Annotated in this window: 53 protein-coding genes and 2 pseudogenes (2 of these 55 cut by a window edge); 15 read left to right on the top strand and 40 right to left on the bottom strand. The window is 68.1% G+C overall.

The window, feature by feature from the left end; translation table 11 throughout:
• The 5 genes from serA to AB0J95_RS39435 all read right to left on the bottom strand — a co-directional run.
• Positions 1-1,225, bottom strand: partial view of a phosphoglycerate dehydrogenase gene (gene serA, locus AB0J95_RS39455; RefSeq protein ID WP_364769928.1) — the 5' portion only. Its footprint begins 371 nt before the window's first position; 1,225 of the gene's 1,596 nt are visible here — the first part of the coding sequence; it begins with the start codon at positions 1,223-1,225; the stop codon falls past the left edge of the window.
• Between the two features lie 173 nt (positions 1,226-1,398).
• On the bottom strand, positions 1,399-1,674 hold the full coding sequence (locus tag AB0J95_RS39450; protein ID WP_364769926.1) for a DUF397 domain-containing protein: 276 nt from the start codon (positions 1,672-1,674) through the stop codon (positions 1,399-1,401).
• A 150-nt stretch (positions 1,675-1,824) separates the two neighbouring features.
• Positions 1,825-2,838 carry a ketol-acid reductoisomerase gene (gene ilvC, locus AB0J95_RS39445; protein ID WP_364769924.1) on the bottom strand — a complete coding sequence of 338 codons (1,014 nt, stop codon included), beginning with the start codon at positions 2,836-2,838 and terminating at the stop codon, positions 1,825-1,827.
• Positions 2,839-2,871: 33 nt separating this feature from the next.
• Positions 2,872-3,378 (bottom strand): acetolactate synthase small subunit, encoded by a 507-nt coding sequence (gene ilvN / locus AB0J95_RS39440; protein WP_364769922.1) that lies wholly within the window; start codon positions 3,376-3,378, stop codon positions 2,872-2,874.
• Between the two features lies 1 nt (position 3,379).
• Positions 3,380-5,212, bottom strand: coding sequence for an acetolactate synthase large subunit (locus AB0J95_RS39435; protein ID WP_364769920.1), 1,833 nt, complete (start codon positions 5,210-5,212; stop codon positions 3,380-3,382).
• Positions 5,213-5,486: 274 nt separating this feature from the next.
• Here AB0J95_RS39435 and AB0J95_RS39430 point away from each other — a divergent pair, with 274 nt between their 5' ends.
• The 3 genes from AB0J95_RS39430 to AB0J95_RS39420 all read left to right on the top strand — a co-directional run bounded on the left by AB0J95_RS39430 (position 5,487) and on the right by AB0J95_RS39420 (position 8,731).
• Complete coding sequence (locus tag AB0J95_RS39430; RefSeq protein WP_364769918.1) at positions 5,487-5,888, top strand: PH domain-containing protein; 402 nt, start codon at positions 5,487-5,489, stop codon at positions 5,886-5,888.
• Positions 5,889-5,964: 76 nt separating this feature from the next.
• Positions 5,965-7,809, top strand: coding sequence for a dihydroxy-acid dehydratase (ilvD, locus tag AB0J95_RS39425; protein ID WP_364769916.1), 1,845 nt, complete (start codon positions 5,965-5,967; stop codon positions 7,807-7,809).
• Between the two features lies 1 nt (position 7,810).
• On the top strand, positions 7,811-8,731 hold the full coding sequence (locus tag AB0J95_RS39420; RefSeq protein ID WP_364769914.1) for a D-glycerate dehydrogenase: 921 nt from the start codon (positions 7,811-7,813) through the stop codon (positions 8,729-8,731).
• A 7-nt stretch (positions 8,732-8,738) separates the two neighbouring features.
• Here AB0J95_RS39420 and AB0J95_RS39415 read toward each other — a convergent pair whose 3' ends face one another.
• Together AB0J95_RS39415 and AB0J95_RS39410 are read right to left on the bottom strand one after the other, a co-directional pair.
• Positions 8,739-9,452, bottom strand: coding sequence for a DoxX family protein (locus AB0J95_RS39415; RefSeq protein WP_364769912.1), 714 nt, complete (start codon positions 9,450-9,452; stop codon positions 8,739-8,741).
• A 51-nt stretch (positions 9,453-9,503) separates the two neighbouring features.
• Positions 9,504-10,418 (bottom strand): 2-hydroxyacid dehydrogenase, encoded by a 915-nt coding sequence (locus AB0J95_RS39410; RefSeq protein WP_364769910.1) that lies wholly within the window; start codon positions 10,416-10,418, stop codon positions 9,504-9,506.
• A gap of 58 nt (positions 10,419-10,476) precedes the next feature.
• Between AB0J95_RS39410 and AB0J95_RS39405 the strand changes: the two genes are divergently transcribed.
• The 3 genes from AB0J95_RS39405 to AB0J95_RS39395 are packed head-to-tail and all read left to right on the top strand — an operon-like array spanning position 10,477 to position 15,699.
• Entirely contained in the window at positions 10,477-11,439 is a 963-nt protein-coding gene (locus AB0J95_RS39405) for an alpha/beta hydrolase (protein WP_364769908.1), read from the top strand.
• A 10-nt stretch (positions 11,440-11,449) separates the two neighbouring features.
• Positions 11,450-12,637 (top strand): PQQ-dependent sugar dehydrogenase, encoded by a 1,188-nt coding sequence (locus AB0J95_RS39400; RefSeq protein ID WP_364769906.1) that lies wholly within the window; start codon positions 11,450-11,452, stop codon positions 12,635-12,637.
• Between the two features lie 59 nt (positions 12,638-12,696).
• Positions 12,697-15,699 (top strand): COR domain-containing protein, encoded by a 3,003-nt coding sequence (locus tag AB0J95_RS39395; protein ID WP_364769904.1) that lies wholly within the window; start codon positions 12,697-12,699, stop codon positions 15,697-15,699.
• Here AB0J95_RS39395 and AB0J95_RS39390 read toward each other — a convergent pair.
• Positions 15,696-16,244 (bottom strand): helix-turn-helix domain-containing protein, encoded by a 549-nt coding sequence (locus tag AB0J95_RS39390; RefSeq protein ID WP_364769902.1) that lies wholly within the window; start codon positions 16,242-16,244, stop codon positions 15,696-15,698. The two genes, AB0J95_RS39395 and AB0J95_RS39390, sit on opposite strands and share 4 nt — an antisense overlap.
• Positions 16,245-16,366: 122 nt before the next feature.
• Here AB0J95_RS39390 and AB0J95_RS39385 point away from each other — a divergent pair, with 122 nt between their 5' ends.
• Positions 16,367-17,914 (top strand): MDR family MFS transporter, encoded by a 1,548-nt coding sequence (locus AB0J95_RS39385; protein ID WP_364769900.1) that lies wholly within the window; start codon positions 16,367-16,369, stop codon positions 17,912-17,914.
• A 25-nt stretch (positions 17,915-17,939) separates the two neighbouring features.
• Here AB0J95_RS39385 and AB0J95_RS39380 read toward each other — a convergent pair whose 3' ends face one another.
• From AB0J95_RS39380 to gatC, 6 genes are all read right to left on the bottom strand, one after another.
• Positions 17,940-18,290 carry a TetR family transcriptional regulator C-terminal domain-containing protein gene (locus AB0J95_RS39380; RefSeq protein ID WP_364770200.1) on the bottom strand — a complete coding sequence of 117 codons (351 nt, stop codon included), beginning with the start codon at positions 18,288-18,290 and terminating at the stop codon, positions 17,940-17,942.
• A complete protein-coding gene (locus tag AB0J95_RS39375) occupies positions 18,278-18,745 on the bottom strand; it encodes a TetR family transcriptional regulator (protein WP_364770198.1) in 468 nt (155 codons plus the stop codon). The genes AB0J95_RS39380 and AB0J95_RS39375 overlap by 13 nt, the downstream gene beginning before the upstream one ends.
• A gap of 123 nt (positions 18,746-18,868) precedes the next feature.
• The gene (gene gatB / locus AB0J95_RS39370; RefSeq protein ID WP_364770196.1) at positions 18,869-20,353 is read right to left on the bottom strand and encodes an Asp-tRNA(Asn)/Glu-tRNA(Gln) amidotransferase subunit GatB; all 1,485 of its coding nucleotides are present in this window, start codon (positions 20,351-20,353) and stop codon (positions 18,869-18,871) included.
• Between the two features lie 8 nt (positions 20,354-20,361).
• Positions 20,362-20,559 (bottom strand): hypothetical protein, encoded by a 198-nt coding sequence (locus AB0J95_RS39365; RefSeq protein ID WP_364769898.1) that lies wholly within the window; start codon positions 20,557-20,559, stop codon positions 20,362-20,364.
• Positions 20,556-22,076, bottom strand: a complete 1,521-nt coding sequence (gatA, locus tag AB0J95_RS39360) for an Asp-tRNA(Asn)/Glu-tRNA(Gln) amidotransferase subunit GatA (protein WP_364769896.1) — start codon at positions 22,074-22,076, stop codon at positions 20,556-20,558. The genes AB0J95_RS39365 and gatA overlap by 4 nt, the downstream gene beginning before the upstream one ends.
• The gene (gene gatC / locus AB0J95_RS39355; protein ID WP_364769894.1) at positions 22,073-22,372 is read right to left on the bottom strand and encodes an Asp-tRNA(Asn)/Glu-tRNA(Gln) amidotransferase subunit GatC; all 300 of its coding nucleotides are present in this window, start codon (positions 22,370-22,372) and stop codon (positions 22,073-22,075) included. The genes gatA and gatC overlap by 4 nt, the downstream gene beginning before the upstream one ends.
• A 205-nt stretch (positions 22,373-22,577) precedes the next feature.
• Between gatC and AB0J95_RS39350 the strand changes: the two genes are divergently transcribed.
• Complete coding sequence (locus AB0J95_RS39350; RefSeq protein ID WP_364769892.1) at positions 22,578-23,231, top strand: amino acid-binding protein; 654 nt, start codon at positions 22,578-22,580, stop codon at positions 23,229-23,231.
• On the opposite strand, the gene AB0J95_RS39345 is transcribed toward AB0J95_RS39350, so the two are convergent.
• The 8 genes and pseudogenes from AB0J95_RS39345 to AB0J95_RS39310 all read right to left on the bottom strand — a co-directional run bounded on the left by AB0J95_RS39345 (position 23,133) and on the right by AB0J95_RS39310 (position 29,636).
• Complete coding sequence (locus AB0J95_RS39345; RefSeq protein ID WP_364769890.1) at positions 23,133-24,275, bottom strand: glycosyltransferase family 87 protein; 1,143 nt, start codon at positions 24,273-24,275, stop codon at positions 23,133-23,135. The two genes, AB0J95_RS39350 and AB0J95_RS39345, sit on opposite strands and share 99 nt — an antisense overlap.
• A gap of 42 nt (positions 24,276-24,317) precedes the next feature.
• The gene (locus AB0J95_RS39340) at positions 24,318-25,007 is read right to left on the bottom strand and encodes a family 16 glycoside hydrolase (RefSeq protein WP_364769888.1); all 690 of its coding nucleotides are present in this window, start codon (positions 25,005-25,007) and stop codon (positions 24,318-24,320) included.
• 317 nt (positions 25,008-25,324) lie between these two features.
• A pseudogene (locus AB0J95_RS39335) lies at positions 25,325-25,424 on the bottom strand (sigma factor); the annotation flags it as partial.
• A 199-nt stretch (positions 25,425-25,623) separates the two neighbouring features.
• Positions 25,624-26,832 (bottom strand): acyl-CoA dehydrogenase family protein, encoded by a 1,209-nt coding sequence (locus tag AB0J95_RS39330; protein WP_364769886.1) that lies wholly within the window; start codon positions 26,830-26,832, stop codon positions 25,624-25,626.
• Positions 26,832-27,821 (bottom strand): phosphotransferase family protein, encoded by a 990-nt coding sequence (locus tag AB0J95_RS39325; RefSeq protein WP_364769884.1) that lies wholly within the window; start codon positions 27,819-27,821, stop codon positions 26,832-26,834. The genes AB0J95_RS39330 and AB0J95_RS39325 overlap by 1 nt, the downstream gene beginning before the upstream one ends.
• Positions 27,818-28,270: a MaoC family dehydratase gene (locus AB0J95_RS39320; RefSeq protein WP_364769882.1), complete on the bottom strand. Its 453-nt coding sequence runs from the start codon at positions 28,268-28,270 to the stop codon at positions 27,818-27,820. The genes AB0J95_RS39325 and AB0J95_RS39320 overlap by 4 nt, the downstream gene beginning before the upstream one ends.
• Before the next feature lie 14 nt (positions 28,271-28,284).
• Positions 28,285-29,037 carry a 3-oxoacyl-ACP reductase FabG gene (gene fabG, locus AB0J95_RS39315; protein ID WP_364769880.1) on the bottom strand — a complete coding sequence of 251 codons (753 nt, stop codon included), beginning with the start codon at positions 29,035-29,037 and terminating at the stop codon, positions 28,285-28,287.
• Positions 29,037-29,636, bottom strand: a complete 600-nt coding sequence (locus AB0J95_RS39310) for a TetR/AcrR family transcriptional regulator (RefSeq protein WP_364769878.1) — start codon at positions 29,634-29,636, stop codon at positions 29,037-29,039. The genes fabG and AB0J95_RS39310 overlap by 1 nt, the downstream gene beginning before the upstream one ends.
• Before the next feature lie 100 nt (positions 29,637-29,736).
• Here AB0J95_RS39310 and AB0J95_RS39305 point away from each other — a divergent pair, with 100 nt between their 5' ends.
• On the top strand, positions 29,737-30,516 hold the full coding sequence (locus AB0J95_RS39305; RefSeq protein ID WP_364769876.1) for an enoyl-CoA hydratase-related protein: 780 nt from the start codon (positions 29,737-29,739) through the stop codon (positions 30,514-30,516).
• Positions 30,517-31,037: 521 nt separating this feature from the next.
• Here the strand turns inward: AB0J95_RS39305 and AB0J95_RS39300 are convergent.
• A complete protein-coding gene (locus AB0J95_RS39300; RefSeq protein ID WP_364769874.1) occupies positions 31,038-31,808 on the bottom strand; it encodes an SDR family oxidoreductase in 771 nt (256 codons plus the stop codon).
• On the bottom strand, positions 31,805-32,551 hold the full coding sequence (locus tag AB0J95_RS39295) for an SDR family oxidoreductase (protein ID WP_364769872.1): 747 nt from the start codon (positions 32,549-32,551) through the stop codon (positions 31,805-31,807). Before AB0J95_RS39295 ends, AB0J95_RS39300 begins: the two co-directional genes overlap by 4 nt.
• Positions 32,552-32,610: 59 nt before the next feature.
• Between AB0J95_RS39295 and AB0J95_RS39290 the strand changes: the two genes are divergently transcribed.
• Positions 32,611-33,216, top strand: a complete 606-nt coding sequence (locus AB0J95_RS39290) for a TetR/AcrR family transcriptional regulator (RefSeq protein WP_364769870.1) — start codon at positions 32,611-32,613, stop codon at positions 33,214-33,216.
• A 136-nt stretch (positions 33,217-33,352) separates the two neighbouring features.
• Positions 33,353-33,823, top strand: a complete 471-nt coding sequence (locus AB0J95_RS39285; protein WP_364769868.1) for a DUF1203 domain-containing protein — start codon at positions 33,353-33,355, stop codon at positions 33,821-33,823.
• Between the two features lie 987 nt (positions 33,824-34,810).
• Here AB0J95_RS39285 and ligA read toward each other — a convergent pair.
• The 9 genes from ligA to AB0J95_RS39240 form a co-directional block, all read right to left on the bottom strand.
• A complete protein-coding gene (ligA, locus tag AB0J95_RS39280) occupies positions 34,811-36,943 on the bottom strand; it encodes an NAD-dependent DNA ligase LigA (protein ID WP_364769866.1) in 2,133 nt (710 codons plus the stop codon).
• Between the two features lie 10 nt (positions 36,944-36,953).
• A complete protein-coding gene (locus AB0J95_RS39275) occupies positions 36,954-37,580 on the bottom strand; it encodes a hypothetical protein (protein ID WP_364769864.1) in 627 nt (208 codons plus the stop codon).
• A 372-nt stretch (positions 37,581-37,952) separates the two neighbouring features.
• Positions 37,953-38,846 carry a LysR family transcriptional regulator gene (locus tag AB0J95_RS39270; RefSeq protein WP_364769862.1) on the bottom strand — a complete coding sequence of 298 codons (894 nt, stop codon included), beginning with the start codon at positions 38,844-38,846 and terminating at the stop codon, positions 37,953-37,955.
• A gap of 24 nt (positions 38,847-38,870) precedes the next feature.
• A complete protein-coding gene (locus AB0J95_RS39265) occupies positions 38,871-39,173 on the bottom strand; it encodes a hypothetical protein (RefSeq protein ID WP_364769860.1) in 303 nt (100 codons plus the stop codon).
• Between the two features lie 61 nt (positions 39,174-39,234).
• A complete protein-coding gene (locus AB0J95_RS39260; RefSeq protein ID WP_364769858.1) occupies positions 39,235-41,685 on the bottom strand; it encodes a sugar-binding protein in 2,451 nt (816 codons plus the stop codon).
• 10 nt (positions 41,686-41,695) lie between these two features.
• The gene (locus AB0J95_RS39255) at positions 41,696-42,502 is read right to left on the bottom strand and encodes a carbohydrate ABC transporter permease (protein WP_364769856.1); all 807 of its coding nucleotides are present in this window, start codon (positions 42,500-42,502) and stop codon (positions 41,696-41,698) included.
• Entirely contained in the window at positions 42,499-43,419 is a 921-nt protein-coding gene (locus AB0J95_RS39250) for a sugar ABC transporter permease (protein WP_364769854.1), read from the bottom strand. The genes AB0J95_RS39255 and AB0J95_RS39250 overlap by 4 nt, the downstream gene beginning before the upstream one ends.
• Positions 43,420-43,472: 53 nt before the next feature.
• Positions 43,473-44,804: an extracellular solute-binding protein gene (locus AB0J95_RS39245; RefSeq protein ID WP_364769852.1), complete on the bottom strand. Its 1,332-nt coding sequence runs from the start codon at positions 44,802-44,804 to the stop codon at positions 43,473-43,475.
• Complete coding sequence (locus AB0J95_RS39240; RefSeq protein WP_364769850.1) at positions 44,801-45,847, bottom strand: carbohydrate kinase family protein; 1,047 nt, start codon at positions 45,845-45,847, stop codon at positions 44,801-44,803. Before AB0J95_RS39240 ends, AB0J95_RS39245 begins: the two co-directional genes overlap by 4 nt.
• A gap of 92 nt (positions 45,848-45,939) precedes the next feature.
• Here AB0J95_RS39240 and AB0J95_RS39235 point away from each other — a divergent pair, with 92 nt between their 5' ends.
• Positions 45,940-46,701: a DeoR/GlpR family DNA-binding transcription regulator gene (locus AB0J95_RS39235; RefSeq protein ID WP_364769848.1), complete on the top strand. Its 762-nt coding sequence runs from the start codon at positions 45,940-45,942 to the stop codon at positions 46,699-46,701.
• A 49-nt stretch (positions 46,702-46,750) separates the two neighbouring features.
• The gene (locus tag AB0J95_RS39230; protein WP_364769847.1) at positions 46,751-48,088 is read left to right on the top strand and encodes a 6-phospho-beta-glucosidase; all 1,338 of its coding nucleotides are present in this window, start codon (positions 46,751-46,753) and stop codon (positions 48,086-48,088) included.
• A gap of 1,455 nt (positions 48,089-49,543) precedes the next feature.
• On the opposite strand, the pseudogene AB0J95_RS39225 reads toward AB0J95_RS39230, so the two are convergent.
• The 4 genes and pseudogenes from AB0J95_RS39225 to AB0J95_RS39210 all read right to left on the bottom strand — a co-directional run bounded on the left by AB0J95_RS39225 (position 49,544) and on the right by AB0J95_RS39210 (position 53,989).
• Positions 49,544-50,341: pseudogene (locus AB0J95_RS39225) on the bottom strand (IS5 family transposase).
• A 23-nt stretch (positions 50,342-50,364) separates the two neighbouring features.
• Positions 50,365-52,557 (bottom strand): xanthine dehydrogenase family protein molybdopterin-binding subunit, encoded by a 2,193-nt coding sequence (locus AB0J95_RS39220; protein WP_364769845.1) that lies wholly within the window; start codon positions 52,555-52,557, stop codon positions 50,365-50,367.
• A gap of 2 nt (positions 52,558-52,559) precedes the next feature.
• Positions 52,560-53,531 (bottom strand): xanthine dehydrogenase family protein subunit M, encoded by a 972-nt coding sequence (locus AB0J95_RS39215; protein WP_364769843.1) that lies wholly within the window; start codon positions 53,529-53,531, stop codon positions 52,560-52,562.
• Positions 53,531-53,989, bottom strand: a complete 459-nt coding sequence (locus AB0J95_RS39210) for a (2Fe-2S)-binding protein (RefSeq protein WP_364770194.1) — start codon at positions 53,987-53,989, stop codon at positions 53,531-53,533. Before AB0J95_RS39210 ends, AB0J95_RS39215 begins: the two co-directional genes overlap by 1 nt.
• 259 nt (positions 53,990-54,248) lie before the next feature.
• Between AB0J95_RS39210 and AB0J95_RS39205 the strand changes: the two genes are divergently transcribed.
• Together AB0J95_RS39205 and AB0J95_RS39200 are read left to right on the top strand one after the other, a co-directional pair.
• Positions 54,249-54,791, top strand: coding sequence for a helix-turn-helix domain-containing protein (locus tag AB0J95_RS39205; protein ID WP_364770192.1), 543 nt, complete (start codon positions 54,249-54,251; stop codon positions 54,789-54,791).
• A 137-nt stretch (positions 54,792-54,928) separates the two neighbouring features.
• Entirely contained in the window at positions 54,929-55,927 is a 999-nt protein-coding gene (locus tag AB0J95_RS39200; RefSeq protein WP_364769841.1) for an alpha/beta hydrolase, read from the top strand.
• Positions 55,928-55,964: 37 nt separating this feature from the next.
• Here AB0J95_RS39200 and AB0J95_RS39195 read toward each other — a convergent pair whose 3' ends face one another.
• The 3 genes in view from AB0J95_RS39195 to AB0J95_RS39185 are tightly spaced (at most 47 nt apart) and all read right to left on the bottom strand, a layout consistent with a single transcriptional unit that may run on beyond the window.
• On the bottom strand, positions 55,965-56,363 hold the full coding sequence (locus AB0J95_RS39195) for a hypothetical protein (RefSeq protein ID WP_364769839.1): 399 nt from the start codon (positions 56,361-56,363) through the stop codon (positions 55,965-55,967).
• A gap of 47 nt (positions 56,364-56,410) precedes the next feature.
• Positions 56,411-57,148 carry a succinate dehydrogenase/fumarate reductase iron-sulfur subunit gene (locus AB0J95_RS39190; RefSeq protein ID WP_364769837.1) on the bottom strand — a complete coding sequence of 246 codons (738 nt, stop codon included), beginning with the start codon at positions 57,146-57,148 and terminating at the stop codon, positions 56,411-56,413.
• Positions 57,145-57,239, bottom strand: the final stretch of a protein-coding gene (locus tag AB0J95_RS39185) for a fumarate reductase/succinate dehydrogenase flavoprotein subunit (RefSeq protein ID WP_364769835.1). The gene runs 1,792 nt beyond the window's last position; the window shows 95 of its 1,887 coding nt (coding positions 1,793-1,887); its start codon lies beyond the right edge, outside the window; the stop codon is at positions 57,145-57,147. Before AB0J95_RS39185 ends, AB0J95_RS39190 begins: the two co-directional genes overlap by 4 nt.

Raw genomic sequence — 57,239 nt, 5'->3', positions numbered from 1 at the left:
TCTCCGGCTCCTTGACCAGGGCGACCTCGACACCCAGCTCCTGGGCCAGCCGAGGCGCGTTCACGAACGTCACCTGCGACTCGACCAGGCCGTGGAACGCGCCGCGCAGCGCGGCCAGCTGCAGGATCGAGACGTCCTCATTGGACAGTTCGCCGCGCACCTCGACGGTGACCGAGACCGGGGTGCCGTTGCCCAGCGCGGAAAGCACGAGGCCGAGCTTCTGGGTGAGCGGCAGCCACGGCTGGACGACCTCGCCGACCACGCCACCGTCCACGTTCACCCCATCGGGTACGAAATCGCCGCGCAGCGCGAGCAGCACCGACTTGGCGACGTCCGTCCCGGCGCGGTCCTGCGCCTCGGCGGTCGAAGCACCCAGGTGCGGGGTGACGACCACGTTCGGCAGGCCGAACAGCGGGCTCTCGGTGGTGGGCTCGGTGACGAACACGTCGATGCCCGCGCCGCCGACCTGGCCGCTCTTGATCGCGTCGGCCAGCGCGGCCTCGTCGATCAGGCCACCGCGGGCGGCGTTGATGATGATGACGCCCTTCTTGGTGCGCGCCAGCCGCTCGGCGTTGATCAGGCCCTTGGTCTCCGGCGTCTTGGGCAGGTGCACCGAGATGATGTCGGCGCGGGCCAGCAGCTCGTCCAGCTCGACCAGCTCGATGCCCAGCTGGGCGGCGTGCACGGCGGACACGTACGGGTCGTAGGCGATGATGTCGGTGCCGAACGCCTGCAGCCGCGCGGCGAACAGCTGGCCGATCTTGCCAAGGCCCACCACACCAACGGTCTTGCCGTTGATCTCGACGCCCGAGTAGGAACTGCGCTTCCACTCACCGCCCTGCAGGCTCTGGTTGGCCGCGGGCACCCGGCGCGCGACGGCCAGCAGCAACGCCACCGCGTGCTCGGCCGCCGACACGATGTTCGACGTGGGCGCGTTGACCACGAGCACACCGCGTTCGGTCGCGGCCGGCACCTCGACGTTGTCCAGGCCGACACCCGCACGGGCGACGACCTTGAGCCGGGCGGTGGCCTGCAGGACCTCGGCGTTCACCTGGGTCGCCGACCGGACCAGCAGCGCGTCGGCGTTCGCGACCTCGGACAGCAGCGCGGACCGGTCCGTCCCGTCCACGTGGCGGACCTCGACCTCCTCGCCGAACACGTCGAGCACGGACGGTGCGAGTTTCTCCGCGATCAGGACGACGGGTCGACCGGTTGTTGCAGTCACGGCAACGGCTCCAAGTTCGCTACAGGAAGGCCAGGACGGTCAGCGGTCACTTCTTCGTGCCCGGACGTTTCGAGAGTGTAAAGCCTGTGGCCACGCCCTCGTGAGCGATTCAGTCACAGCTTGAACTGCGAGATGGAACACGCCTCCCAGATGCCGGGACCCGTGATGACCTGCTAACTGGGCCCGTCGAACTCCCCTGCTCGCGCGCCCTTCAGGAAGGCGTCCCATTCGGTGGGTGTGAACACCAGCACGGTGCCGTCCGGGTGCTTCGAGTTGCGCATCGCCGTGTAGGTGACGCCGTCCGTGTGCCCGACGAACGCGAACTCCACGAACTCCCCATCGGGGTCGTCGCCCGGCATCGCCGCGCGCTCCCAGTTCGCTCCCGAAAGGTCAAGTTCGCCGCGTACATGCGCTTTGTCGTCGTAGATCGGCGCGCTGTCACTACCCATGACGCAAGGTTATCGCCCAGAATCCGGACACTCGCGACGGCATTGACAATTGCGTTACCGGATCAGCGTTTCCGCGAAATGCCTACCCCGGACAAGCGTCGGCGCGCCGCACTCCCCGAGAAGCACGGCGCGCCGAGAAGGACAAATGGCTCAGGCGGTTTCGGTGATCGGGCGGTCGACCCAGGACATCAGGCCGCGAAGCTTGCGGCCGACCTCCTCGATCGGGTGCTGCTCGCCCTCGGCGACCAGCTTGGCGAAGTTCGGGCGGCCGGCGGCGTCCTCGCCCACCCACTCCTTGGCGAAGGTGCCGTCCTGGATCTCGCCGAGGATCCGCTTCATCTCCTCCTTGACCGCGGGGTTGATCACGCGCGGGCCGCGGGTCACGTCGCCGTACTCGGCGGTGTCCGACACCGAGTAGCGCATGCGGGCGATGCCACCCTCGTACATCAGGTCCACGATCAGCTTGAGCTCGTGCAGCACCTCGAAGTACGCGATCTCCGGGGCGTAGCCCGCCTCGGTGAGCACCTCGAAGCCGGTCTGGACCAGCGCGGAGGTACCGCCGCAGAGCACGGCCTGCTCACCGAACAGGTCGGTCTCGGTCTCCTCCTTGAACGTCGTCTTGATGACGCCCGCGCGGCTGCCGCCGATGCCCTTGGCGTACGCCAGGGCCAGCGCCTGGGCGTTGCCGGAAGCGTCCTGCTCGATCGCGATCAGGCAGGGCACGCCCTTGCCGTCGACGAACTGGCGGCGGACCAGGTGGCCCGGGCCCTTGGGGGCGATCATGAACACGTCGATGTCCGCGGCCGGCTGGATCAGGCCGTAGCGGATGTTGAAGCCGTGGCCGAAGGCGATCGCGTTGCCCGGCTGGAGGTTCGGGGCGATGTCCTCGTCGTAGATCTTCTTCTGCTTGGTGTCCGGGGCGAGGATCATCACGATGTCCGCCTCGGCGGCGGCCTCGGCCGGGGTCAGCACGCGCAGGCCCTGCTCCTCGGCCTTGGGCCGGGACTTGGAACCCTCCGGGAGTCCGATTCGGACGTCCACACCGGAGTCACGCAGGCTCAGGGCGTGCGCGTGGCCCTGGCTGCCGTAACCGATGACCGCTACCTTCTTGTCCTGCAGCACACCGAGGTCGGCGTCGTCGTCGTAAAAGATCTCGACACTCATCGCTTTTCGTGTTTCCTTAACCTGTAGGGATCTTTACCGCACCGCGGTAGCGGTGATCGACCGTGGGCCGCGACCGATCGCGACCATTCCGGACTGCACCATCTCACGCACCCCGTACGGCTCGAGCATTCGGCGCAGTGCCTCAATCTTGTCCGATGTACCGGTGGCCTCGATAGTCAGGGCCTCTGGCGAGACATCGACGACCTTGGCCCGGAACAGCTGCACCGTCTCGAGCACCTGGCTGCGCACGGTGGCGTCCGCCCGGACCTTGACGAGCAGCAGTTCCCGCTGCACCGCCGAGGCCGGCTCCAGCTCCACGATCTTGATCACGTTCACCAGCTTGTTGAGCTGCTTGGTCACCTGCTCCAGCGGCAGCTCGTCGACGGCGACCACGATGGTCATCCGCGACACGTCCGGGTGCTCGGTCGGCCCGACCGCGAGCGACTCGATGTTGAAGCCGCGCCGGGAGAACAGGCCGGCCACCCGGGCCAGGACACCGGGTTTGTTCTCGACGAGAACGCTCAGGGTGTGCTTGGACATGTCAGATCTCATCCTCGTCGAACAGCGGGCGGATGCCGCGCGCGGCCATGATCTCGTCGTTGCCGGTGCCGGCCGCGACCATCGGCCACACCTGCGCGTCCTTGCCGACCACGAAGTCGATCACCACCGGCCGGTCGTTGATGTCCATGGCCCGCTTGATGGTGGCGTCCACCTGGTCGCGCGAGTCGCACCGCAGGCCCGCGCAGCCCAGCGCCTCGGCCAGCAGCGTGAAGTCCGGGATGCGGTGCTTGTGCGTGCCCAGGTCGGTGTTGGAGTAGCGCTCCGAGTAGAAGAGGTTCTGCCACTGGCGGACCATGCCCAGGTTGCCGTTGTTGATCACGGCGACCTTGATCGGCGCGCCCTCGATGGCGCAGGTGGCCAGCTCCTGGTTGGTCATCTGGAAGCAGCCGTCGCCGTCGATCGCCCAGACCTGCTTGTCCGGCATGCCGAACTTGGCGCCCATGGCGGCCGGGACCGCGAAGCCCATCGTGCCCAGCCCACCGGAGTTGATCCAGGTCGCCGGGTTCTCGTACTGGATGAACTGCGCGGCCCACATCTGGTGCTGGCCGACGCCCGCGGTGTAGATCGCGTCCGGGCCGACCAGCCGGCCGATCCGCTCGATCACGTACTGCGGGGACAGCGTGCCGTCCGACGGCCACTCGTAGCCGGCCGGGAACGTCTTGCGCCAGCCGTCGATCTGCGCCCACCAGGCGGTCAGGTCCGCGTGCCCGCGCTCGCGCTCGGCCTGCACCGCCGCGATCAGCTCGACGATGATCTCCTTGCAGTCGCCCACGATCGGCACGTCGGCCTTGCGGTTCTTGGAGATCTCCGCCGGGTCGATGTCCGCGTGCACGACCTGCGCCTCGGGCGCGAACGAGTCGAGCTTGCCGGTGACCCGGTCGTCGAACCGGGCACCGAGCGCGATGATCAGGTCGGAGCGCTGCAGGCAGCCGACCGCGGCGACCGAACCGTGCATGCCCGGCATGCCGAGGTGCTGCGGGTGCGAGTCGGGGAACGCCCCGCGCGCCATCAGCGTGGTCACCACCGGGATGCCGGTCAGCTCGGCGAGCCTGCGCAGCTCCTCGGACGCACCGGCCTTGATGACGCCGCCACCCACGTACAGCACCGGCCGCCGGGCCTGCGCGATGAGCTTGGCGGCCTCGCGCACCTGCTTGCCGTGCGGCCGGGTCGTCGGCCGGTAACCGGGCAGGTGGATCTCGGGCGGCCAGGAGAAGCTGGTGGTCTCCTGCAGCACGTCCTTGGGGATGTCCACCAGCACCGGGCCGGGCCTGCCGGTGGCGGCGAGGTGGAACGCCTCGGCGATCGTCCGCGGGATCTCCGCCGGATCGGTCACGAGGAAGTTGTGCTTGGTGATCGGCAGGGTGATGCCGCAGATGTCCGCCTCCTGGAAGGCGTCGGTGCCGATGAGCGCCCGGGTCTGCTGACCGGTGATGGCGACCACGGGGACCGAGTCCATGTTGGCGTCGGCCAGCGGGGTCACCAGGTTGGTCGCGCCCGGGCCGGAGGTCGCCATGCAGACCCCGACCTTGCCGGTGGCCTGGGCGTACCCGGTGGCCGCGTGCCCGGCGCCCTGCTCGTGGCGCACCAGCACGTGCCGGACCTTGGTGGAGTCGAGCAGCGGGTCGTAGGCCGGCAGGATGGTCCCGCCGGGAATCCCGAAAACCACCTCGCAGCCGACAGCTTCCAGCGACCGGACCAGCGACTGGGCGCCGGTGAGGCGCACCGGCGCGCCCGAGGGCGGCGCTGGTTTCGGGCGGTTGGCCGGGGACGGGGCCCCGGGTTTTGCGGCGGGTCGCGATGTTGCGCTCGTCATCGGTTCTGCCTCGTGGGTCGGTCGGGTAAGGGGTCCGGGCACGAAAAAACCCCCGCCGACCGGATGGGTCGCACGAGGGTCGCGCGTCGACGAGTCAGGTGCTCCTAAGCGTCGACGCGCTTGGGAAGTACGAGACCAATCGAGGTGAACATACCGCGACGGTAGTGCGCTTCCCGCGCGCACGTCAAATCTGCGGGACGCCATTCCCGGATAGTGGACCCGTTCGAGGGACCCGCGCGCATGCCCTGACCACGCACGGTGCACCATCGTCGACGTGCCCGAAACAGTGCGCAAGGTGGTCTTCCGGACTCCGCCGACGGCCAATCTCGCCCCGCTCCTGCTGATCGTCGCGGCGACGCCGTTCGCCTTCGCCGCGCCGCTGCTGTGGCTGATCTACATCGTGCCGGTGCTGGTGATCGTCTGGATCGTGCGCAACCGCACGACCGCGACTCCCGACGCGGTAGTGGTCCGGTCCACTTTCGCCGGTCGCACGTTCAAGTGGGACGACATCGCGTCGCTGAAGCTGGACAACGGGCGGGTCTCCGTCGTCGAGTCCGATGGGACCGTGACCAAGCTCCCGTGCGTGCGTCTGCGGCACCTCGGGCTGCTCTCCCAGATCAGCGGCGGCCGGATCCCCGACCCCGCTGCCAAGCCTTCCGCCGAAGCCGGCGAGTAACCTCGGTGGCACCGCGCTGTTGATCGTGCCCACCAGGCATGAGTTGTGACTGTTTGTTCTTGAGCTTGGAGGGGCTGTGCCTCAGCTGCGCTCCCGCACCACCACCCACGGCCGTAACGCTGCCGGAGCCCGCGCGCTCTGGCGCGCGACCGGGATGACCGACTCCGACTTCGGCAAGCCCATCGTGGCCATCGCCAACTCGTACACCCAGTTCGTGCCCGGCCACGTGCACCTGCGTGACCTCGGCGACATCGTGGCCGGCGCGGTGCGCGAGGCCGGTGGCGTGGCGCGCGAGTTCCACACCATCGCGGTCGACGACGGCATCGCCATGGGCCACAGCGGGATGCTCTACTCGCTGCCGTCCCGCGAGATCATCGCCGACGCGGTGGAGTACATGGTCAACGCGCACCAGGCGGACGCCCTGGTGTGCATCTCCAACTGCGACAAGATCACCCCGGGCATGCTCAACGCCGCCATGCGGCTGAACATCCCGACCGTGTTCGTGTCCGGCGGGCCGATGGAGGCGGGCAAGGCGGTCATCGTCAACGGGGTCGCCGAGACGCCGACCGACCTGATCACCGCGATCGCCGCGTCGGCGAACCCGGACGTCGACGCGGACGGCCTGTCCATTGTGGAGCGCTCTGCCTGCCCGACTTGTGGCTCGTGCTCAGGCATGTTCACCGCGAACTCGATGAACTGCCTGACCGAGGCGCTCGGCCTGGCCTTGCCGGGCAACGGGTCCACGCTGGCCACGCACGCCGCCCGCCGCGCGTTGTTCGAGCAGGCCGGGACCACGGTCGTCGAGCTGGCCCGCCGCTGGTACGCCGAGGACGACGCGTCCGTGCTGCCGCGGTCGGTCGCCAACCGCAAGGCGTTCGAGAACGCGATGGCCCTGGACATGGCGATGGGCGGGTCCACCAACACGGTGCTGCACATCCTCGCCGCCGCCCAGGAGGGCGAGATCGAGTTCACCCTGGCCGACATCGACGCGATCAGCCGCCGCGTGCCGTGTCTGTCCAAAGTGTCCCCGAACTCGGACTACCACATGGAGGACGTGCACCGGGCCGGTGGCATCCCGGCGATCCTGGGCGAGCTGGACCGTGCGGGCCTGCTCAACCGGGACGTGCACGCGGTCCACTCGCCGTCGCTGACGGAGTGGCTCGCGGAGTGGGACATCCGCTCGGGCAAGGCTTCCGAGACCGCGATCGAGTTGTTCCACGCCGCCCCGGGCGGTGTGCGCACGACGGAGGCGTTCTCCACGACGAACCGGTGGAAGTCGCTCGACACCGACGCGGCCAGCGGCTGCATCCACGACTTCGAGCACGCGTACACCAAGGACGGCGGCCTGGCCGTGCTGCGCGGGAACCTCGCCGTCGACGGCGCGGTGATCAAGTCGGCGGGCATCGACGAGGAGCTGTTCCGGTTCCAGGGCCCGGCGCGCGTGGTGGAAAGCCAGGAGCAGGCGGTCTCGGTCATCCTCACCAAGCAGATCCAGCCCGGTGAGGTCCTGGTCGTGCGCTACGAGGGGCCCGCGGGCGGCCCCGGCATGCAGGAAATGCTGCACCCCACCGCGTTCCTGAAGGGCTCCGGCCTGGGCAAGAAGTGCGCGTTGATCACCGACGGCCGGTTCTCCGGTGGTTCGTCGGGCCTGTCGGTCGGGCACATCTCGCCCGAGGCGGCCGGCGGCGGCGCGATCGGCCTGGTCCAGGACGGCGACCAGATCCTGATCGACGTGCATGAGCGCAAGCTGGAACTGCTTGTCCCGGAAGAGGTTCTGGCCGAACGCCGGGCCAAGATGGAGTCCAGCGAACGCCCGTGGCAGCCCGCGGACCGCGACCGCCCGGTCACCACGGCCCTGCGTGCCTACGCCCACATGACGACCGACGCCTCCACCGGCGCGGTTCGCAGGATCCCCAGCTGACATGAAGATCCTGGTCACCCGGTTGATGGTGGACGCGGCCATGCGCGCGCTCGACGGCGTGGACGTGGACCTGTGGGAAGGGCCGCCCGAGGCCATGCCGCGCGAGGAGTTCCTCAAGCGCGCCAAGGGCAAGGACGGCCTGCTCACCATGTTGTCCGACCGGGTCGACGCGGAATTGCTCGACGCCGCGGGACCACAGCTCAAGATCGTCGCCAACCACGCGGTGGGCTACGACAACGTGGACGTCGAGGAGTGCGTCCGGCGTGGGGTCATGGTGGCCAACACGCCGGACGTGCTCACCGAGGCGACCGCGGACCTGGCGTGGGCGCTGATCCTGGCGTGTACCAGGCGGATCGCCGAGGGTGACCGGTTCCTGCGCGCGGAAACGCCGTGGATCTGGGGTCCGCGGATGATGCTGGGATACGAGCTGTACGGCAAGACCCTGGGAATCGTGGGGTTTGGCCGGATCGGTCAGGCCACCGCGCGGCGCGCCACCGGGTTCGGCATGCGGGTGATCCACCATTCCCGCCGCGGCGGGGTTGCGTTCGAGGAGCTGGTGGCGGAGTCGGACGTGATCTCGGTGCACGCCCCGCTCACGCCGGAGACCCGGCATCTGTTCAACGCCACCGTGTTCCGGGCGATGAAGCCGACCGCTGTGCTGGTGAACACCGCGCGCGGGCCGTTGGTGGACGAAGCGGCCCTGGCGGAGGCGTTGCGGGCCAAGGAGATCTTCGCGGCCGGGCTGGACGTGTTCGAGCGGGAACCCGCGGTGCACCCGGGCCTGCTTGGTCTGGACAACGTCACGATCGTGCCGCACCTGGGCAGCGCGACCGAGGAAACCCGTGCGGCGATGGGACTTTTCGCAGTGGAGAACCTCCTCGCGGGCATCCGTGGCGAACGCCCGCGAGGGCTGGTCTCCTAGCTTTTTCCTAGCGCAGCACGATCAGCGACACGACGCACAGGCCGGCCGCGATGAGCAGCATGAACAACCCGAGCGGCACCGGGCGGCGCCCCCACGGGGTCGGGCGGTCCAGCGAAACCCGGCCCGCACCGGTGAACAGGAGCGCGAACGACCCGGCGGCCAGCAGGGCTTCGCGTTCGAAGCCGACCGGCGGGCCGAAGTAGCCCGCGCCCCACTTGAGGTAGATCACGTTGGCCGACACGGCCAGCAGCGCGGCCGCGCCGATCGGGGTGAACAGGCCGAGGATCACCAGCGCGCCGCCGGCCAGCTCACCGACGCCAGTGATCCAGGCCAGCAGGGTCGTCTGGCTGAACCCGAAGTCGCCGAGGTAGCGGGCGAACCCGTCGATCCCGAGGCCGCCCCACAGCCCGAACAGCTTCTGCAGGCTGTGGGCGACGAAGGTGCCGCCGATCACCAGCCGCAGCACCAGGAGCGCGAGGTCCAGCCCACCGTGCCACGTGTACGACGGCCGCACGGGCGGCGTCGTGTCGTCCGTGGAGTCAGGTCTGGACAGCACGCTGGTCGTGGACGAGCTGTCGAAACCATCATCGTCGTCGTACCGCCCGTAGCTGTCGTCCTGCTCGGACAACCGGTGCGCACCACCGGAGTAGCCGGAGCCACCCTGGGAATACAGTCCTGGGTAGCCGCCCGGGTCGGTCGGACGGTCATCGTGGGTACTCACGGCGGGTAGGCTAAAGGATGGGCGAGCGAAACGCCTTACAAAGTTTTTAAGTCAGTATTTTCCCGTTACCAGGTTGTCAGGGTCCTGTCCGGCCGCGAACTGCGCGATCTGCCGCGCCGCCACCTGGTACGCACGTTTGTACCGTCCCTCCACGGTTCCGGCGACATGCGGGGTGAGCAGCAGGCCAGGTGCCGTCCACAGTGGATGGTCGGCGGGCAGCGGCTCGGGGTCGGTGACGTCCAGCGCGGCCCGCAGCCGTCCGGAGCGAAGCTCCGCTAGCAGCGCGTCCGTGTCGACGATGACGCCGCGGGCCGCGTTCACCAGAATCGCCCCGTCCGCCATGAGGGACAGGAATTTCGCGTCCACCATCCCGGTCGTCTCGGGGGTGACCGGGACCATGATCACCACGGCGTCGTGCTGCCCGAGCAGTGACGGCAGTTCGTCGACCGACCGCACGCCGTCGCGGGCACGCGTGCCGACGAGCGTGACAGTGGTGTCGAACGGTTCGAGCCGTCGCTTGAGCTGCTGCCCCAGGTCGCCCGCGCCGACGACGAGGACCCGCTTGTCCTGCAGGGTGTCCGTCAGGTGGAACGCCCACTCGCGGGCTTTCTGGGCGCGGTCGAACTCGCGCATGTCTCGGTAGATGGACAGCAGCGCGCTCACCACCCACTCGGCCGTGCTGCCGCCGTGCGCGCCCCGGGCGTTGGCGAGCTGGACGCCGTCCGGCAACGCGCCCAGCCAGCTCTCCACGCCCGCGGACAGCAGTTGCACGAGTTTGAGGTTGGGCAGCTGGGCCAGCAGGGCCTTCAGCTGCGAGCCGGCCTGCATGCCGGGGATCAGCACTTCGGCGTCCGCCGCGCCCGGCGGCAGAGGTTCGCCACGCTCGAAACGGAGCGGTCGTACCCCATCGAGGCCGCTCAGCGCGGACATTCCGTGGTCGTCAGGTACCAGAACGGTGATCGGCACGAAAACAACAGTAAGGTGTGTCGCTTTCGGAGGGTGGACTCGGGCAGACTCTGCGGCGATGCACGAACACGACGTGACCTCGTCGGACGGCACGAGGATTCGCGGCTGGCGCACTGACAACCCGGGCCCGCCCCTGCTGTTGTGCCCCGGGCTGGGCACGACCCCGGAGGCTTGGCCGGCGTTGCTGCTGCCGGACGCCGGTGTACGCGTGCTGTCCTGGTACCACCGCGGCACCATGGGTTCCGATCGGCCTGCCGACGAGAGCCGGATCGAGCTGGCCGACCACGTGGCCGACGCGCTCGCTGTGATGGACGCCGCCGGGGTGCGGCGTTGTGTGGTGATGGGGTGGTCGGTGGGCGTGATGGTCGCCGCCGAGCTGGCCAGACGCCATCCGGAACGCGTGTCCGGCCTGCTGCTCGCCGCGGGCGTGCCGGGCGACTTGTTCGGCGCGATGTTCAGCGCGTTCGGCATCCCCGCCGTCGTCCGGCGGGCCATCACGTTGAGCGGGACGCACGCCTTGCGTGCTCTTGGGCCTGTGGTCGACGCGGTGCTGCACAACGTGCCTGTGAACACGCTCACAGCCTCGATCGTCCGGCACAGCGGGTTCATGCTGCCCGCCGCCGACGTCGAGGCGGTGATCCGGATGATGAAGCGGTTCGTGCAGCACGACTGGCGCTGGTTTTTCACGCTGGCGCTGGCGGTGAGCGCGATCCCAGCCCGTGAGCTGCGCGGTATCACCTGTCCGGTGACCGTTCTGGCTGGTCAGTACGATCTTCTGGCGTCGCCGGAGCGGACCACCAAGCCGGTGGCGACGTTGCCGCAGGCGCGGGTCCGGGTGGTTCCGACCTCGCATTTCCTGCCGCTGGAGGCGCCCGAGGCGGTCACCGAGGAGCTGGCGTTGCTGATGCGCCGGGTCGCCGCCGTGGAGCGGGCCAGGGAACTGGCGCGGCCACCCGCCCGGGACCCGATCGACACGTTGATCCCACCCGCGCTTACCTACGGTTCACGGCTGCGTTCCTAACCTCGGTGCTGTGTCTCGTTCCAGCAGATGGCGTCTGGCCGCGCTCTGCGCCGCCGCGAGCCTGGCGCTCAGCGGCTGCGTGTCGTTCGCCGAGCAGCCACCCCCACCCAGCTGGACGACACAGCCCGAGCTGCAGCCCGAGACCGGGCCGGACAACGGCGGCGGCAGCAACGGGCCGAGCGGCGGCAGCGGTTCCGGCGGCGGAGGCCCCAACCCACCCCCGGCGTCGATCCCACCACCCCAAGGCTGCAAGGACTTCAACCCGGCGGTCATCGGCACGTGCATGGACAGCCTGGTCGCGGTGGCGCCGTTCCCGAACAGCGACCCACCCGCGGGCCTGGTGGGTGAGCGCAAGAGCGGCAACGTCATGCAGGTCCGCGCCGGCTCTGACCCCGTGAAGGTCACGTCGATCCCGGTCGACTCCAGCACCGACGGCGGCCTGATCGGCCTCGCCCTGTCGCCCTCATACGGCGAGGACCAACTGGTCTACGCGTACATCACCACGGCCACGGACAACCGCATCGTCCGCTTCACCGCAGGCGACTCCCCCAAACCCGTGCTGACCGGCATCCCCCGCGGCACGACGGGCAACCGCGGTTCCCTGTTGCTCGACCGCACCGGCAGCCTGTTGCTGGCCACCGGCAACGCAGGCAACCCCGCCCTCGCCGCCGACCCCAAGTCGTTGGCAGGCAAGCTATTGCGCATCGACACCCAGGGAAAACCGGCCCAGGGCAACCCCGACCCGGGATCCGCGGTCATCGCATCGGGCTTCACCGCTCCGGCCGGAATCTGCATCGGCATCGACGGCCGCCCCTGGGTGACGAACAGAGAGCCGGACCGAGACGCGATCTACCGAATCGACCCCGGAAAGCCCCTCGCCAACCCCGCCTGGAACTGGCCCGACAAACCAGGCGTGGCAGGCTGCATCGTTTCCCCCACGGTGTTGATGGTCGCTACCTCCACCGCCGGGAATCTGCAAAACCTGCCCCTGAATCCCGAGGGCGTGGTGACCGGTAAGCCGACCGTGAGCCTGGACGCCAAGGACGGCTTTGGCCGTCTCGGCGGCATGGCCGTGCTCGACCCCACTCTGGCATTGGCGGGGACGACCAACAAAGACGGCGGCACCCCGATCTCCAGCGACGACCGCGCTGTGTTGATCGCGATCAACCCGTCTGCCGCAGGCGGCTCAAAGGACTGACCCAAAGTCGCTCAATCGGCAGAGTCGGAAGTGGATGAGGAATCGATACGATCCTCGTCGTGTCCAAGGACTTCGATGAGGCGAAGATTCGTGTCCAGGCTGCGATCAAGGCCAGGTCGGGCAGGCTGGACTTCAGCTTCTTGCGCATCGACGAAGGGCATCTCGAAGAGCTTCTCGACACGGTGGCGAGAAATCTCCCTGAGCTCACCGACCTCAAAATATCTGACACTGACATCCGGGAACTGCCTGACGCTCTATGGCGGCTGAGAGGGTTGCGGTTGCTCAATGCCGGAATGTCTGCGGTGTCGCATGTTCCCAGCGCTATCACCAAGCTGTCCAGTCTCGACTCTCTTTCTTTACCCGGCACCCACTTGCTGACTCTACCGACCGTCCTGTCCCAGCTGTCCAGCGTCCGCTATCTCGACCTCGACGCCAACAACTTTGAGAGCCTGCCAACGGATTCCAGCTTCCCTCCAGGATTGCACACCTTACATTTAGGCTTCTGCCATCTCCGCGAGGTTCCTCCTGGAGTGTTTGAACTGACGGAACTACGCACGCTCGACCTTGCACATAACGAGCTCACCGCACTGTCTTCCAACATCAGGAAACTACGCAACTTAACGTACCTGCGTCTCAGCCGAAACCGGCTCAAGAAGCTTCCAGCCAGCCTAGGAGAACTGTCGGGCATACACAGCCTGCCATTGGATGGCAATCCCCTACCTCCTGAGCTGTTGGCGGCTGCTGAGCGCGGCACGGCGGAATTACTCCAGTATCTGAATGCTCTCGCCTCCGGCGGCGCCGAGATCACTGAGGCCAAATTGGTTCTGGTCGGCGAGGGCGCGGTGGGCAAGAGTTCGCTGCTTGCGGCGTTCTTGGATGAGCCGTTCGTCGAGGACCGGGATACCACGCACGGCATCGAGATCAAGAAGCTGGATGTCCGCCACGAGGGCTCCGACATCACCTTGAACTGCTGGGATTTCGGTGGGCAACCGCTCTACCGGCCCACCCACCAGCTCTTCTTCACCAAACCTGCGGTCTACCTCGTCGTCTGGAAGCCCCGCGAAGGCCCCGAACTCGGCCTGGTCGAGTACTGGATCTCGCTCATCAAGGACCGCGCAGGCGCGGGAGCCCGCGTCCATGTGGTCGCCACCCACGGAGGCCCCGGGCAGCGATCGGCCTATCTCGACCAGTCCAGGCTGGTGGCGCGCTTCGGCGAGATGATCGTTGGGTTCCACCATGTCGACAGCAAGACCGGCGAAGGCATCGCAGAACTCAAGCAAAAGATCGCGGCCACCGCACATGGGTTGGAGCACGTCAGCCGCTCCTACCCCCGGTCGTGGTATGACGTCCTCGCCGAGCTGTCCGAGTCACGCGAAACCCACCTGCGGTACGACCAGTTCCAGGAGATCGCAGGCAAACATGGGCTGACGGCCGAGTCGGCGCGTTCCCTCGCCCGCAACGCCCACGCGTTGGGCCAGTTGATCTACTACGACGATGATCCCGCCCTGCAGGATCTCGTTGTGCTCAAGGCGGATTGGCTGAGTGTGGCGATCGGGTTCGTGCTCGACGATCCGACAGTCCAGCAGTACGGCGGGCTCCTGCAGCACCGCTACCTCCCGCAGGTGTGGGACAACCCCGTGAGGACGCCGAGGCAACGGTATTCGCACGGGTTGCAACAGATGTTCCTTCGACTGATGGAGCGGTTCGATCTGAGCTACCGCGCCCCGGAGCTCAGTCCCGATCAGCCGCTGAGCCTGGTCGCCCAGCTCCTCCCCGGCGACCCGCCAAAAACGCTGCAACAACAGTGGAACGACTACAAACCCGGCGCCGAAGAGGCCATCCAGGTCTGCCAGTTCGTCGAGCAGGACACCGGCAAAGCCGCCGACCCGCCACCCGGCCTGATGGCGCGGCTCATCGTCCTGTTCCACCGCCATTCGCTGGGGCGCAACGACATCAACCAGTCCGTCCATTGGCAGAACGGCCTCGTCCTCGAAGACCGCTACGGCGCCCGAGCCCTCCTGAGGACCGACGACACCGACCTCACCGTGCATGTCAAGGGTGTCAACCCGAGCGCCTTCCTCAACCACTTGGTCCGCGAAATCCAGACCTACGTGGAGAACTTCTGGCGTGGCCGCCGCACCCGAGTTCTTGTGCCGTGCCCCAAAAACTGTGGCATTCAAGGCGTCCTACGTGGACAGTTCGATCTGGACACGGTCTACCGCCGGCTCGACGCGGGCAAGACCACCGCGGAATGCCGAGGTCCGAGTTGCGGACACGATGTCGAGATCGCGAGGATCATCGGCACGCAACGGGAGAAGCAGGCCGGGAACGTCATCGACGAGACGATGTCCGGCGCGTTCGGCCGAGAGATCCTGCCGCTGCTGCAGGCCCACACCGCCGAGATCATCCGCCAGCTCAACGCGGGTCTTGGGGGTGTGCACGCGCATCTCAGTGACGAGGGCAGCCGGTTGTTCAGCCGGATCGAGGACCGCTTGGACGTCCTCATGCGCGCCCACGACGACGAGGCCAACGACGGTCCGCGCCTGTTCAGCATGGACAAAGTCCGCAGCTTCAGCCCGACGACATACCGCATGCGCCTGACCCTGTGGTGCGAGCACTCCAAGGTCCCGGTCCACCTGCTGGAACCCGACAAGCCCGGGGCGGGTGTGTACACAGTGGACGTTCCGAGGGACTGGTGGGTCAAGGCGGCGCCGCTGGTCCGGACCACGAGCACGCTGCTGAAGGCGTTCCTGCCGATCGGCCTGCCGGTGATCAAGGCCGAGCTGACCGACGACCAGTGGAAGGGCGTCGAGGAGCAGCTCACGGTCATCAAGGAGTCCCTCGGCGCCGCGGCCGCACTGGGCACTGACGCGGAGGCCACCAGGACGTTCGAGCCGAGAGCAGCCGAAGGCGGCCTGCTGCGGATGCTGCACGCCACCCTGCGGGAACAGGACATCACCTACGCCGACCTGCGCAAAGTCCGTGCCGGCCAGCGGATTCTGTGGGTCCACCCGCGGTTCGAGCACATCTACAACCCCGAACCGCCCCGAATCCCCGTCTAACCGAGCAGCTCCAGGCCGACCTCAAGGGCCGCGTCGAGGCGTTCCTTCTCCGACGCGCCGGTGTCGTGCAGGGCGAACATGCTGAAGTTCATCACCATCAGCGACATCCGGGCCTTCAACTGGACCGCGAGCGGCGCGTCCTTGTCCACCAGGAAGTCCACCAGTTCCTGCATCCGCTCGCGCCCGCGGTGGCCCGCGGCGAGCTCGCGGAGGGTGTGCTGACTGTCCTGCATCAGGCGCATCAGGCGGAACGCCTGCCCGTCGCTGACGCCGTGCGCGTAGAGCCGGAGCAGCTCACGGCGGTTCTCGGGGGTGGGCTCGCGTTCGGCGGCCCAGTCGACCAGCCGGTTGATCCCAGCGAAGGCCGCCTCGAAGAGACTGGTGACGATCTCTTCCTTGGTCTTGAAGTGGTAGTACAGCGCCGCTTTGGTCACGCCCAGCCGTTCGGCGATCTCGCGCAGCGACGTCTTGTCGTACCCCTGCTCGGCGAACAGCTCCAGGGCCACCTCCTGGATCCGCGAGCGGGTATCGGACCGGGTGTTCATCGCCACATCCCCTGCTTCAGATTGCTTACTTGACGACCGGCTAGCTGACAGCTTACCGTACGACTAGCAAGTTAACTAGCCGGACGGCAAGTAAGGACCAGACCTCCTGGGGAGAGTATCCAATGACCAGCACTGAGCCGATCAACAAACGCAAGCAGTACACAGTCTTCGCCGGCCTGATGATCGGCATGCTGCTGGCGATGCTCGACAACATGATCGTCGGCACCGCCATGCCCACCATCGTCGGTGACCTGGGCGGGCTCGACCACTTCTCGTGGGTGATCACCGCCTACACCCTGGCGTCCGCGGTCTCCACGCCGATCTGGGGCAAGCTGTCCGACCTCTACGGCCGCAAGAACATGATGATGGCCTCCATCGTCACCTTCCTGGCCGCGTCCGCGCTGGCCGGCACGGCGCACTCGATGACCGAGCTGATCGCCTACCGCGGCCTGCAGGGCCTGGGCTCCGGCGGTCTGATGGTCGGCGCGATGGCGATCATGGCCGAGATGGTCTCGCCGCGGGAACGCGGCAAGATCCAGGGCCTGTTCGCCGCGGTCATGCCCATCGCGATGGTCGGCGGCCCGCTGCTCGGCGGGTTCATCACCGACCACCTGGACTGGCGCTGGGCGTTCTACGTGAACCTGCCACTGGGCGCGCTCGCACTGGCCGTCATCGGCGTCACGCTCAAACTGCCGAAGCGGTCGAGCAAGGCGACCATCGACTACTGGGGCGCGGGCCTGCTCACCCTGGGCATCGGCAGCCTGGTGCTGTTCGCGACCTGGGGCGGGACCGAGTACGCGTGGGGTTCGTGGCAGATCGTCGGCCTCGGCGTGCTGACCGTGGTCTCGCTGGGCCTGTTCGCCTGGGTCGAGCAGCGGGTGGCCGAGCCGATCCTGCCGCTGCGGCTGTTCCGCAACCGCAACTTCACGCTCGCCTCGGTGCTGGCGTTCATGTCCGGGTTCGCGATGTTCGGCGCGGTCGGGTTCCTGCCGCAGTACCAGCAGATCGTGCAGGGCGCGTCGGCGACCAACAGCGGCCTGTTGCTGCTGCCGATGATGGCCGGGGTGCTGGTGTTCTCCACGCTGTCCGGCCAGATCACCAGCCGGACCGGGCACTACCGGACGTTCCCGATCATCGGCATGGCGGTGATGGGCACTGGTGCGCTGCTGCTGAGCACGCTGGCGATCGACACCAGCTCGTTCACGTCCAGCATGTACATCTTCGTGGTGGGCGCCGGCCTCGGGTTCCTGATGGGCACGACGAACCTGATCGCGCAGAGCAGCGTCGGCCTGAAGGACCTCGGCGTGGCGACCTCGACGGCGACGTTCGCCCGCAGCATCGGCGGCTCGCTCGGGGTGGCGGTGCTCGGGTCGATCTTCACCACCCGGATCCAGGACAGCCTGACCACCGCCCTGGGCTCGGCCGGGTCGAAGCTGACCAGCACCGGCGGCCAGCTGTCGCCGAAGATGATCGAGTCGCTGCCCAAGCCGGTGCACGACGCGTACCTCGGCGGCATGGTCGACGGCATCCAGGGCGTGTTCACCTGGGGCGCGGTGTTCCTGGCGCTGGGCTTCCTGGTCTCGTGGTTCGTCAAGGCCGAACCGTTGCGGGACTTCACCGTGGCCTCGTCCGATGAGGCCAAGCCGGTGCCGGCGCTCGCGATGGACTGAGCGACCGGATCCAAGTGAGGGCCACCTATCGGGGGGTGGCCCTCACTGCTGTCTCACGGAGGCTGATGTGCGGCTCGAACGCGTCCAGCAACAGCTCGCGCATCCGGTCGACAGACATCTCGGTGGTCCGCGCCAGGATCTGGATCGCCAGCCCGTCGACCATGCCGGTGAACCGAGCGGCCAGCGCTTCGGCGTCGGCTTCGGTGCACTCCCGGACCAACTCGACTACGACCTGGCGCCAACGGCTGTAGATCTCGCGCTGCCCCGGGCGTCGCGCGGGGTCGAGGATGGCCTCGTTCCAGGCCTGGATCCAGATGGACCACCCCTGGACGTCCTCGTCGGTGGCCGGAAGCTGAACCTCGATCAACCGCCGCAGCTTCTCAAGTGCTGAACTGGGCCTCGATGCGCTGGTGGAGCCGATCCGCGTAGAAAGCGAGCGCGGACCGCAGCGTGTCGTCCTTGATGGGGAAGTTGATAGTGGATCGTGCCCGTGCTCGTCCCGCACTCCTCGGCGATATCCGCGACCCGCACGTGGTGAAAGCCTTTGCGCGCAACGAGCCTGGCCGTTGCCTCGAGGATCTGCGCCCGCCGGATATCCGGATCGAGCGAGTCGGCCCGCGCTCGCCCTTTGGCCGGTCCGGGCCCACGCCCTTCCCCGGTGCGGAGATAACGCTGGGACACCTTGCCTTCGCGGGCGATGGCCACCAGTTCGTCGTCCCGCAGCCGCCGCGTCCCGTGCAGGACCTTCGACAACGCCGTTGGATCCATCCCGGCCCGCGCCGCGAACTCCCGCTGGCAGCGCGCCCAACCACACTGGCGGCGCCCCAGCACGCTCACGCTCCCAGCCACACTCGTGCCGCCCCAAACCAGCGCCACCCCAGCAAAAAGCCACCTACAAGCCCACAAAGCAAAGCGCCCGGCCAGAAAACCCAGCCGGGCGCCACCAAGCAACCATCAAACCCCGGAACGCTCCAAAATCAGCTCCCGGACCCGCTTGGCATCGGCCTGCCCCTTGGTCGCCTTCATCACGGCGCCAACGATCGCACCCGCAGCCTGAACCTTCCCACTACGGATCTTCTCCAGAACATCGGGCTGCGCAGCCAAAGCCTCATCCACAGCCGCCGTCAACGCCGACTCATCGGAAACGACCTTGAGCCCACGCTGCTCAACGACCTCAGCGGGAGAACCCTCCCCAGCCAGCACGCCCTCAACGACCGACCGCGCCAGCTTGTTGGTCAGCAACCCATCCGCGACCAACTTGATCACATCGGCAACAGCCCGAGGTGAGATCGGCAGCTCATCCAGCTCAACGCCCCGGGAGTTCGCCTCCTGCGCGAGATGCGAGACCCACCAAGCCCGAGCCTCCGCCGGGGAGGCGCCCTCGGCCACGGTCGCCGCGATCACGTCGACCGCACCGAGGTTCAGCAGGTCCCGGAGCTCCAAGTCGGACAGGTTCCACTCGGCCTGAATGCGCTTGCGCCGCGCGGAAGGCATCTCGGGCAGTGTCGACCGCAGGTCCTCGACCCACTGGCGGGACGGGGCGATCGGCACGAGGTCGGGTTCCGGGAAGTACCGGTAGTCCTCTGAGGTCTCCTTGGCGCGACCGGCCGAAGTGGACCCGGTGGACTCGTCGAAGTGCCGGGTCTCCTGCCGGATCGTCCCGCCGGAGGCCAGAACCGCCGCCTGACGGGTCATCTCGTACCGCACCGCCCGCTCGACCGACCGCAGCGAGTTGACGTTCTTGGTCTCCGTGCGGGTGCCGAACTCGGTCGTGCCACGCGGCATCAGCGAGACGTTGGCGTCGCAGCGCAGCGAGCCCTGGTCCATCCGCACGTCGGAGACTTCCAAGGCACGCAACAGGTCCCGCAGCGCGGTCACGTACGCCCGCGCCACCTCCGGGGCCCGCTCGCGGGTGCCGGTGATCGGCTTGGTGACGATCTCGATCAGCGGCACGCCCGCCCGGTTGTAGTCCAGCAGCGAGAAGTCCGCGCCGTGGATCCGGCCGGTGGACCCGCCCACGTGCAGCGACTTGCCGGTGTCCTCCTCCATGTGCGCGCGCTCGATCTCCACGCGCACGGTGGACCCGTCCTCCAGTTCGACGTCGAGCCAGCCGTTGAACGCGATCGGCTCGTCGTACTGCGAGGTCTGGAAGTTCTTCGGCATGTCCGGGTAGAAGTAGTTCTTCCGGGCGAACCGGCACCACTCGGCGATCTCGCAGTTGAGCGCCAGGCCGATGCGGATCGCCGACTCGACACCCGTCTCGTTCACGACCGGCAGCGACCCGGGCAGGCCAAGGCAGGTCGGGCAGACCTGGGTGTTGGGCTCCGCGCCGAACGCCACCGGGCAGCCGCAGAACATCTTGGTGTGGGTGGACAGCTCGACGTGCACCTCGAGCCCGAGGACGGGGTCGTAGTTCTCGAGGACCTCGTCGTAGTCCATCAGGTCGGTCACTTGTCGTCCTTACGTGCCGCTCGGATGGTCAGCAAGACGCCGGTGACCGCGGCGAGGATGCCTGCTACCGCGTTGACCAGCAGCAGCCGGTCCTTGTCCTTGCGGGCGGTCTGCAGCGACTTGACCGCGCTGACCGCGCCGAACACGGACCCGGCCACACCGAGAACTCCGCGGATTCCGCGCACCTTGTTCATCCCGCCACCTCCAGTTCCGGCACCCGGTGGATCAGCGGGCCGCCGTCGGCTTCGTTGCGGGCGACCTCGTAGGCCGCCGCCACCCGGTACATCCGGGTCTCTTCCAGTGCTGGGGCCATGATCTGCAGGCCGACCGGCAGGCCGTCGGTGCCCGACAGCCGGCTGGGGACGCTCATCGCCGGGGTGCCCGCCATGCTCGCCGGGATGGTGCACAGGTCGGCGAGGTACATGGCCATCGGGTTGTCGGTGCGCGAGCCGATCTCGAATGCCGTGGTCGGCGTGGTCGGCGAGACCAGCACGTCGACGTTCTCGAACGCGGCGGCGAAGTCCCGCTTGATCAGCGTGCGGACCTTCTGCGCCGAGCCGTAGTAGGCGTCGTAGTAGCCCGAGGACAACGCGTACGTGCCGATGATGATGCGGCGCTTGACCTCGGCGCCGAAACCGGCCTCACGGGTCAGCGACATGACCTCCTCGGCGCTGCGCTCACCGTCGTCGCCGACGCGCAGGCCGTAGCGCATGGCGTCGAACCGGGCCAGGTTCGAGGAGCACTCGCTCGGCGCGATCAGGTAGTACGCCGATAGCGCGTACCTGAAGTGCGGGCAGGACACCTCGACGATCTCGGCGCCCAGCGTGCGGAGCTGCTCGACGGCCTCGTTGAACGAGAGCATCACGCCGGCGTCGTAGCCGTCGCCGGAGAACTCCCGCACGACACCGATCCGCACGCCCCGGAGGTCGCCCAGCGCGCCCTCCCGGACGGCCTGCACGACCGACGGCACGGGCTCGTTGATCGAGGTGGCGTCGAGGTGGTCGTGACCGCCGATCACCTCGTGCAGCAGCGCGGCGTCCATCACCGTGCGCGCACAGGGACCCGCCTGGTCGAGTGACGACGAGAACGCCACCAGCCCGTAGCGCGACACACCGCCGTAGGTCGGCTTCACGCCGACGGTCCCGGTGACCGCGGCCGGCTGGCGGATCGAGCCGCCGGTGTCGGTGCCGATCGCCAGCGGCGCCTCGTACGCGGCCAGCGCGGCCGACGAGCCACCGCCGGAGCCTCCGGGCACGCGGCCCAGGTCCCACGGGTTGTGCGTGGGGCCGTAGGCGGAGTTCTCGGTGGAGGAGCCCATCGCGAACTCGTCCATGTTGGTCTTGCCCAGGATCACGATGCCCGCCTCGAGCATGCGCGTGGTGATCGTGGCGTCGTAGGGCGGCTGCCAGTGCTCGAGCATCTTGGAGCCGACCGTGGTGGGCGCGCCCTGCATGGTGACGACGTCCTTGAGCGCCAGCGGCACCCCGGCCAGCGGCGACGCGGGCGTGCGGCCGGCGGCGACGTCCTCGTCCACGGCCTTGGCCGCGGCGAGCGCGCTCTGGGTGCTGACGTGCAGGAACGCGTTGACCGCGGGGTCGACGGCGGCGATCCGGTCCAGGTGGGCCTGGGCGACCTCGACCGCCGAGACCTCCTTGGCCTGGATCTTTGCCGCGATCTCGGCCGCGGTCAGCCGGATGATGTCCTCGCTCACTGTTCCTCTCCCAGGATGCGTGGCACGCGGAAACGGCCGTCCTCGGCCGCGGGGGCACCGGCGAGCGCCTGCTGCTGGGTCAGCCCGGGGCGAACCACGTCCTCGCGGAACACGTTGGTCAGTGGCACTGCGTGCGAAGTGGGCGGCACGTCCTCGGCGGCGACCTCGGTGACCTTGGCCACTGCTTCCAGGATCACGTCGAGCTGACCAGCGAACTTGTCCAGTTCCTGGTCGGTCACCGCGAGCCTGGCCAGCTTGGCCAGGTGCGCTACCTCTGCACGGGAGATGGTTGGCACTCCACGAACCCCCGGGGGTTTACATTGCGTCTGGGACCTGGTGAGTCTATGGCGAGGGGTCACCCGTTCCCGAACCGGTTATCCGCCGATGCGCTGTTCGCGACCCCACGCCTGCTCTCGGGGGCGTCCGGGGGTCTGCGAGAATCGGCGACCGGCAGCAGGCGCGGACGGCAGGGTTCCGCGCTCGACGCAGGAGGCGTTCGCCTTGTCCTTCCTGATCCGGGTGCAACTCCCGGATTCCCCGGGAACACTGGGCGCGGTGGCGACCGCGCTCGGCAAGATCGGCGCCGACATCCTCAGCGTGGACGTGGTCGAGCGCGGCGGCGGCGTCGCCGTGGACGACCTGGTGGTGGAGCTGCCGTCGGGGCGCCTGCCGGACATGCTGATCACCGCCGCGGAGTCGGTGGACGGCGTCGAGGTGGACGCGGTGCGGCCCTACGCGGGGGTGCTGGACACCCACCGCGAGCTGGAGCTGGTGGAAGAGGTCGCGGCCGAGCCGAACGAGGGCATGCGGACGTTCACCGAGGGCGTGCCGAAGATCATCCGGGCGGGCTGGGCCGTGGTGGTCGCCGCCGACCCGAGCGGTTCGCAGACACTGGCCGCGTCGGCCGCGGCGCCGCAGATCACCAAGATCGAGCTGCCGTTCATGCCGCTGGCCAAGGCCACCGTGCTGGACGGCGAGGAGTCGTGGGTGCCGGAGACCTGGCAGGAGCTGGGCACCGAGCTGGCCGCGACGCCGCTGGGCAAGCCGGACCGGGTGCTACTGGTCGGCCGCCCGGGCGGCCCGATGTTCCGTGCCGCCGAGGTCGCCCGCCTGGCGCACCTGGCCGGGATCGTCGCGGTCGTCCTGGACGGATGACAACGCTGTCAACCAGCTGACCAGCACGAAGCAGTACAGCGACGACCCGATGTGGTCGAGCAGCGTGCCGCCCTTGAACAGGTGCATGCCCCACTCGACACCGATCAGCGGCAGCGTGAGCAGGAACGAAGCCGTGGCGAACCTGCGCTGGTGCAGCACCACGAACACGCCTGGGAAGCACAGCACCAGGTAGTTGTGCCAGGCCACCGGCGAGAACAGCAGGGTCGCCGCGGTCAATGCCCACAGCGCCTGGGGCGTGTCCTGGCGGACGCGCTTGTAGGTGATCGCCAGGATCACCGCTCCGGCCAGGAAACCGGCCCACGCGGGCAGACCGAGGCGGGCGGCCAGGCTCGGCAGGGATGCGTTGTCGCCGAACGTGCTCAGCGGCTCGTGGCGCAGGACCTCGATCCAGCGCCAGGTCTGGCTCGGTCCGGTGGCCAGCCCGACGAGCGTGGCTCCGATCGTGGTCGCCAGGGCTGCTTTGAGGGTGGGCCAACGGCGTTGCGCGATCGGCAGGAGCAGCAGCGGGGCCAGGGTCGGCTTGAGCGCGATCACCAGGCCAAGGGCGATTCCGGCTTGCCCGGTGTTGTGGCGGCGGGCGGCGAGCCAGGACCAGGTGAGCCCGGCGGTGAGGACGCCGTAGATCTGCCCGACCGCGACCGTGCCCATGAACGGCGAGGACAGCGCCATCGCCGCCAGTGCGAGCCATTTCGGCGCGTTGAGTTCCCGCGCGACCAGGTATCCGGACCCCAGCACGAGAATCGCCGTGATGACCGCGAAAACCCAGTACGCCGCAAGGGGTTCGAGCAATCCGAACGGCGCGAAGAGAACCGTCCACACGGGCGGGTTGAGGTTGACCAGGTGCGCGCCGGTGTCGTAGATGGGTTGCCCGTGCAGCAACGCCTGCGCCGACCGGTGGAACGTCTCCAGATCGGCGTGCCACCCGACCTCCGTGGACAGGATCCGCCCCACGTTGGCGCTGCCATAAGCGAGCAACAGCCACAACGTGACCGCACCCGCCACCACAGTCCCCACCCAGCGCACCCACCCGAGGGTACCGACGGGGGTGCGCTGGGCGGGGATGGCCTACGTGGTGATGAACGCGTCCGGCTTCTGCACGACCGGGGACTCCAGGTAGAGGCCCTTGTACTCGTCGTTGATGCCGCTGTTGTGGATCTGGATCGCGATCGGGCCGACCCGGCCGGCCGTCTTGTCGGTGAACTGCAGGACCTCAACGGCCTTGCAGGTGGTCGCCTTGTCCGGGAGCGGGCAGCAGGCCATCCGGGCGACCCCGGTGTCCTGGTTGGCGATCAGCTCGCACTGCGCCCACTTCTTGATGTCGATGGACTTGTGGTCGAACTGCTTGAACAGCTTGCCGCCGCCGTTGTTGTGGCCGGGGCGGTAGTCCCAGTGGCCGCCGTTGGGGGGCTGGAACTGGATGGCGGACAGCGCGTCGCGGATGGGGTCGGTGGTGCCCCAGATGAGGACGGTGGGCTTGTGGTTGCCCTTCACCTGACGGACCTGGAAGATCCACCGGAACGTGCCGGCCTGTTGCTTGTTGTAGTAGATCCAGCCGCGGGCGGTCCCGTTCGCGTGAATGGCACCACCCTTCACGGTGAACTGCCCATCCTTGGCCTGGGTCCACCCGTCCAACGAGGTGCCGTTGAACATCGAGACGAGGTTGGGATCGTTGTAGGGGTTGGGATCCGCACCAGCGGGAGCGGCAAAGCCGAACACCAGGGCGACCGCGGCCGCGATAGTCCACAGTGGACGCATTCGTACCTCCGTCCCTCGAAATGTAAACGTTTACAAGGGCGGCTCTCCCGAACCTACGGTGACTTCCCGTAATCGTCAACCCACATTCCGCTCACCGACACCCCCACCACCACAAGCCCCATCCGGCACACCCGGCGAATACCCCGTCCGCCAACACCGCGAGCCCCTCACCCGTCCCCAACACCGCCAGTCTTCACCCCATCCTGCGACGCCGCGAGCCGCACCCGGGCCATGTAGCCCATCCCCGATGCCGCGAGCCCCACACCGCAGGCCCCACCCGATTGCGCCCGCCCAGTGGATACCGCAACACCGCGAGTGTCCAGCGCGGTCAGGCAGGCGTTGGTGGCGATCCGGTACAGCCAGGTCCGCGGCGACGAACGGCCCCTCGAACCGGGAGTACGCCCGCCACGCGTTCAGGTACGTCTCCTCCTCGCCCTACACCCCATCCCGCAAGCCCGCGAGCCGCACCCAGGGTCCTGTGGACACCCGGCCACCTGTGGACAACCTCCAGCCACAAGCCCAGAGCTGTCAGCCCTCTTCACTAGGCTGGAAATCGGGGGCCGGAGGCAAGCCCGGGCAGCGAAACGAAGCCACCCGGGCCGCCACACAACACACGTCAGAGGTATTTGGCCAGCTCGCGCCGAGCCATGGACCGCTTGTGCACCTCATCGGGCCCGTCGGCGAGCCGCAACGTCCGGGCGTGCGCCCAAAGCCCGGCCAGGGGCGTGTCTTGGCTGACGCCGCCGGCGCCGTAGGTCTGGATGGCCTTGTCGAGGATCCATTCGACGGTGGTGGGGGTCGAGATCTTGATCGCCTGGATCTCGGTGTGGGCGCCTTGGTTGCCGACGGTGTCCATCAGCCAGGCGGTTTTGAGGACGAGCAGGCGCAGTTGTTCCACGCGCACACGGGCTTCGGCGATCCAGTCCTGCACAACGCCTTGCTGTGCGATGGTTTTGCCGAACGCCACGCGGGACACCGCCCGCTTGCACATCAGCTCGATGGCGCGTTCGGCCATGCCGATCAGCCGCATGCAGTGGTGGATCCGGCCGGGGCCGAGGCGCGCCTGGGCGATGGCGAACCCGCCGCCGAGTTCGCCGATCAGGTTCTCGGCGGGCACGCGCGCGTTGTCGAACTCGATCTCGGCGTGGCCACCGTGGTCGCCGTCGGTGTAACCGAAGACGTGCATGCCGCGCTTGATCGTCATCCCCGGTGTGTCGCGCGGGACGAGGACCATGCTCTGCTGGCGGTGCGGCTCGCCGTCCGGGTCGGTCTTGCCCATCACGATGAAGATCTGGCAACGCGGGTTCATCGCGCCGGAGATGAACCACTTGCGCCCGTTGATGACGAAGTCGCTGCCGTCGCGGTCGATCCGCGTGGCGATGTTGCGCGCGTCGGACGAGGCGACGTCCGGTTCGGTCATCGCGAAGGCGGACCGGATCTCGCCCTCCAGCAACGGGTGCAGCCACTGCTTCTGCTGCTGCTCGTTGCCGAACATCGACAGCACTTCCATGTTGCCGGTGTCGGGGGCGGCGCAGTTCAACGCGGACGGCGCGAGGTGCGGGCTGCGGCCGGTGATCTCCGCGAGCGGCGCGTACTGCAGGTTGGTCAGGCCGCCGCCGTGCTCGCCGGGCAGGAAGAAGTTCCACAGCCCGCGTTTGCGCGCCTCGGCCTTCAGCTCGTCGACGATCGGCGGGGTGGTCCACTCGCTGTCCCGTTCGGCCAGCTGCTGCTCGAACACCGGCTCGGCCGGGTAGACATGCGAGTCCATGAAGTCGTTGAGCTGCTTGACCAGCTCCTGGGTGCGCGCGTCGTAGCCGAAGTCCATCAGTTCTCCTTGAGCGTGGCGTTGCCTTGCGCGACAACGGGTTCGGTGAGCGAGCCGACCAGCTCGAAGCCCTGCCCGACGGTCTTGCCCTGGCTGAACCGGAAGTAGATGCCCTCGGTGATCACCGCGAGCTTGAAGAACGCGAACGCGATGTACCAGTCCAAGTTGGACACATCCAGCCCGGACCGGTCGCCGTACCGCGCGATCGTCTCGTCCACGCTCGGATACCCCGGGGCGCTGCTGACGTTCGCGATCACCGAGTCGTCCGGCGCCTCCCGGGTCGCGTAGGCGACGGTCAGCCCGATGTCGGCGAGCGGGTCGCCGAGGGTGGACATCTCCCAGTCCAGCACCGCGTTGATCCGGTCGTCCAGCACCAGGGTGTTGTCCAGCCGGTAGTCGCCGTGCACGATCGTGGCCCGCTGTGGCTGTGGGATCCGCTCGGCCAGCCGCTCGTGCAACCGGTCGATGCCCTTGATCTCCCGGCTGCGCGACGCGTCGAGCTGCTTGCCCCACCGCCGCAGCTGCCGCTCCAGGAACCCGTCCGGGCGCCCGAAATCGGCCAGTCCCACCGCCGCCGGGTCGACCGCGTGCAGGTCCGCGAGAGTGTCCACAAGGGAGTCCGCGATCGCCCGTGTCCTTTCCGGACCAAGCCGGCCGAGCTCTTCCCTGCTGCGGTACGGGATCCCCGCCATGAACTCCATCACGTAGAACGGCGCCCCGAGCACTTCGGTGTCCTCGCAGAGGAACAACGTGCCAGGCACCGGTACGGCGGTGTCCTTCAACGCGGTGATCACGCGGTACTCGCGGGTCATGTCGTGCGCGGTCGGCAGCACGTGCCCGAGCGGCGGCCTGCGGACCACCCACTTCGACGTGCCGTCGGTGACCACGTACGTGAGGTTCGACCGGCCGCCCTCGATCAGCTCGGCGCTCAGCGGGCCGTCGCCCAGCCGGCCGGCGAGCTTGTCGAGGTCCAGTCCGGGCAGGCTCATCGGTAGATCCGGCTGACGGTCTCGGCGACGCACGCGGGCTTGTCGCTGCCCTCGATCTCGATGGTGAACTTGGTGATCGCCTGCTTGCCGCCCTGCACGTCGGTGATCTCCAGCAGCTCGGCGGTGCCGCGCACCCGCGAGCCGACCTTCACCGGCGACGGGAAACGGACCTTGTTCAGGCCGTAGTTGACCACCATCGCGACGTTCTCGACCCGGTAGATGTCCTTGGCCAGCACCGGGATCAGCGACAGCGTCATGTACCCGTGCGCGATCGTCGACCCGAACGGGCCGGCCTTGGCGCGCTCGACGTCCAGGTGGATCCACTGGTGGTCGCCGGTCGCGTCGGCGAACAGCTGCACCGCCTCCTGGGTGACCTCACGCCACTCGCCGGTGCCCAGCGACTCGCCCTTGGCCGCGGCCAGCTCGTCGACATCCTTGAAGACCCGCATGCGCCCTGTCCCTTTCAGTCCGTCGGCCCGCCGGCCGCGTACACGACCTGACCGGAGATGAAGCCCGCACCCTCGCTGACGAAGAACGACACCAGGTGCGCGATGTCCTCCGGCTCACCGACCCGGCGAACCGGGATCTGCGCGGCCGCACCGGCCTTCATGTCCTCGAACGACACGCCCAGCCGCTCGGCGGTCGCGGCGGTCATGTCGGTCGCGATGAACCCGGGGGCGATCGCGTTGACCGTGACACCGAACTTGCCCAGCTCGATGGCCAGCGTCTTGGTGAAGCCCTGCAGGCCCGCCTTGGCCGCCGAGTAGTTCGCCTGGCCGCGGTTGCCCAGCGCGGACGTGCTGGACAGGTTCACGATCCGGCCCCAGCCCTGCTCGGTCATGTGCTTCTGGACCGCGCGGCTCATCAGGAACGAGCCGCGCAGGTGCACGCCGATGACCGAGTCCCAGTCGTTGTCGGTCATCTTGAACAGCAGGTTGTCCCGCGTGATGCCGGCGTTGTTGATCAGCACCGTCGGCGCGCCGAGCTCCTGCGCGACCTGGCTGACCGCGGCCTCGACCTGCTCGGTGTCGCTGACGTCGACGCTCAGCCCGATCGCCTTGCCCCCGTCGGCGACGATGGCGGCCGCACCCTCCTTGACGCCCGCCTCGTCGAGGTCCAGCAGGGCGACGGCGAACCCGTCGGCGGCGAGCCTGCGGGCGACGCCTGCCCCGATGCCGCGGGCGGCGCCGGTGACGATCGCGACCTTCGAAGTCATCAGTTCTCCTTCTGCAGTGAAGCCACCAACAGGTGGGCGTAGTGCGTGGCGATGTCATTGGCGGACAGCTGCCCGGTCCGGCGGTACCAGATGCCCAGGTGGTGCACGGCGCCGAAGAAGTAGTCCACGACCAGGTCGGCGGGCACGTCCAGGCGGAACGCGCCGTCCCGCTGGCCCTCCTCGACCATGCCGCGGAAACGTTCGTGGTAGCGGCGCCGTTCGGCGCGCACCGCCCGCTGTTTCGCGGGGCTGAGGTACTGCATGGACTGGTAGAAGATCCGCACGTCGTCGAGGTTCTCGATGGTCGTGACGACGACGTCGACCGCGGCGTCTTTCAGCCGTTCGGCGACCGGCGCCTCACTGGCGGCGAACTTCTCCAGCCGGTCGGTCTGCTCGCGCAGGACCCGCCCGTAGATCTCGTGCAGCAGGTCGTCCTTGGAGCCGAAGTAGTGGTACATCGCGCCCTTGGTCACGCCCGCGGCCTCGACGATTTCCTGCACGGACGTGCGGTCGAAGCCCTGCTTGGCGAACAGCCGGGTCGCCTCGGCCAGGAGCCGCTCGTCCACACCGGACGCCGCGCTGGTGGGCCTACGAGCCATCGTCGGGTCACCTTTCGTTCCTTCAGGCGCCGCAAGCATACCGCTCGGTATGTCGTCGGCAACCTCGACGTGAGCTAAGCAACCGCTTAGCATGTTGGGCATGACCGACCACGGGGTACGGATCTCGGCCGACGGCGCGGTGACCACGGTGACGTTCGACCGTCCCGGCCGGCACAACGCGATGAACATCGAGATGGAGGTCGCGTACGGCGAGACGCTGCGCGCCCTCGAGAAGGACCAGGGTGTGCGGGCCATCGTGCTGACCGGCGCGGGCACCTCGTTCTGCCCCGGCGCCGACCTCGACCTGCTCGCCGGGGTGTCGGCGGAGGCGAGCGGCGGCCACGAAGGCATGGTCGCGAACGTCCAGGCGGCGGCCTTCCTCGGCAAACCAGTGGTCGCGGCGATCAACGGCGGCTGCGCGGGCCTCGGGTTCGTCATCGCCTGCACGGCGGACGTGCGGTTCGCCGCGGCGGGCGCCAAGTTCACCACGGCCTTCGCGCGCCGCGGCCTGATCGCCGAGTACGGCCTCGCCCGCCTGCTGCCCGACCTCGTGGGCCGTGGCCGTGCGATGGACCTGCTGTTGTCCGGCCGTACCTTCACCGCGGAGGACGCCCTCGCCTACGGCCTGGTCCAGGAGGTCGTCCCGTTCGACGCCCTGCTGCCCACCGCCCAGGCGTACGCGACGGAGCTCGCGACCTACAGCGCGCCGCGGTCGATGGCCGTGATGAAACAGCAGATCCGCGACGAAGCCCCGCTCCCGCTGGAGGAGTCCGGCGAACGAGCCGCCAAGCTGATGATCGAGTCCTTCACCCACCCAGAGCTGGCCGAAGGCCTGGCCAGCTGGACGGAACGCCGCCCACCCAACTTCCCGCCGCTGTGACCGTGCGAAAGGAGCTGGAGCAGGACAAACTGCTCCAGCTCTACCTGCACGACCTCGCGGAGTTCTTCGTAGCTCGCGGAATCCTTCTGGCGCGGCCTGACAACCCCCACCGCGGAACGGACCCTCACCCCACCGGAAGTATCAGAACCCCGAACCCTCCCGCGCTTCCAAACTTGACCACATCGTCGCCGCCAAGCAGTTGCCCTTGCGGCTGGCTCGTCCACCTGCAAGGGGCCCAGCACAATCTCCAAGGTTCCAGGAGCCAACGACTCCAAGCCGAAACCGCGACGAACGTCCAGCGCCCCACCGGACCAAAAGGCCCCGGTCACCACCAACCTCGCGCGCGTCCGGATCAGCAACACCCCTCAAACTTCACGCACAACCACACCCCGCGCCACCGACCCATTTCTGTCAGACCCCCTGAGTAACTTACGGACCCAGGGGAGCCGCAGAGTCATGGATAATCTCGGCAGGCCCGCCACCAGCCAGAACGTCAGCGGGTGGCGGGGGCCAACTGGCGGTCAGCCGAGGTTTTCGACCTTCTGCTGGAGCTTGTTCATGCCCGCGATCCAGCGGTCGTTCTCGGTCGCGCGGTGGGCGTAGTACTGCGCGACTTCGGGATGGGGCAGGATCAGGAACTGGTCGCCGCGGAACGCCTCGACCACGATGTCGGCGACCTGCTGAGGTTCGATCAGGCTGGGGCCCATCAACAACTGCCCGCCCGCGCCGGTCTGCTCGTACATCCGGGTCCGGACTCCCTGCGGGCACAACGCCTGCACGGTGAGGCCGCGGTGTTTGTACGTCGCCAGCAACCATTCGGCGAACGCCAGCGCGCCGTGTTTGGTCACGGAGTAAGGCGCGGATCCCAACGTGGTCAACAGACCCGCGGCGGACACAGTCGCCAGGAAGTGCCCGCGTCCCCGCTCCAGCCACGCAGGCAGCAGTTCACGCGCGGCCCGGACGTGCGACATCACGTTGACGTTCCAGGCGCTCTCCCAGAGTTCCTCCGGGGCGGTCTCCGACCCCATCGGCGCGATGCCGGCGTTGGCGCAGAACACGTCGATCTCGCCCAGTTCGGCCCGGGCCGCGGCGATGAGTTCCGGCACGTCAGCCGCGGCGTCACCGACGAACGCCGAGGCGCCGAGCGACGCGGCGACGTCGTTGACTGAACTGTCCAAGTCGGACAAGAAAAGTCGCGCACCCTCGGCGGCGAACCGGGTGGCCAGGGCGGCGCCGATGCCTTGCGCCGCACCGGTGATCACGACACCGGCGTCCTTGAGGTCGACGCTCACACGCCACCGCCCAGCGTGAGACCACCGTCGAGCACGAGCGTCTGCCCGGTCACCCAGCCGGCGTCGTCGGACAGCAGGAACGCCACCGCACCGGCGACATCCTCGGGAAGACCCAGCCGCTTCAACGGGTACACCGAGGAAACCTGCTCCTCACGCCCCTCGTACAGGGCGGTCGCGAACTTCGTCTTCACCACGGCGGGCGCGACCGCGTTGACCCGGATGTTCGGCGCGAGGTCGACCGCCAGCTCCATGGTGAGCCGGATCAGCGCGGCCTTGCTGACGCCGTAGAGCCCGATGCCGGGGGACGCACGCAGCCCGGCGATGGACGCGACGTTCACGATCGACCCGCCGTGCTCGCCCATCCAGGCGTCCCGCACCTTGCGGGTCCACGCGATCGGCGCCAGTACGTTCACCGCGAGGATCTTCGCCGCGGCGGCCGGGTCGATGTCGACGGTCGGCCCGTACACGGGGTTGATGCCGGTGTTGTTCACCAGCATGTCGACCCGGCCGAACGCCTCCATCGTGCGGGCGACGGCCTCGTCCTGGTGGTCACCGTTGTCGGACTTGCCCGGTACGAAGATCGCGTGGTCCGAGCCGCCGAGCTCGCGCACGGCCTCCTCGAGCGCCTCCGGATTGCGCGCGGTGATGCACACCCTGGCGCCCCGCTCGGTCAGTGCCTTGGCGATACCGAGCCCGATGCCGCGGCTCGCGCCGGTGACGATCGCCACGCGGTCCTTGAACATGTGCAGTCCTTTCCTAAGCGCCCGCTTAGCATGAGGGGCCGAGCCGGTAGTGTCTATTCATGACGATGTCACTGTGGCCGGACGTGAAACCAGAAGCCGCCCGCCGGCTGATGCACGCCGCCGTGCAGTCGTTCGCCGCGGTGGGCTTCCACGCGACCACGACCAGGGACATCGCCACCGCCGCCGGGATGAGCCCGGCCGCCCTGTACGTGCATTTCCCGTCCAAGACCGCGCTGCTGTTCGAGATCAGCCGCAGCGGCCATGAGCAGACCCTCGCCCTGGTCCAGGACCTGGCCACCGGGGACGGGACGCCGACGGACAAGATGCGCGCACTGGTGGAGAGCTTCGTCGCCTGGCACGCCCGCGAGCACACCGTGGCCCGGGTGGTGCAGTACGAACTGGACGCTCTGCCGGAAAGCGAGTACCTGGTGGTCACCGGCTTGCGCAGGCGGATCGAGCAGGCCGTCCGCACCCTCATCGCCGAAGGCGTGCGTACTGGCGAGTTCCAGGTGCCCGACGAGAAGACCGCGGCCCGGGCGGTGCTGTCGCTGGGTATCGACGTGGCCAGGTGGTACACCGAGCGCGCCCGCAAAACACCCCGCGCCCTCGGCCGCGAGTACGCCACACTTGTGCTGCGCATGCTCGGCAACTCCACCATCGACTGAGCCGATCCTGTTACGTCAGAGACATACCTACCAGTCGGTACCCGCCGAGCATACTAAGCGGTCGCTCACCTCACAGAAAATCGCGACGTCCGGAATCCGCCAGCTTCGCCGTGGCCACCCGGCCAAAATTGCCCTTATGCAGCTCCGATACACGGCCATCCCCGCCGACCGCCTCGCCGCGATGCGCGCCGCGGGCATGGACGAACACGGCAACAAGTGGCAACTCCGGTCCGCCGAGGGGTGGGAGCCGCTCAGGTGCTGCCTGGAGCGGGCGGAGCAGGACGAGGACATCGCCCTGATCTGCTACACCCCGTGGACCGAGCCGAGCCCCTGGCTGGAGGCCGGGCCGATCTTCGTCCACCACAACGAGTGCGCGGGCTACCAGACCCCAGACCAGTACCCACCCTTGTTCGCGCACAACAAGGCGATCCTCAACCCCTTCGACCACACCGGCGCCCGCGCCTACGACCACATCACCTTCCTGGCGCCCGCCGACGACCACGAAGAAGCCGCGCACAAGATCCTCAACGAACCAGAAGTAGCCCACATCCACGCCCGAAGCCAAGAAGCAGGCTGCTTCCACTTCCTCATCACCAAACACGCCTGACCCGCACCGTCGCCGCGCCGCCGGCCCGCACCAACCGTTGTGCGGGCTGCGGTGCACCGCTGATCTCCGGCAAAGCCCTCACCCGCCCGCCGCATCCACACCCCTCGCCAAACACGGCCATCTCCCGTGCGACGTCCCAACGTCACCGCTCCATGCCGCGCGGCCATCTCCGTGCAGCGCCCCGACGTACCTCACAACCAGCTCCATGCGGCATCCCCGACGTCACCACCTCCGCCGCCCCACGGGCATCCCAGCCCTCGTGCCCTGGCATCCCACTCGTGCGCCCACCCAATCCGCACAGCACCCGAACCGGCGCACCCACCAGTCCGCACCGGCACCCCGATCCCCCACGGCAGCTACGCAAGCATGCACACCAATCCCCGGAGCTACGCCAATGTGGGCACCATGGCAGCTACACGAGCCAGTACACCCCACTCCCGTGACATCAGCGCCACTCGCGCGCACCCTAGCCGCACGGTATATCCGGCATCGTGGCAACCAACACAGCAGCGTCCGCACCGCGCGCAACCTCGCGCCCCCGAGCAACTCCGGGCGGGGTGCCCAATGCCTTTGACATCTGCGGCAGTGAACCCATAGTGCCGTAGGCATTTTCCGGACCAGAGCGTCGCCCGGTACCCGCGAGCATCTGGCAGCCCGCCCCGTGCAGATGGGCGCGTGTGCGGCTGCGCGTTCATACCGCGATCATTGTGCCGGGCGTGCAGACTGGCGGCCCCATTCCGAGACGTGCGGACATCCGGCTCATCCTGGACGTACCGACAGTCGGCCCATCCTGAGGCGTGCGGACATCCGGCCATCCTCAGGCATGCACACAGTCACCTCATCTCGAGACGCGCGAACAACACCGCGGTACATGACGCCGTGTGGGCGCCAGGGTTGCGCCGGCGAAGGTGTTCCAGAAGCACGCTGTGTGGGCCGCCGAGCCTGCTCTCCGAAGGCGTCTTCTCGTGTGTCTCGTCCGGGTGGGCGCTACTCCTCCTCTGGTTCTTCGTCGGTGCCGATGGTGGCGAGTTCGGTGGCGGCGTCGGGGCCTTGGGCGAGCAGCACCCGGAAGCCGTCCTCGTCGAGGATGGGGACCTTCAGTTGCAATGCCTTGTCGTACTTGGATCCCGGGGCGTCACCAACTACGACGAAGGAGGTCTTCTTCGACACGGAACCGACGGCCTTGCCGCCCCGCGCGATGATCGCCTCCTTGGCCTCGTCGCGGGACAGGGTCGGGAGGGTGCCGGTGACCACAATGGACAGGCCCTGGAGGTTTCGGGGGATGGACTCGTCGCGCTCGTCCTCCATCCGCACACCGGCCGCCCGCCAGCGTTCGACCAGCTCACGGTGCCAGTCGACAGTCCACCACTCGCGGAGGGCGGCGACGATCGTGGGGCCGACACCTTCGGCCGCGGCGAGCTCCTCCTCGGTGGCCTCGAAGATCCGTTCCAGGGTGCCGAACTCCATGGCCAGTGCACGGGCGGCGGTGGGGCCGACGTGCCGGATGGACAGCGAGACCAGAACCCTCCACAGTGGACGCTGCTTGGCGGCTTCGAGGTTCGCCAGGAGCTTCTGGCCGTTGGCGGAGAGTTCACCGGCGATGGTGCGGAACAGCTCCACCCGCAGCAGTTTCTCGGCGTCGAGGTCGAACAGGTCGGCCTCGTAGTCGTACACATCGGAGTTGACCAGGGCGGTCGCGCTCTCGTAGCCGAGCACCTCGATGTCCAGCGCGCTGCGGCCGCCGATGTAGTCGAGACGTTCGCGCAGCTGACCGGGGCAGTGCCGGGAGTTGGGGCAGCGGATGTCGACGTCGGCTTCCTTCTCCGGACGCAGCAGCGTGCCGCATTCCGGGCAGGCCACCGGCATCACGAACTCGCGCTCGTCGCCGGTCCGCGCATCGGTCACCGGACCGAGCACCTCGGGAATCACGTCACCGGCCTTGCGCAGCACGATCCGATCACCGATCAACACGCCCTTGCGCTTCACCTCGCTGGCGTTGTGCAGCGTCGCCCGCGTGACGGTGGAGCCCGCGACGGTGACCGGTTCGGTGACGGCGTACGGGGTGACCCGGCCGGTGCGGCCGACGTTGACCCGGATGTCCAGCAGGGTGGTGGTGACCTCCTCGGGCGGGTACTTGAACGCGATCGCCCACCGCGGCGCCCGGGACGTGGTGCCGAGCCGGCGCTGCAACGCGACCTCGTCCACCTTGATCACGACGCCGTCGATCTCGTGCTCGGCGTCGTGCCGGTGCACCCTCCAGTACTCGATGAACGCGAGCACTTCCTCGTGTGTGGACAGCACCTTGGTGTGTGTCGACACCGGCAGGCCCCACGCCGTGAGCCGGTCGTACGACTCGGACTGCCGGTCCGGCTCGAACCCCTCGCGCTTGCCCAGGCCGTGGCAGATCAGCCGGAGCTTGCGGCTCGCGGTGATGCTGGGGTCCTTCTGCCGCAACGAACCCGCGGCCGTGTTGCGTGGGTTGGCGTAGATCTGCTTGCCGGCCTCGGCCTGTTTGGCGTTCAGCTCCAGGAAGTCCTCGACCCGGAAGAACACCTCACCGCGGACCTCGACCAGCTTGGGCACCGAGAACTCGTCCGTACCGGTCAGCACCTCGGGGACGTCCTTGAGGGTCCGGACGTTCAGCGTGACGTCCTCGCCCGTGCGGCCGTCGCCGCGAGTGAGGCCCCGGGTCAGCCTGCCGTTCTCGTAGAGCAGGTTGATCGCCAGGCCGTCGATCTTCAGCTCGCACAGGTAGTGCGCGGCGTCGCCGACCTCCTTGGCGACCCGGTCGAACCACCCGTTCAGCTCGTCCGCGCTGAACGCGTTGTCGAGGCTGAGCATCCGCTCGAGATGGTCCACAGCGGTGAACTCGGTGGAGAAGGTGCCGCCGACCCGCTGGGTCGGCGAGTCCGGGGTCACCAGCTCCGGGTACTGCTCCTCCATCGCCTCCAGCTGGCCGAGCAGCTCGTCGAACTCGCCGTCCGTGATCGTGGGCGAGTCCAGCACGTAGTAACGGAACTGGTGGCCGCGAAGCTCCTCGGCCAGCTCGGCGTGCTTGGTGCGCACCTCGGCGGGCACGTCGGCCACGGTCTCGTCACTGGATTCGTTAGTGCTGGTCACGCCGTGGAGACTAGTCCAGGCCACCGACAATTTCGCGAAGGTCCAGCAGCCCGATCGCGCCCTCGGGTTCGGTCTCGGCGGTCTCCACCCGGCGCAGCCGCTCCCCGGCGACCCGTTCACCCAGCGTGACATCCAGCGGGAGGTAGGTCAGTGTCTCCCGGACCGCGGGGTCCAGTTCGGCGAACTTCGGGTGATAGACGGCGACATCGACGACCGATTGGTCCACGTGGACGGCGACCCGGACGTCGGCCAACGGGAACCGGTGCTCGCCGAGGTTGACCGTCACCTGTGTCGGATCCGGCACCGGCGGCACCGAATCGTGGTACTCCCAGATGGCGTCTTCCGGTGGTGCAGCGGCTTTCCACGCGTCGGTGAACGGCCGCAGCCGGGGATCCTCCTGACCGGACAGGACCAGGGCGTAGATGGCCCGTTGCCCGCGTTCCACCGAGAAGTGCAGGTCAGGATGCAGGCGGGCGACCAGCTCGCAGAGGTCGTTCTCCACGCGGTGCAGCTCACTGTCTCCCAGTGCCGCGCTCACCATGGGCAGCAGGTCGATCCACCCCTGCCAGAACTCGGCCGCCGGCTCAGCCGGGTCACGCTCGGCAACCGGCTCGGTTCGACGCCTGAACCACCTCATTCTCGACAACCTAGTAGCTCGGCCTGGACGGCTGCCGGTCTTGTCGCGGATCCCTGGCTTTCCGCAGAAGGTCCATCGGGAAGGCGAGCCGTCGAGAACGCCGGAGGTCCTGATCCGTTTGGCGAACCGCGGTCCGGCAGACGCCGGTGGTCAAGCGCAATTGCTCGAGGCAGTGGCGGCGATCGCCCTGGGCTGGACACGATCCTGGGCGAACTGGCCCCCTTCGCGTACAAAACGGACTCGTCGACGCCTTGATGGCCTCCCAGCGCTCTGCCAGCGCTCTGCGGCACTCGCCCGGCACCCATGCTCACTACCACCTGTACCAAGCCCGCGGCTGCGAGGACAACGCGTCCTGCGAGCGCGCCGGGAAGATCAACTTGCCCGCAGCGCGACAGCCAGCAGCTCGGCCGCGGACCCGATCAGGCGCCGCCCAGCAGGCCACACCGCGCGGAGCTGGCGACGGAGGTCCAGGCCGTCCACCGTGACCTCCACCAGCCGGCCCTCGACCAGGTAGGAGTCCACAGCGAGAACGCTGAGCACCGCCGGGCCCGCGCCTTCGACGACCGCGCTGCGGACGGCTGTCGTCGATCCCAGCTCCGCGATCGGCTGAACCTCACCGACTTTCGCCTGCCGCAACGCGCGCTCCAGCGTCTCCCGGGTCCCGGAGCCGTGCTCGCGCACGACGAGTGGGGTCTCCGCGAGGTCGGCGGCGGTCAGCGCGCGCCGCCGCCGGGTCCACGGGTGGCTCGGCGGCACAACGACCGCGAGCCGGTCCGTCGAGACCCGGCGCGCGTTGAGGTCCTTGGGGACGGTCGGCGACTCGACGAACCCCAGATCGACCTCCCCGCTCTTGACCAGGTCGCAGACGATGCTGGAGTTCGTCACCATCAGGCCGACGTACAGCTCCGGCCGCGCCCGGCGGAGCTCGCCGATCCAGCCGGGCGCCAGGTGCTCGGCGACCGTCAGGCTCGCCGCGACCCGGAGTTCCGCCTCCCGCCGGGACCGCAACGCCTCGGCCCCGGTGACCAGGACGTTGAGCTCGTCGAGCACCCGCCGCGCCCAGTCGGTGACCACCCGGCCGTCCGGGGTGAGCGCCGAGCCGCGCCGGGTGCGGTCGACCAGGGCCAGGCCGAACCGGCGCTCCAACGTGGCCAGCCGCTTGCTCGCGGACGGTTGCGCGATGCCCAGTTTGGCCGCCGCCCTGCCAATGCTGCCCAGCTCACCGACCAGCACCAGCAGACGCAACGACTCCAGGTCCGGGGTCATAGCCCAAGGGTATGACCCCAGGCCTCAGGCGCGCTCGTCGAGGTACTCGTGTGGACTCAGCACCGGCGGGCCGAGGACATCGTGGAGGTACTGATGGGCCCAGCCACGCGGTGGCCGCCTCCCGGTTGTCCACCGGCGCACGGTTCTGCGCCGCAGGCACCGCGGTTCCTCGATGAGCACCCGGTAGAACGGACAGTCGCATTCGCACTGGCAGAGTTCCCGCTGAAGCCGGCAGTGCCGGGTTTCCCAGGTGTCGACGCCGAGTTCGTGCTCCCCCGACACGCACTTACCGCAGTAATGCTTGCGCAGGCCGGGTAAGGCGGTCATCGAGCACCCAATCCACGTCGGGAAAGCGGACTCCTACGGTCGCGTAGGAGAGCCCGGAAAACTACCGCCCTTCGCGTGATTCGGCCGCTGCTGTTTGGTCACGGAAATTGATGAACCCGACCAGGACATGCCCGTCCGGAACCCGTGTCGCACCGGGTAAGACGTCCAGGACCTGGCGTTTTCCGGCCGAGAACACGTATGCCGTGCCCCTTTCACTCGTTAGCAGCAATCCATGGCCAACAGCGATGGGCCGGGCCGCGGCGGCGGCACCGGGCGCCAGTCCCAGCCGCACGGACTGCTCGATGGACTGCGGCGAGTCGACGGATGCCAACGCCACCAACGGCAACACCGGCGCCGGCGGGCCGGCCGGCCGGTCCGGTGGCGGGACGTAACCGTCCAGCCTCGCCCGGCCCCAGCGGTACGGATCCCCTTGCACGCCACCCCATGTGGACCAACCGATCCTGGTCTGCCCGGTGCGGTCCTGGGTGTCCGAGTCGTACACGAGCACGTTCAGGCCGACGTTCGCGGGATCCACGGCCCCGGGCAGTTGTGCCATCGGGATGGCGACCTCGACCACATAGCCCGATCCGGTGATCCTCGACGCGACCCGCACGCCGGGCGCGTCGCCCTGATGGTTGTCGGCGTCCCGCAGCACGCACGGCGGACCTTCCGCGGTGACCGGCAGGACAGCCAGTTTGTACGTCGTGGACGTGTTCTCCGACCGGCCGCGCGGATCGACAGTGATCTCCACCGAATCGGTCCGCCAGTGTCGTTTGCAGTCCGCTTTCGCCAGCCGGGTACCAAGAACGTCGTCCGTCACGGTCACCAGCGCGTACAGGGTGTCGTCCCGCCAGGCGAGCTTCGCGGTCGCCGAGCAGTCCGCCGGGGACGAACACTCCGTGCCCTCCCACCGCGGCGAGACATTCAGCTCCGCACCGGGATACTCGCCCGGACCGTCGCTCGCGTCCACGGCAGGCATCACTGTCGACTGCGGAATCGTCACAGCGGGAACCAGCTCCAGGGCGGCGAACGTCGTGCTGCCGAGAACCGTGATGCCGTATCGGTAGTCGCCTCCTTGTTGTCCCGTGGGTAATGCGGGATCCGTGTTCCGCACGGAGAACCGCACAACCGCGCTCGCTCCCGGGGCCAGCACTGGGAATGGCTGCACGGCTCCCGTCGCGAACCCAGTCGGCATGGTCAACGCGACGGTGCCGCCCTTCGACGTGATTCCGTTGTTCCGGACGGTGATGTCGATATCTCTACTTCCACCGGACGGCAACGTCAGCACCGGAGCCACGGATCCGGCCAGCTCGGCATGGCCGATCCCGGTAGCCCAATCCCGGTACTGCGCAACCTGAGGCAGCGGCTGCTGTTCCCCGGACACGACGGGCACGACTTCGACGAGCGCCTCGGTCGCCGGACGCCCGTTGACCGCCACACCCAGTCGCACCTTGCCAGGCACCGTAGTCGCCGGGACCATGACGGTATCGCCGGTAACTGTCCAGCCCGGCGGAGCACTCACTGTGATCCGCCCGTGCACTGTGGACTCCGTTCTGACCCGGACGGATTCCCCTGCGGTGACCGCGTATTTCGACGGCACGGCGGAAATCCTTGTCCCTGACGGAAACTCTCCGGGAACGACCGCGCCTTCGAGCATGCCTTGGGCGCCACGATGGTCGACGCGATACGGCACCCGGCTGGCCAGCTGCGTGAAGTACTCACACCCGAGCTTCGCCGGATCCGTTGGAACATCAGGGAAACCGGCCCAGCCCTGGCTGGCGTACTCGCGCTGGGCGGCCCGTTCCACCTGCGCCCACGTCTGCCCGCCGTACGCCGGCGCACCCGACCACACACCCCAGACCCGGTCGGTCGGCTCGGTGGGCGTGAACGCCTCGACACATCCCGGCCCGGTCTGTGAGGACCCCTTCAGCCCGCCGGTGAACAGCCTGGACACCGCCCAGGGCCGGAGCCGCTGCTCCGGGAAGGCATGTGGGTCCGCGGCCAGCTGGTACGCCTCGATCGCGAGCCGGGCAGCGAACTGGTGGTTGCCGTGGTTGCCCGGCGACGGCGCGGGATCCATCGTGATCACGACATCGGGTCTGGTCTGCCGGATTACCCGGACCAGCTTGCCGAGCGTGCTTTCATGCCCCCACGCCTGCTCGGTCAGCGGGGCGCTGACGGTGTAGTAGAAGTCGGCCTTGTCGAGGTTGAACACGTCGGTGATGCCGGCCTTGCCGACCGCCCGGCGTTCCTCGGCCTCGCGGACCCGGCCCAGGTCCGGTCCTTCCTCCGTTCCGACGGCATTGCCGCCGCCTTCGCCACGGGTCACCGTGACCACTCCGGTGCGCACCCGGAACTGTCCCAGCGTCGCCAAGGCGAACGCCTCGTCGTCCGGGTGCGCGCCGACGAACAGCACATCCAGCTCGGCCCTGGACCGGCCTTGTTGGTCCGCCTGTGCGGGGAGCGCGGTACCAACGAGCAACACCAGGGACACCAAAGTCACCCAGCGCACGGATACCCTCCTAGCCTTTGACTGAGCCATCCACCATGCCGCGGATGAAATGTCTTTGCAGGAACAGGTAGAGCACCACCACCGGTAAGGCGACCAGCACCGACGCGGCCGCCAGCAGCGGCACGCTCGTGGTCTCCTTGCCGGAGAAGAACTGCAGGCCGAGCGGCGCCGTCCGCAACGGCTCGCTGACGATCATCACCCGGGCCAGCAGGAACTCGTTCCAGGTCCACATGAACACCAGCACCACCAACGTGACCAGCGCCGGGCGCCCCATCGGCACCAGCACCCGCCACAGCGTCCGCCAGTGCCCGGCGCCGTCCAGCCGCGCGGCCTCCACGATGCCGCGCTCGGTGGACCGGAAGTACGTCCGCATCCAGAAGGCGCCGAACGCCACCGACTGTGCGACCTGCGGGAAGATCAGCGACGCGTAGGTGTCGGTCAGCCCGAGATCCCGCAGGTCGAAGTACAGCGGAACCACGACCGCCTCGCCCGGCACCGTCAAACCCAGCAGCATCAGGTAGAACAGCGCTTCCCGGCCGCGGAACCGCATGGTGCCGAAGGCATACGCGGCCAGCACGGACAGCAGCACCGTCAGCGCCACGACGCTGACACTGACGATCACGCTGGACAACAGGTAGCTGCCGAACCTCGCCTCGGCCCACGCCTTGCCGAAGTTCTCCCAGTGGACGCCGCCGCGACCGGCCACCTCGGACCGCAGCGCGGTGCCGAGGATCGCCACCAGCGGGTACAGCGCGAACACGGTGAACACACCGAGCACGAGGTACGTGCCCGCTCGCTCCGCCTTGCTGACGATCATGTCCGCTCCCGGCCGGCGATCCACGTGATCAGGTAGGTGACCGCGAATGCCAGCAGCGTGATGGCAACGCCGATGGCGGCCGCGGAACCGACCTGTCCACTGTGGAATGCTCGTTGATAGATCTCGTATGCGGGCACGGTGGTCGAACCGCCCGGCCCGCCAAGCGGCGTCATCATGTACACCAGGTCGAACGTGCGCAGCGCGGCGATCACCGTCAAGGTCAGCGCCACCCCGATCTCCCCTCGCAAGGCCGGCAGGATCACCGCCCGGAACTCCCCTGCGGGCCCGGCGCCGTCCAGCCGGGCCGCATCGAACAACTCGGCCGGGATCTTGCCGATCCCGCCGAGGAACAACACCATCGCGAGCCCAGTCTGCACCCAGGTACCGACAATTCCGACCGCGAGCAGAGCCGTGCCGGAGTCGCCGAGCCACGCGCGACCGGGCGTGCCGAGCACCTGGTTCAGCACACCGTCCGGTGCGAAGATCCGCTGCCACGCCACCGCGACGACGACCATCGCGACCACCTGCGGCAGGAACAGGGCCGTCCGGAAGAACGGCAGGCCCCGCACCTTGACCCGGTACATCGCGGTGGCCAGCACGAGCCCGATCACCACCGGCAGCACCGCGAAGAACAGGATCAGCACACCCACGTGCCCGAAAGCCGCAGCAGCGCCCTCCTCCGCGAACAGCCGCCGGTAGTTGTCCAGCCCGGTGAACGTCCCGACGGACAGCCCATCCCAGTCGAACAGCGAAAGCCATCCGCTGTGCAGCAAGGGAAAGAGCAGGAACAGCACGTACACGGCCAACGCCGGCAGGACGTACAGATAGCCCACTCGCCTCGGCTCGCCGACCCCGCCCGACCGTTGCGGCGAAACACGGTCGGCCGAGGCCCGGCCCGCACTCAGCTCAGCGACCATCGCGCTCACCGGCTGGCACTGCTGTCCGGCTCGGGTTCAGGAGGGCTTCGGGGTCACCGGCCGCCACGGCTCGAGTCCAGGTCCGCCTGCAGTTTGCCGAGGAAGCCCTCCACGTCTAACTGCTTGGACAGTAACTGTTCCACGGAACCTGTGACGACTTCGTACGCGTTCGGGGTGGCGTAGTCGAGGTAGGGCACGAGCCCTGGTGAGTTGGCGGCCTTGTTCCAGGCGTCGAGCACATCCCGCTCCACACCCGAGGCCGCCTGCTTGTCCGCGTCGAGAACGGGCAGGTTGCCCGCGGTGGCAACGGTCTTCATGGCGTCCGGGGACGTGATGAAGTCGATGTACGCGGCGGCCGCGTCCGGATTCTTGGACTTCGAGCTGATCGCCCACGGCAGGCCGGTGCCACCGGTGACCGTCACCTTGCCGTCCTTCTCCGGCGGCAGCAGGAAACCGACGTCGTCCTTCATCGGCTCCTTGACGGTCGGCGTGATCCACGTACCGTCCACATGGAACACCCCGTCGCCGGTGCTGAACTTCGACACCGCGTCATCGCCCTTGAGACCGGCGAATCCCGGTGTCAGGTAGCCCTTGTCGGCCCACTCGACGACCTGGCGCGCGGCGGCCCGGTTGGCATCTGTCGGCCAGTTCACACCGGCCCGGCCGGTGGCCAGCTTGCTCTCCTCGTCGGCATTGCCGAACCTGTGCATGGCCAGACTGAACAGGTACGGTCCCGCGCTCTTCTCCAGGTTGCCGACCTGGATCGGCAACTGGCCCGCGGACTTGGCCTTGGCCAGCGCGGCGTCGAACTCCGCCCAGGTCTTCGGCGGCTGCAGCCCGAGCGCGGTCAGTTTCGGTTTGTTGTAGTAGATCCCGACCAGCTCACCGGTCTGCGGCAGACCGTAGAGCCTGCCCTCACCGAGCGCGTCGCCGGTGTCCGGGTAGCTGCCGAGCTTGCGGACGGACTCAGGGAACCGTTGCGTCCATTGGTAAGCCGACGCATACGCGTCCAACGGGCGTAGCAGGCCCGCCTTCACGAACGCGCCCATGTCCTGCTTGCCGTTGTTGACCTGGGCGATGTCCGGCGCGTCGTTGCCGGTCAGGCCCAGCTTGATGGTGCTGCGCAGGTCGTCGAACGAGCGCGCCACCCGGTTGATCCTGACGTTGGGGTACTTGCGCTGGAACTGGTCGTTCAGCGCGGAGATCTGCGCCTGCTGGCCGCCTCTCGTCTCCTGGTCCCAGATGGTCAGCGTGACCTGGCCCATGGCCGCCACGTCGGTCTTCACGTCCCCAGCCGGCTGTTGCGCCGGGCGGTTGTCCGAGCCGGGCGTGCAGGCGGCGAGCGCCAGCACGGCGGCGGTGCACAACCACGCACCGAGTTTCACGAGATCCCTCGCAATCCAATGGTCGCACTCGCTCGACGGACCTTGGTGTCGCCGTGGCTGGGCAACAGGTCGTTGAGAAAGGTGTAGCCACGAAGCTCGCTCTCGTCACGCCGGCCGACCAACCGCCACCATGCGGCGATGTCACCCCAGCCCGGCGCCGACTGCGAACCCCCGAAATGCTGCACGGACAAGGCCGCGCACAGGTTGGCGAAATGCACCCGGTCGGCCAGCGACCAGCCGGCCAGGGTGCCCAGCACGAACCCGGCGCCGAACACGTCGCCCGCCCCGGTCGGGTCCAGCGCGGCCACGTTCAGGCCGCGCACCTCCGCCTGCTCACCCGTGTTCGCGTCGATGGCGTACGCGCCATTACCGCCCCTGGTCACCACGACCACGGGAACGATCTCGGCCAGCTCCTTCGCGGCGGAGGGCACGTCCTCGCACCGCGTGTAGCTGATCGCTTCGACACTGTTGGGCAGGAAAACGTCATATCCCGCCAGCAGCTCCCGGAGCATCGCCGGCTGCCAGCGCTGGGTCGGATCCCACCCGACGTCGGCGAACAGTAAGGCGCCTTGCTCCTTCGCGGTCTTCACCCAGTTGTCGGCGTGCAGGTCGACATGCACGAAACAGGCCTTGGTGCGCGGTGGCGGATCCAGCAGCTCGTCGGCGCCGATGGGCGCCGGATGGCCGTGTGTCACCATGCTGCGGTCCTTGTTGATCGCCATGGACACGGTCAGCGGCGAGTGCCAGCCATAGAACCGTCTGGAGTGGCTGAGGTCGACACCCTCCTGGTTGGCCAGCACGTCCCAGCAGAAGTCGCCGTACGCGTCCTCCCCGAACGCGGCGGCGAGCCCGGTTCTCAGCTGCAGCCTGGACAGCGCCACCGCGAGGTTGGCGATCCCGCCCGGGCTCGAGCCCAGGCCGGTGGCCCAGACCTCGGTGCCCGGGTCGGGCAGCTGCGGCAGGCCGGTGAAGATGATGTCCAGGAACACCGTGCCGGACAGGAGAATGTCCAGGTCAGCGGCCTGCTCGGACTGCGTCGTCACAGCACGTCCCCCTTTCGTAACGCTGCCATCATGCACGATCGTGAAGTGTTCTGACAAGTTGCGTGAACGAAAATGAGTGATATTGTCGTCCCGTGCTTCCCCAACGGCGTCACGCCGAGATCCTCCAGTGTCTGGCCCGCGACGGGTCGGCGTCCATCGCCGCGCTGTGTGAACGACTGTCCACCAGCCCGGCGACAATCCGGCGCGACCTGATCTGGCTCGAGGGCGAGGGCGTGCTCAGGCGCGTGCACGGCGGCGCGGTGATCGAGGTGGACCAGATGGGGCACGAGCGGCCGTTCGCCCAGGTGGCGCACGAGCAGACGGACGCGAAGGACGTACTGGCCAGGGCGGCGGCGAACCTGGTCGAGGACGGTCAGACGGCCCTGCTGGACATCGGCACCACCGCCCACCGGGTGGCGGTGCACCTGCACGGGCGGCCGGTCACCGTGCTGACGAGCAATCTCGCGGTGTACGAGGAACTGGCGGACGACACCGCGGTGGAACTGATCCTGCTGGGCGGCGCTGTGCGGCGCAACTACCGCTCGATGGTGGGGTTCCTGACCGAGGACGCGTTACGCCAGGTCCGGGCCGACCACGTTTTCCTTGGCACGTCAGGAGTGCGCGGGGACGGCTCGGTCATGGACGACACGGTCGTGCAGGTTCCGTTGAAGCGGGCCATGGTCGCGGCCGGCGATCAGGTGGTGCTGCTCGCCGACCGGGACAAGTTCCCCGGTGGCGGGCTCGCGCGGGTGTGCGGCCCGGGAGAGCTGGACATCGTCGTGACGAACCAGGGCGCGGACGAGACGACGCTGGCCGCGCTGCGGGACGCGGACGTGGAAGTCCTGCTGGCTTGATGAGTGAAGGGCACGGTCATCCGTGTGATGGCCGTGAGGAGGGAACACAGTGAGACTTGTCATCCTTGGCGGGGGCGGGTTCCGGGTGCCGTTGGTGCACGCGAGCCTGCTCGCCGACCCGGACCGGCTGGTCGACGAGCTTGTCCTGCACGACGTGCACGCCGACCGGTTGCGGGCGATCGGCGCCGTGCTCGACCAGCAGGCCGAGGGGTTGGCCTGGCGGCCCAGGATCCGAGCCACCACCAGCCTGCCCGACGCGTTGGCGGGCGCGGACATGGTGTTCTCGGCGATCCGGGTCGGTGGTCTGGCCGGTCGCAGCGTGGACGAGCGTGTCGCGTTGAGGCACGGCCTGCTCGGCCAGGAAACCGTTGGGCCGGGCGGGATCTGCTACGGGCTGCGGACCATTCCGGTCGCGCTGGACATCGCCGAGCAGGTCGCCCGGTTGGCGCCGGACGCGTGGGTCATCAACTTCACCAACCCGGCCGGGATGGTGACCGAGGCGATGTCCGCCGTCCTGGGCGACCGAGTGGTGGGGATCTGCGACTCACCGGTGGGGCTGTGCCGCAGGGTCGCGTCCGCCCTCGGGGTGGGTTCGGAGTCGGCGTCGTTCGGTTATGTCGGGCTGAACCATCTGGGCTGGTTGCGGTCGGTCATGGTGGAGGGGCGGGACCGGTTGCCCGAGTTGTTCGCCGATGAGGCGGCGTTGACGTCTTTTGAAGAGGGGAAGCTGTTCGGCGCGGACTGGTTGCGGACGTTGCGGGCCGTGCCGAACGAATACCTGCACTACTACTACTTCGCGCGCGAAACCCTTGAGCAGACGCTGGCCCAGGAGTCCACGCGTGGGGAGTTCTTACGCGATCAGCAAAAGACGTTCTATGAACGCGTCGGCCAGGACCCTTCCTCGGCTTTGCGGCTGTGGCAGGAAACTCGGTCGGAGCGGGAGAACACCTACCTGCAGGAGGGCCGTGCGGTCGCCGGGATGGGCGACCGGGCGGCGTGCGATATGGACGGAGAGGGGTACGAGCAGGTCGCGTTGCGGTTGATGACGTCGATCGCCGGCAACCGGTCCGACACATTGATCCTGAACGTGCGCAACCGCGGGGTGGTCGCTGGGATGGCTGACGACTCAGTGGTGGAGGTGCCCTGCCACGTCGACGGCAACGGCCCTCGCCCCCTGGCCACCACCCCTCTCGATGCGCACAGCCTGGGCCTCATGCTTCAGGTGAAGGCGACCGAACAGGCCACCATCCGCGCCGCCACCACCTCCAGCCTCACCGACGCCCTGTTCGCCATCGCCACCCACCCCCTCACCGACTCCATCACCGCCGCCACCACAACCCTCACCGACTACCAGTCCGCCTTCCCCGACCTAGCCCACCTCACCTAACCCACCGAGGAGCCATAACGATCTTCAAAACTCAATACCGCGTGCGGCCCCACACCCCATCGCCTCTCGGCAGTCCTCAACATCCAGACTGAACGCTCGGCGACAAGTACCTGGCGCGCAACGAGATCCGCGGCACGTGGGCACCGCTGCGGCCTCGTCGAGCGGCCAACCGGCGGGGGCTTCGAAGGCTCTGAGTGGCGACGCCTAGACCGGTCAATGCGGCACACTGCCGACCCTTCGCGGCGCCGAAGACTGCCAGACCCACGAGGAGCACCGGTTTGCCGGAATGAGGGGATGCCGCCGCGGCACCGAGGCGATCACGATCGACGGGGAAGGGCTCGGGCGCTCGCGGGGCAGACTGAGTACGAAGGTCCAGAGCAACGCGCCGAGCACGGACCCAGCCAGCGGGACACCGCGGGACCCAGCGGGACACGGCAGGACCAGCGGGACACCGCGGGAAACGGCGGGCTGAAGCGATACCGCGGCTGACACCCAGTCAGTTGATACGGTCAGTTGATAGGGCCCAGTGGTTGCGGCACCTATTTCAGATCAGGCGCTACTGCGACTGTTTCGGGCGGCGGGGCGGAGATGGCGCGGCACGTTCGACAGCACCGTGGGTTGCCGCCCGACCGTTACGGCGCCGCACTGACTCTGGCGGTAGGTCGGGTTGCAGCACATAGCGGCCGCCTACACAGCGAATGGGCCGCATGGGCTCCAGCGCGCTACGCGGTGGCGACGCCCATCGTCACGGGACCGCCTCGACTCGACGGTGTGCCGAGTTGTGGCGCATGGCGGCCACCGCTGTAGCGATTCGCGCCGCATGGTGGCCAGCATGCCAACCGATGACGCCGCCCGGCTGCAACGGCAACGCGGCTCAGCACCACCGCGGGTTCAGGGTGCGCCGTCTCAGGATGCACCGCAGGCGCAGAGTGCGCCTCAGATTCGCGGTGCGCCTCAGATTCGGGGTGCGCCTCAGATTCGGGGTGCGCCTCAGATTCGGGGTGCGCCTCAGGTCCGGGTGCGCCACGGGCTCGGGGTACGCCTCAGATTCAGGGTGCGCCACGGGTTCGGGGTGCGCCTCAGGTCCGGGTGCGCCACGGGCTCGGGGTACGCCTCAGATTCAGGGTGCGCCACGGGCTCGGGGTACGCCAGAGGCTGGAGATGCGCCGCAGGTTCGGGGTGCGAGGTGGATCAGGCGGGTGGCCGGGAAGGCTGTTCCATGTGGCACAGCGAATTGGGCAGCAGGTGAGTGGTGGGGTGGAGGGGCCATTGGGGTGTTGCCGCGGCTGCAGGGTTGGGTGACGCTTGAGTGGGCGTTGTGTAGCTGAGGCTTGAGGTGGGCGTTGCATCGGTAAGGCTTGAGGGCGGGCGTTGCGTGGGTGGAGCTTGAGGGCATGTGGGTTGGAACGGGTGAGGGTAGCGGGGCGTGGGTGGTGGGGGTGCTTGGAGTGGGTCTCATGTGGCGGCCTTGCCAAGTTTCTTGTGGCAGGTGCATGTGGCTGTGAGGGTGAGGACGGCGCTGAAGTGGTTGGTGTAGCGGGTGCTGCGCCGGTGGTAGGCGGGCAGTCTGGCGGTGGATCGTTCGATCACCCGGCAATGTCTGCTGAGCTTCGTGCTCGATTCGATGCCTTTGTGGGCGATGCGCATGGCGATGCCTTGCTCGCGTACCCAGCTTCGGAGGTCGATTTGTTCGTAGGCCTTGTCGCCGGGGAGTTTGGGCGGCTTGCGGCGGCGGGGTTCGCGTCGGGACTTGATCGCGGGGATGGCCGTCACCAGTGGACTGAGGGCGGAGGAGTCGTGGGTGTTCGCGGTGGACACGGCCAGCGTCAACGGTGTCCCGGCGCGGTCGGACAGTGCGTGGGTCTTCGGGCCGGGCTGGCCGCGGTGGACTGGGTTCGGCCCGGTCATGGTCTCCTTTTTGGCCGGTTTGGCGCTCCGTCCAGCGCCGCTCGCGATCAGTCGATCAGGTCTTGGCTGTGCAGTTCGTCCGGTACCGCGCGGTGCAACCGGCGCCCAGTGCGGCTTCGGTGAACCGGCGATGCGCTGCGGGCACGGTGAGTCCGAATGACGGTGGCTGGGATCGCCAGGCACAACCGCGGGTCAACACGAACACGATCGCGGTGAACATCGCGCGGTTGTCCACCGGCGTCGTGCATCCGCCCTGCGGACGGGCTCAAACACCGGAATCAACGGGCTGCGCAACGCCCACGGCACGTCCGGCACCAACCTTCGCGACAGACCATGATCAACCACGTGAGACAAGGTCTTAGCGCGGGTTAGAGGAGGGATTCTATGGTTATGGGGAGGGTTCGGATTCTTTTGGATGTGGCGTTGTAGATGGCGTTGGTGATGGCTGCGGCTACGCCTACGATGCCTACTTCGCCGATGCCTCGCGCCCCGACGGGGTTGTGGGTGTGGTCGGGATAGGTGAGGAAGTGGACTTCTGCTTCTTTGATGTCCGCGTTGATGGGGACCAGGTATTCGGCGAGGTTTCCGTTGGCGAGGCGGCCGGTGGGTTCGAGGTGCAGGCCTTCGTGGAGCGCCGCGGACACGCCCCAGATCATGCCGCCGACGATCTGGCTCCTCGCCGTCTTGGTGTTGATGATCTGGCCCGCGTCGATGACGCTGAGAAGACGAGACACTCGCGGCTCGCCGGTCCAGCGGTTGACCCGCACCTCGCAGAACTGGGCGCCGAACGTGCAGAACGCGTAATCCTGGGCCTCGCTGCCGGGGCCGGTCGAAGTGACGACATCCAGACCGTCACTGCCCACCATGCGTAGGAGCGCGCCGAAGTCGAGCGACTGCGAGCCACACTCTAGGCAACCGTTGGCATAACGGATGTTGGGAGATTCGCGGAGCGGTGAGAGTGGATGGGTAGCGGCCAGGTCGATCAGTTTGCGTTTGATCTCAATGGCGGCGGCGTGGACGGCCGAGGTCACGTTCGCCGTGCCGCGGGAGCCGCCCAGGAGCGGGGCTGACGGAAGCGCCGAGTCGCCGAGGTGGGGTTCGATGCGGTCGAGGGGCAACTCCAGAGAATCCGCGCCGATCATGGCCAGGACCGTCCACATCCCCGTGCCCAGATCGCCTGTGCTGCACGAGACCTCGGCCATATTGTCGGGCCGCAGGGTGATCTTCGCTGAGGTGGTCGACCGGAAGTTGGGGTGCACGGCGGTGGCCATGCCCATGCCGACGTACCAGTCACCGTCCAACGTGGCGCCCGGCGAAGGGTTGCGCCGGTGCCAGCCGAACCGTTCCGCGCCAACGGAGTAGCACTCGTCGAGGTGCTTGCTCGACCACGGCACGTTCCGGCCGGGATAGACCGTGGCGTAGTTCTTCATCCGCAGCTCGATCGGGTCCATGTCGAGCATGACCGCGAGTTCGTCCATGGCGACCTCCAGCGCGAACGACCCGGTGGCCTCCCCCGGCCCGCGCATGATCGCATTGGGCGGCATGTTCAACGTTGCCAGCCGATGGCTGATCGCGATGTTCCGAGACGCGTACCAACTCCGGGAGGTGCGGTGTGCGGACGGCTCGCCGCCGGGCAATTCCACCAGCGCGGACCGAGCGGCCCAGGTATCGTGCGCGAGCGCGTTCAAGGTCCCGTCCGAGTCGGCGCCCAACGACACCTTCTGCACCGTTCCGCTGCGAACCCAGGTCGAGCTGAACGTCTGCTCCCGGCTGAGCACCACCTTGACCGGACGGTCCAGCTCTCGCGCAGCAGCCGCCGTCAGGTACGTCTGAGCCGAGGTGAACACCTTGCCGCCGAACGCGCCACCGACGAACGGCGTGATCACGCGCACCTGGGATGGATCCAGGCCGAGCGTCACGGCCAGGTCGGCAGCGACCACGTCGACACCTTGTGTTCCGGTGTGGACGATCATCGTGCCGTGATCCCAGCGCGCCACAGTCGAATGCGGCTCCATCGCCGCGTGCCCTTGCACGGGCGTGGAGTACGTCGCCGAGACACAGTGACTACTCGCGGCCAAGGCGTCCTCAATGGATGACACGCCCTCCGCGAGGAACGTGAGGACTGACGGCTCGCCGTCCGTCACGGGCGGGATGACCGCGTCCGGCATCGCGTCGACCAGCGAAGTCACGGCGGGCCGGACGTCGTAGTCGACGTGCACGGTCATCGCCGCGTCCCGTGCCTGCTCGAAAGTCGAGGCGACGACCAGACCGATGATCTGCCCGTGATGCCCGACCTCCATGTCCCGCAACGGAAGCCACATCCGGCCCAGCGGGCCGGCCGCGGCGAGCAGCTTCAACGGTGCGAACGGGGTGTACACCGCCAGCACGCCCGGAGCGGACTCCGCAGCGCTGACGTCCATCGCTCGGATTGTGGCGTTGCCGACCGTGCTCGTTAGCACATAGCCGTACACCAGCCCGTCGGGTGCGAAATCAGCGCCGTAGGTGGCCGCGCCGGTGACCTTGAGCGGCCCATCGATCCGCGAGACGGAACTCCCCAGCATGATCACACCTCCAGGCTCAACAACGCGCGCACGATCGTCCGCGTGGCGAGGGTGGCCTTGAAACCGTTGTCAGACAACAACTTCATACCATCGGCAGCCTGCTCGGCAGCGGCCACGAACGCAGCCTCACCGGCCCGGGCGCCACGCAATGCCGCCTCAACCGCACGCATCCGCCACGGCACCGTGCCGACGCCACCGAGCGCGATCCGGGCGTCCGCGATCACGCCGTCGCGGACATCCAATGCGACAGCAGCCGAACACAGGGCGAACTCGTACGACTCACGGTCGCGGATCTTCAGATACACCGACCGCGAGGCCCAGTCGAGCGGTGGTACGAGCACCTCGGTGATCAGCTCACCCGGCCGAAGATCATGCTCCAGGTCCGGAGTTTCGCCTGGCAGCAGGTAGAAGTCGGCGAGCCGGACCGTCCGCGTCCCGGCGTCGCTGTACAGCCGAAGCGACACATCAAGCGCTATCAAGGCGACGGCAAGGTCGCTCGCGTGAGTCGCCACACACGATTTGCTGGTGCCGAGCACCGCGTGCATTCGGTTGCCCCCAGCCAAAGCTGGGCAACCGCTGCCGGGTTCACGTTTGTTGCAAGGGGTTGTGACATCCCGGTAGTACCCGCAGCGCGTGCGTTGCAGGAGGTTGCCGCCGATGCTGGCCATGGTGCGGATCTGCTGCGAGGCACTGCGCAGCAACGCTTGTGCGATCACCGGATACTGAGCCGCGATGTGCGGATGGGCGGCCACGTCGCTCATCCGTTCCAGCGCGCCGATCCGAACACCGTCGGCCGAGACTGTGATCCCGCGCAACGGCAACGCGTTGATGTCCACGACATCGTTGGGATGAAGCACTTCCAGCTTCATCAGGTCCACCAACGTGGTAGCGCCCGCGAGGTACGCCGATCCTGGACGGGACCTCTGCACGGCGTCCTCCACGGATGGCACGGCGGTGAGGCTGAACGCGCGCATCAGACGCCACCTTCCTGCGCCTGGCGGATCGCCGCGACGATGTTGGGGTACGCCGCGCACCGGCAGATGTTGCCGGACATGAACTCCCGGATCTCGTCGTCGGTCCGTGCCTCGCCCCGCCGGACGAGCGCGACGGCCGACATGACCTGCCCGGACGTGCAGAATCCACATTGGAATCCGTCGCAGTCGATGAACGCCTGCTGCACTGGATCCAACCCGTCGGAGGGCGTGATCCCTTCGACCGTGGTGACTTCGCCGCGTACGGCACCTGCCAGGGTGAGACACGACAGCGTGGGTCGGCCGTCGACGTGGACTGTGCACGCACCACATTGGCCGCGGTCGCAACCCTTCTTCGTGCCGGTCAGGCCAAGTCGTTCGCGCAGGGCGTCGAGCAAGGTCACGCGCGGGTCGATCGTGAGATCCCTGGTTTCGCCGTTGACCCGCACTGCGATCCGAATCTCGTCGGAGGCCGTGCCGATTCCACCGCCCGGCGCTGGGTCAGAGCTCGCCATGAGTGGTCCCCTTTTGCTCGGTCCGGCAATGTCCGGTGCGTGATGTCCCTTTTCCGGACGGCCGGTAATTGTTGAACGCGAAGTCACAACGCGATTCACGGTAGCGCCGTCCCTGCCACACGACTGTAGTACATACCTCGATAAGTGCAACACTGATGTTGTCATACGCGACCGAACTGCGCCACCGTGGTAGTGTTTGACCACCATGAGAGCCGACGCCGCCCGCAACCTGGACCGGGTCCTGTCCACCGGGGCGCGCCTGCTCGCCCAGGACCCGGCCACCACGATCGCGAAGATCGCCGCCGAGGCGGGCGTGGACCGGGGCACCGTGTACCGGCACTTCGAATCGCGCGAGGCCCTGCTCGCGGCCATCTACAAGGAGCGGTACGACCTGGTGGAACAGGTCATCGACGAGGCCAGGCTGACCGCCGCGCCGGTGGCGATGGCGCTGTACCGGTACGTCGAGGGGATCATCGCCGCCACCCGCAAATGGCCCGTCAACCTGCAGCAACTCCGGTCCGACGCCACCATCGGGCCGCGACGCGCACAGCTCGCCGCCCGGGTCGACGCCTTCATCGAGCGAGCCGTCGCCGAGGGCCTGTTCCGGCCCGGCCTGCCTGACGGCTGGATCGCGGCCCTGTTGCGCGGCATCGTGCACATCGCCGCCGACGAGTACAGCCATCTCGACGTCGCCGAGGCGGCCGAGTTCGCCGTGGAGAGCCTGCTGCGCGGCGCCGGCCGGCCGTGATCTATTTCCGGTTACCGAAACAACGGCGGCGAAATCTCGCCGCCAGGTAGGTCCGGCCGAATGCTCCGGCTAGTGTCGAAATCGCTGAATACACACCTCTATGTGTATACCGGTATCAACCACTGGAGGGATTCTTCATGTTGAGCAGGCGATCCTTCGGCAAGGTCATCGGCGCGACAGCGGTGGCGGCGTCGGTGGCCGGGCTCGACCCGGCGACCGCCACGGCGGCTCCCAGCACGAGCCAGCCGGGCGCGGTGAAGCAGATCAACGCGGGTCTGCTCAACGTCGGCTACGCCGAGTGGGGTCCGCAGGACGGCACGCCGGTGATCTGCCACCACGGCTGGCCTACCGACATCCACAGCTTCGTCGACGCCGCGAACCTGCTTGCCCCGCAAGGCTATCGCGTGATCGCGCCGTTCACCCGCGGCTACGGCAGCACGACGTTCCGGTCGGACCGGACATTCCGCAACGCCCAGCAGTCGGTCGTCGCGCTCGACACCATCGCGCTGATGGACGCGCTCAAGATCGACAAAGCCATCCTGGCCGGGTTCGACTGGGGCGCCCGGACGGTGAGCATCATCGGTGCGCTGTGGCCGGAGCGCACCAAAGCGCTGGTGTCCGTGGGCGGGTACGTCATCACGAACCTGCAGTCCAATTTGGACCCGCTGCCGCCGGAGGGCGAACACAAGTGGTGGCACCAGTTCTACTTCGCCACCGAGCGCGGCAAGAAGGGGCTGGAACGCAACCGTGACGCGCTCGCCCGCCTGATGTGGCAGCAGGAGTCGCCGAACTGGAACTTCGACGACGCCACGTTCGCCCGCACCGCCGCGTCCCTGCACAACGACGACCACGTGGCGATCGTGCTGCACAACTACCGCTGGCGGCTGAGTCTGGCCAAGGGCGACCCGCGGTACGACGGCCTGGAGCGCAAACTGGCCAAGGCGCCGAAGATCGACGTGCCGACTGTCACGCTGCATGGCCTCGACGACCCGTTCGCCGCGCCGAACGACAGCGGCTACCGGGACAAGTTCACCGGCAAGTACAAGTTCAGCGCGTTGAAGGGGATCGGCGGGAAGCTGCCGATGGAGGCCCCGGCGGCCTTCGCCCAGGCCGTCGTCGACGCCGACAAACTCTGACGGAACCGGTCCCCGAACGCGAGTTCGGGGACCCAAGTCACTGCAACGGCTGCAGCCACTTGCACGGAACCGTGACAGTGTGATCGGTGGGACGGCTCACAATCTGCCCGGTGATGGCGTCCTTCAACACGCCTTCCACGATGTAGCTGACGTTCGACGGCAGGCCCATGCGCTCGGCCGCCTCCGGTGGCAGCGGAGTGCTCACGCGCGAGGTCTCCGAGATCCAGATGCCCGTTACGGCCGGTTCGCCGTTCAGCGTCCGCCCGGTCTCCGTCACGGTGAGGTCGAACTCGGTGACGCTCTCCAGCAACCACAGGAACACCACGAGATCGGTCTCGGCCTGGGCCGGGTCGCCGGTCAGCAACTGGGCAGGGTTGTCCTTGTGGGTGCAGTGCACCCGGTAGGTCTGGCCGACCACGACGTCGTGCGGACGCATGTGCCCAGCATGCCTCATCACCGGCCTCCTGTGGTGTTTGAGAACGGTCACACCGACGCTTTCAGCACGTCCCGGTTCAGCCGGGTGATCGTGGACAGCGGAATCCCTTTTGGACAGATGGCGGTGCATTCACCGGTGTTCGTGCACCCGCCGAAACCCAGGTCGTCGTGCGTCTTGACCATGTCGACCGCACGGCTTTCGCGTTCCGGCTGACCTTGCGGCAGCAGGCCGAGATGCGTCGTCTTGGCCGCCACGAACAACATGGCCGAACCGTTCGGGCACGCCGCAACGCAAGCGCCGCAACCGATGCAGGCCGCGGCCTCGAAGGCGTGGTCGGCGTCGGCCTTGGGCACCGGGATCGCGTTCGCGTCCGGCGCGCTGCCGGTCGGCGCGCTGACGTAGCCACCGGACTCGATGATCCGGTCGAACGCCGAACGGTCCACCACCAGGTCCTTGACCACCGAGAACGCGCCGGACCGCCAGGGTTCGATGGTGATCGCCGTATCCGGCCGGAAGCTGCGCATGTGCAGCTGGCAGGTTGTTGTCGCCTTCGCCGGGCCGTGCGCGACGCCGTTGATCATCAGGCCGCACATGCCGCAGATGCCCTCGCGGCAGTCGTGGTCGAATGCGACCGGTTCCTCGCCTTCCGCGATCAGGCGCTCGTTCAGCACGTCGAGCATCTCCAGGAACGACATGTCCGGCGAGATGTCGTCGACGACGTACACCACCAGCCTGCCCTTGTCGAACTCGTTGTCCTGGCGCCAGATGCGCAGGGTGAACCTCACTTGTAGCTCCGTTGACTCGGGGTGACGTGGTCGAACCGCAGTTCCTCGCGGTGCAGCACCGGCGGCGACGCGTGCTCCCAGGCGGCGACGT

Source organism: Actinocrispum sp. NPDC049592 (genome assembly GCF_040675465.1).
GTDB lineage: Bacteria > Actinomycetota > Actinomycetes > Mycobacteriales > Pseudonocardiaceae > Kibdelosporangium.
The sequence above is the reverse complement of the archived record's forward strand: the minus strand, read 5'-3'. Positions and strand labels throughout refer to the sequence as shown.

Bases quoted from the DNA above. Each gene is read 5' to 3' on its own strand.
- AB0J95_RS39450 (WP_364769926.1), bottom strand. From the start codon at position 1,674: ATGGGTAGTGACAGCGCGCCGATCTACGACGACAAAGCGCATGTACGC.
- ilvC (WP_364769924.1), bottom strand. From the start codon at position 2,838: ATGAGTGTCGAGATCTTTTACGACGACGACGCCGACCTCGGTGTGCTG.
- ilvN (WP_364769922.1), bottom strand. From the start codon at position 3,378: ATGTCCAAGCACACCCTGAGCGTTCTCGTCGAGAACAAACCCGGTGTC.
- AB0J95_RS39435 (WP_364769920.1), bottom strand. From the start codon at position 5,212: ATGACGAGCGCAACATCGCGACCCGCCGCAAAACCCGGGGCCCCGTCC.
- AB0J95_RS39420 (WP_364769914.1), top strand. From the start codon at position 7,811: ATGAAGATCCTGGTCACCCGGTTGATGGTGGACGCGGCCATGCGCGCG.
- AB0J95_RS39405 (WP_364769908.1), top strand. From the start codon at position 10,477: ATGCACGAACACGACGTGACCTCGTCGGACGGCACGAGGATTCGCGGC.
- AB0J95_RS39390 (WP_364769902.1), bottom strand. From the start codon at position 16,244: ATGAACACCCGGTCCGATACCCGCTCGCGGATCCAGGAGGTGGCCCTG.
- AB0J95_RS39385 (WP_364769900.1), top strand. From the start codon at position 16,367: ATGACCAGCACTGAGCCGATCAACAAACGCAAGCAGTACACAGTCTTC.
- gatB (WP_364770196.1), bottom strand. From the start codon at position 20,353: ATGGACTACGACGAGGTCCTCGAGAACTACGACCCCGTCCTCGGGCTC.
- AB0J95_RS39365 (WP_364769898.1), bottom strand. From the start codon at position 20,559: ATGAACAAGGTGCGCGGAATCCGCGGAGTTCTCGGTGTGGCCGGGTCC.
- AB0J95_RS39340 (WP_364769888.1), bottom strand. From the start codon at position 25,007: ATGCGTCCACTGTGGACTATCGCGGCCGCGGTCGCCCTGGTGTTCGGC.
- AB0J95_RS39330 (WP_364769886.1), bottom strand. From the start codon at position 26,832: ATGGACTTCGGCTACGACGCGCGCACCCAGGAGCTGGTCAAGCAGCTC.
- AB0J95_RS39325 (WP_364769884.1), bottom strand. From the start codon at position 27,821: ATGAGCCTGCCCGGACTGGACCTCGACAAGCTCGCCGGCCGGCTGGGC.
- AB0J95_RS39320 (WP_364769882.1), bottom strand. From the start codon at position 28,270: ATGCGGGTCTTCAAGGATGTCGACGAGCTGGCCGCGGCCAAGGGCGAG.
- fabG (WP_364769880.1), bottom strand. From the start codon at position 29,037: ATGACTTCGAAGGTCGCGATCGTCACCGGCGCCGCCCGCGGCATCGGG.
- AB0J95_RS39310 (WP_364769878.1), bottom strand. From the start codon at position 29,636: ATGGCTCGTAGGCCCACCAGCGCGGCGTCCGGTGTGGACGAGCGGCTC.
- AB0J95_RS39305 (WP_364769876.1), top strand. From the start codon at position 29,737: ATGACCGACCACGGGGTACGGATCTCGGCCGACGGCGCGGTGACCACG.
- AB0J95_RS39295 (WP_364769872.1), bottom strand. From the start codon at position 32,551: ATGTTCAAGGACCGCGTGGCGATCGTCACCGGCGCGAGCCGCGGCATC.
- AB0J95_RS39290 (WP_364769870.1), top strand. From the start codon at position 32,611: ATGACGATGTCACTGTGGCCGGACGTGAAACCAGAAGCCGCCCGCCGG.
- AB0J95_RS39285 (WP_364769868.1), top strand. From the start codon at position 33,353: ATGCAGCTCCGATACACGGCCATCCCCGCCGACCGCCTCGCCGCGATG.
- AB0J95_RS39275 (WP_364769864.1), bottom strand. From the start codon at position 37,580: ATGAGGTGGTTCAGGCGTCGAACCGAGCCGGTTGCCGAGCGTGACCCG.
- AB0J95_RS39270 (WP_364769862.1), bottom strand. From the start codon at position 38,846: ATGACCCCGGACCTGGAGTCGTTGCGTCTGCTGGTGCTGGTCGGTGAG.
- AB0J95_RS39265 (WP_364769860.1), bottom strand. From the start codon at position 39,173: ATGACCGCCTTACCCGGCCTGCGCAAGCATTACTGCGGTAAGTGCGTG.
- AB0J95_RS39255 (WP_364769856.1), bottom strand. From the start codon at position 42,502: ATGATCGTCAGCAAGGCGGAGCGAGCGGGCACGTACCTCGTGCTCGGT.
- AB0J95_RS39250 (WP_364769854.1), bottom strand. From the start codon at position 43,419: ATGGTCGCTGAGCTGAGTGCGGGCCGGGCCTCGGCCGACCGTGTTTCG.
- AB0J95_RS39220 (WP_364769845.1), bottom strand. From the start codon at position 52,557: ATGCTGGGGAGTTCCGTCTCGCGGATCGATGGGCCGCTCAAGGTCACC.
- AB0J95_RS39215 (WP_364769843.1), bottom strand. From the start codon at position 53,531: ATGCGCGCGTTCAGCCTCACCGCCGTGCCATCCGTGGAGGACGCCGTG.
- AB0J95_RS39205 (WP_364770192.1), top strand. From the start codon at position 54,249: ATGAGAGCCGACGCCGCCCGCAACCTGGACCGGGTCCTGTCCACCGGG.
- AB0J95_RS39200 (WP_364769841.1), top strand. From the start codon at position 54,929: ATGTTGAGCAGGCGATCCTTCGGCAAGGTCATCGGCGCGACAGCGGTG.
- AB0J95_RS39195 (WP_364769839.1), bottom strand. From the start codon at position 56,363: ATGCGTCCGCACGACGTCGTGGTCGGCCAGACCTACCGGGTGCACTGC.